Origin of the sequence: Streptomyces sp. NPDC002574, assembly GCF_042889545.1 — a bacterium.
GTDB lineage: Bacteria > Actinomycetota > Actinomycetes > Streptomycetales > Streptomycetaceae > Actinacidiphila.
In genome coordinates, this window is record NZ_JBIARB010000002.1 from 352,614 (window position 1) to 408,318 (window position 55,705).

The window sequence follows — 55,705 nt, forward strand, 5'->3', positions numbered from 1 at the left end:
GTCGGGGAATCCGAACGCAGCGAGGCCGGTGGTCTCCAGTACACGGCGCAGAACCTGGGATCCTCGCTGGGTACCGCCCTCATCGGTGCCATCCTCATCGGCGCTCTGGTGCACGCTTTCACCACCCGGATCGCCGACAATCCGATGGTGTCCGACGCCGCACGGCAGCAGACCGGTATCGCCATCGAGGCCGGTGTCAGCTTTGTCAGCACCGACCAGGTACGCGCCGCGGCCGCGCGCGCCGAACTGCCACCGTCCGAGGCCGACGCCATCGTCGATTCCTACGCCACTGCCCAACTCGACAGCCTCAAGGCCGCCATCCTCGCCGCCGCCGGCATCACCCTCACCGGCTTCGCGTTTACCCGCCACCTGCCCACGGACCGACTCGCCAGGAAGCCGGCCTCCTGACGAGGGCGCACGGCATGCGGCTCGCGACGGTGAATGTCGCCTCAACGACAGTTCTCGCGACGCCTTGTTCGTTGATCTCCGAGAGGTTCGCGATGCGCCGGGCGTTCACGGCCACGACCGTCGTGATGGGGCATGCTCCACCAGGCCAAGGCCGACAGCGACCGGCTGATCATCGACGAGGTCGGCGCCATAGCCGACGCGCGTGGCGTCAGCCGCGCCCAGGTCGCCCTCGCCCGGCTGCTCCCCAACCCCGTCGTCGCGGCCCCTCGTCGTGGACGCCCGCACGATCCACCAGATCGACGACGCCGTCGCCTCGCTCGACCTTGACCTCACCGACGAGGGAGCCGGCAGCCTGGAAGCCCCCTACACCCCCCGTTGCGACTTCCAGGGCGTCTCCGACGCAGGCGAACGCGAACGCATCAAGGCGAGCATCCCCGGCGACAGCAACGTCTGACCCCGCTCGCGCAGGAACTGTGCGCTCGCTCAGCGCGATGGCGACACCAAGCCCCGTTCATAGGCGATGATGACCAGCTGAACCCGGTCACGGGCCGCCAGTTTGGAGAACAGCCGTCCCACGTGGGCCTTGACGGTGGCCGGGCTGATGAAGAGCCGGCCGGCGATCTCGTCGTTGGACAGGCCGCGTCCAATGAGGGTGAGTACCTCGCGTTCCCGGTCGGTGATGCCTTGGATCGCCCCGTGCCGGGGCGCGGCCGCGGGTGCGGGGCGTGCGGCGAACTCTTCGATGAGGCGGCGGGTCACGCGCGGCGCGATCAGGGCTTCGCCGGCGGCGACCACGCGGATCGCGGTGAGGATGTCGTCCAGGTCCATGTCCTTGACGAGGAAGCCGCTCGCGCCCGCGCGCAGCGCGCCGTAGACGTACTCGTCGTCTTCGAAGGTGGTGAGGACGAGGACCCTTGCTGTGTTCGGGCCGGCGGTGATCAGCCGGGTCGCCTCGATGCCGTCCATGCCGGGCATGCGGATGTCCATCACGACTACGTCGGGCCGGACGTCCTGGACCAGTTGGACCGCCTCGACGCCCGCGCCGGCTTCTCCCAGGACCTCGAGATCCGGGCTGTCGGCCATGAGCACGCGCAGTCCGGCGCGCACCAGCGGCTGGTCGTCGACGAGTACGACACGGACGAGGTCAGGAGTCATGGCATCCCCGCCGGCACCGGCAGCCGTGCCGCCACGCGGAAGCCGCCTTCGGGACGGGGTCCGGCGGTGAACTGGCCGTGCAGCAGGAAGGCCCGCTCGCGCATGCCGGTGATGCCGTAGCCGACGCCTGTGGGTGTGGGCCCCTGACCCTCGTCGGTGATCTCGATGGACAGTTCGTCCTCCTGGTAGTCGATGACCACCCGGCACTCGTGGGTGTCCGCGTGGCGCACCACATTGGTCACGCCCTCCTGGACGATGCGGAAGGCGGACAGTTCGATGTCCATGGGGAGCGGGCGCCGTTCTCCTCGCCACTCGACGTCGACCCTGACGCCGCCGTTCCGGGTGGTCGCCACCAGCCGGTCGACGTCCGTCATGCCCGGTGCGGGGGTCAGCGGAGCGTCCTCCGGCTCGGCCTGGCGGAGGGATCCCAGCATGCGCCGCAGCCCGGCAAGGGTGTCCCTGCTGGTGGTCTCGATGGTGGCGAGGGCGTTGCGGGCCTCGACCGGCTGGGTCTCGATGACCCGGCGTCCGGTGCCGGCCTGGATGGCGATGATGCCGATGCTGTGCGCCACCATGTCGTGCAACTCGCGGGCGATCCGCAGCCGTTCGGCGGTGACCGCCTGTTCCGCGGCCTGGGCCCGCACCGTATCCGCGTGTTCGCGGCGCTCTCGGATGAGATAGCCGGTCAACCAAGCCAGGGCGAGCATCAGAAGGAAGAACACGATGGTCGAGACGAAGACGTTTTCCCCGGTCCGGTAGTAGGCGGCGGCGGCGATCTGCTCAGCGAGCGTCAGCGCCGCAGCGACGAGCGCGGTTCGGCGCCTCCGGGTCGCAGCGATCCAGGCGACGGCGAGATCGGTCAGCAGAGCCTGCATGTAGCCGATCTGCCATGCCTGCCCTGGCGCTGTGAAGGGGAAGACCGCGGCCAACATCGACGCCGCTGTCACCGTCGCGCCGAACGAACCGGCGAGCATGAGCATCAGGGCCGGCAACGGTCGAAGCCGCAGCAGGGGAATGGTGAGAACCGGGAGTACGGCAGGCAGGAGGAGTCGCACGCCGGTGGGTTCGCGTTCGTTGAGCACCGCGACGTACAGCAGGATCGGGTAGGCGAGGGCCCCGCACCAGGCCAGGGCCCGCGCCGTGGCCGGCCGCAAGCGCCAGGAGACGGCGGCGCGGGGTGTGATGCTCATGCGGCGATCATAGGGAGCGGCCGGCGCCGGGGCATCGCCCACGGGACGTACGCCTCGAGGCTACAAGCGGATCCTGGGAGTGTGGCCCGCCGGCCGATGCTGTGCGGGCGCGGCCCGCGGCACCGTGGGCCGGGTGATCGAAGCCAACGAACTGACCAAGCGATACGGGGCCATTGCCGCGGTCGACGGACTGACCTTCACCGTCCGCCCCGGCCACGTCACCGGGTTCCTCGGCCCCAACGGCGCCGGCAAATCCACCACGCTGCGGATGATCCTGGGCCTGATCGGCCCCACCGGCGGCACAGTCACCGTCGACGGGCAGCCGTTCCGGGGGCGCCCACGAGGGCTGCGGCATGTCGGGGCCCTGCTGGACGCCCATGACGTGCACGGCGGACGCAGCGCACGGTCGCACCTGTCGGCACTGGCGCACAGCAACGGGCTGCCGCGGCGCCGGGTGGACGAGGTCCTGGAGGAGGTGGGACTCGCCGGCGCTGCCCGGCGTCGCATCGGGGGGTTCTCGCTGGGGATGAAGCAACGGCTCGGTATCGCCGCCGCGTTGCTCGGTGACCCGCCCGTCCTGCTCTTCGACGAGCCGCTCAACGGGCTGGACCCGGAAGGTGTGCTGTGGGTGCGCGGTCTGTTCCGCCGGCTGGCCGCCGAGGGCCGCACGGTGCTGGTGTCGAGCCATCTGATGGGGGAGATGGAGCACACCGCACAGCAGTTGATCGTCATCGGCCGGGGCGAGCTGATCGCCGCGGAGAGCCTGGCGGAGTTCGCAGCCCGCGGCACCCGGCTGACCGTGACCGTCCGCACGCCCGAGGTCGCCCGGCTGACGTCCGTTCTCACCACGGAGGGAGCGGCCGTCCGCGATGAGGCCGACGGCTCGTGCACGGTGACCGGCATGGGAGCGGATCGCATCGGCGAGCTCGCCTTCCGCAGCCGCGTCCTGCTGCACGAACTCGCCCCCCGCTCAGCCTCCCTGGAGGAGGCCTTCATGGGACTGACCGCCGACAGCGTCGAATACAGCGCAGGAGATGCACGATGACCGCACAGACAGTCGCCGAGCCCACGGCGTACGCGACCGCCCTCGACTCACCTGCCCGGTTCCGCCACCTGCTCATCGCCGAGTGGATCAAACTGTGGTCGCTGCGTTCCACCTACTGGGTCCTCGGATGCGGCCCGCTGGCCGTCATCGGGATCAACGTGAACTCCGCCTTGTCGAACGCCGACCGGCTGGCGCATCAGCCCGAACTGCCGCCTGTCCCATCGCCAGGGCTCCACGAAGTGCCGCGGATGTTCTTCGATCCCCTGTCGTCCGCCTTCGTCGACCCGGCCTGGCAGCTCCTCATGGTCATCGCCGGCAGTGTCGGCGCCATCGCTGTCTTCGGCGAGTACACCAGCGGACTGATCCGCACCACTTTCGCGGCCGTTCCCGCACGCCGTGCGGTGATGACAGCCAAGGTGACCGTCATGGCGGCCGTCATGCTCGTCCTCGGCACGATCACCGCCGGCGCGTCGTTCGGCGTCACCCAGGCGATCCTTCAGGACCACCACGGCATGTCCATCGGCGACCCCGGCGCACTGCGGGCCGTCGCCGCCTCCGCGCTGCTCGCGCCGTTGTGCGCCCTGGTCGGTATGGCCCTCGGGGCACTCATCCGGCACGCCGCTGGCACCGTTGTCGCCGTCGTCGGTGTGCTTCTGCTGCTGCCCGCGCTGTTCACGGGCGAGACCTATCGGTGGGTCAAGGAGACCGGCAACGCGATGCCGCTCTCGGCATGGGGAGCACTGGTGCAGAACCCTGGACGGGACTACATCGTGGCCAAGTACCCGGTTTCGGTCACCGAGGCGTGGATCGTGTTCGGGGTATGGTCGCTCGTCGCTGCGGCCGTCGCCGTGGTTGTCGTGCACCGCCGCGATGTGTGAGCGGACCAGGCAGGTTTCTGGGTTCAGTCCTCCAAGAACCGCTTGGCGAAGCCCAATTCTGGTAGCGCTGTCCTGGCGGACTTCCTCACCCGCGCGGTATCCGCCACGCCCCCTCCCCACGCCGGTTCGGCACCGGCGTGGGGATCGGCCGCGTCCTCCATGATCCCGGTCAGGCTCCGCCAGTGCCGTGTCCGACCATGGAGAGGGGATCGATGATGGAATCAAACGTCTTCTCGTCGACGATTCCGCTCGCGAGAGCCGCTTCTTTGAGGGTCTGGTCGTTGGCCAGCGCAGATTCCGCTATGTGTGCGGCATTCTGGTAGCCGATGGTCGGGCTGAGCGCCGTGACGAGCATGAGACTCTCGTCCACGTAGTGGGCGATTTGCTCGCGATTGAGTTCCGTGCCTTCCACGGAGAAGGTTCGGAACTTTTCCATGCCATCCGCGAGGATGCGCGCGGAGTGCAGAAAGTTGTTGATGATCACAGGGCGCATCGCGTTCAGCTCGAAGTTTCCCTGGCTGCCGGCGAAGGCTACCGCGGAATCATTGCCGAGTACTTGAATGGCGATCATCACGATCGCCTCGCACTGGGTCGGGTTGACCTTGCCGGGCATGATCGAGGAGCCGGGCTCGTTCTGGGGCAGCAGCAGCTCCGCGAAGCCGGTTCGCGGGCCGGACGCCAGCCAGCGCATGTCGTTGGCGATTTTCATCAGGGCAACCGCCAGACCCCGCAGCGCTGAGTGCGCCCGCACCATGGGATCCAGTGACCCCTGTGCCATGAACTTGTTCTCGGCCGTCACGAACGGCTTGCCCGTCAACTCGGCGATCTGTGCCGCGACGTCACGGCTGAAATCCTTCGGTGCGTTCAGGCCGGTCCCAACGGCGGTCCCGCCCAGTGCCAGTGCGAGCAGACCGACACGGCTGTGCTCGATCTCCTCTGTGCACGCGCGCAGTTGTGCCGCGTAACCCGACCACTCCTGCCCGACGGTGAGTGGCACCGCGTCCTCGAGGTGTGTGCGGCCGATCTTGACGATCTCCTGCCACTCCTTGGCCTTGCCCTCGATGACGGCGGCAAGCTTTCGGGCTTCCTGCAGGAGGTGGTCGTCGATCTCTTGCACCGAGGCGATGTGCATCGCGGTGGGGAAGCTGTCATTGCTGGACTGCCCCATGTTGACGTCGTCGTTCGGGCCTATCGGCTTCTGGGTACCGAGCGCGCCGCCGAGCAACTGCGATGCCCGGTTGGCGATCACCTCGTTGACGTTCATATTGCTCTGGGTGCCGGAACCGGTCTGCCATACGAAGAGCGGAAAGTGGTCATCGAGCTTCCCCGCGATGGCTTCTTCCGCAGCTCGTACGATTGCCTGCTTCTTCCACTCGGGCAGACGGCCCGCGGCAGCGTTCACGAGGGCCGCGGCTTTCTTCACGTACCCGTAGGCGTGATAGACCGCCTTGGGCATCCGGTCTCCGCCAATGGAGAAGTGGATCAGGGACCGCTGTGTCTGTGCGCCCCAGTAACGATCCGCCGGCACCTCGACCGAGCCCATACTGTCGAATTCCTGACGCTTGCCGCTGCTGGGAATCCCGATCGGAACGTCTTTCATCTCCGGGGCCGGCCGGCCGGCAGTGCTCATTGCTGGTCCTCCCCGACACCCGTGGGATAGACCGGCTGCCACATGGCGTCATGGACTGCCTGGATGAGGTTGTCGTGAGACTTCGTCGCGACCCCGTCCTCTGCGGCGGCGCGGGCCACCGCGACCGCGACCGTTGCCGACGAGGCCCTCAAGTTCGAGACGGGAGGCAGCAGAGACGCACCTCGCCTTGACACGTCGATCTGACCGGCGACGGCTTCCGCCGCCGCAAGCAGCATGTTGTCAGTCACGTGGCGGGCGCCGGAGACGATCGCGCCAAGCCCCAGACCCGGATACAGGAGCGCGTTGTTGGCTTCTCCGATCTCGTACGAGATCCCGTTGTAATCCACCGGATCGGCCGGGATACCTGTGGCGATCAACGCCCGGCCGTCGGACCACGCCACAGCATCGGACGGCATGACCTCGATACGGCTCGTCGGGTTCGACAACGGAAGGAGGACGGGGCGTTCCACGCCGTCGGCCAGGGCCCGCACCACCTCTTCGGTGAACGCGTTGTGGGCGGTCGAAGTACCGATGAGTATGGTGGGTTTCACGTGCTTGATCGTGGTGAGGAGATCGGCTCCCGTGTCCGCCCACGCGTCGGCCTGGGACTTGGACCGCGCGTACACCCTCTGATAGTCGGGCAGGTCTTTCATGTCGTCCGTCACCAGGCCGTGGATGTCCACGAGCCAGATGTTGTTCTTCGCCTGTTCCGCAGTCGCGCCGTCGCGCAGCATGGCCGCGTAGATCTGATCGGCCATTCCGGTACCGGCCGTCCCCGCCCCGAAGACCACGAGCCGCTGATCGGCCCAGCGTCCTCCGGTCACCTTGAGTGCTGAGAACACCGACGCCATCACGATCGCGCCCGTTCCCTGCATGTCGTCGTTGAAGATCCGATACTTGTCGGCGTTCTCCACCAGAATGCGGCGGGCGTTGGACGGTCCGAAGTCCTCGAAGTGCAGGAGCGCATGGGGAAACATCTCGGAGGCGGTCTCCAGGTACAGGGCGATGAACTCGTCGTACCTCTTGCCCGTCACTCGCGCGTGCCGATTTCCCAGGTAGGTGGGACTGTTGAGCAGCAGCTCGTTGTCCGTCCCGACGTCGAGGTTCACGGCGATCACCCGGGTCGGATCGATGCCGGCCGCGGCGGTGTAGACAGCGAGCTTGCCGATGGAGATGTCCGTCCCGTTGACGCCCCAGTCGCCGATGCCCAGGATCTCTTGGGCATCGGAGACAACGATCAAATCGACGTCGTCCGTGCCGAGTCCGAGTGACTCGAATGAGGCCCTGACGTCACCTGGACGGTCGATCGACAGGTATACGGCACGGGAGTCGCGGTAGTCGACGGACCACTGTTCGATCGCATCACCCACAGTCGGGTCGTACACGACGGGCAGGAGCTCCTCGAGGTGGTCTGCCAGCAGCTTGAAATAGAGCACCTCATTGCGATCGTGAATCTCGTTGAGATAGACGTACTTGTGCAGGTCGGAAGGTTGGTCCTCGAGCTGCACGTAGGCGCGGCTGGCCTGCCGGTCGAGGTTCTCCACAGCTGCCGGCAACCGCCCGGTGATGCCGAGTTTCGCCCGCTCTTCCAGCGTGTACGCGGTGCCGCGGTTTCGATAACGATCCTGCAGCGCGGTCGGTTTGACTGGCATGACTGCCCCTTCGACAGGTTTCAAGCACCATGCATGCGCCCTGGCCCGGGATTGGTACGGCGTCGCGATGCGCAGCCGACTAACTCGAAACCAGTGTCTCCGGCTGCATCGTGTACGCGTTCTTGATGGCCGGGTGGCGAGTCCCCAGACCGTCGGTGACCTTTCGCTCCCACGGAACCTGCTGCAGTTCCTTGGTCTCGGCGATCATCGACTTGGGCTCCAGGTTGCGGAAGCTCTCGACCTCGCCGGCCGCCACGGCCGTCAATGTGGCGAATACAGCCTCGGGGTCGAACTGCGCCCGGGGGAAGGCCAGCTCGGAGTAGTCGAAGAGCCGCTGCGACGGGTCGTCCTCCCAGCTCTCCCACGTCTGGAACATGCGGTCGTTGAACCCCGTCAGGAAGGGCCCGGGATTGACCGTTGCGACTTCGACGTTGTACTCCTGCAGTTCATAGGCCATGGTCTCGGCGATCGCCTCGATCGCGTGCTTGGACGCGGAGTAGATGCCGGTGAACGGGTTGACGTTCAGGCCCTCCCGCGAGGAAACCCACACGATGCGCCCCGCACCGCGCTTGATCATCTGTTTGGCGATCCCCTGGGTGAGAAGAAGCGGACCCGTGACATTGACCTCGAATTGGTGCCGAATATTCGGCCCGGGGATGTCGACGGTTGAACCCCCTTCTCCAACGCCTGCGTTGTTCACGAGAATCTCCACGCCCCAGTCGAGAGCCTTGTGCCGGTCGCCGTCATTGGTGACGTCGAGCTTCTCGACCTGGAGTTCCACCTTCCGCTCGGCCGCCTGCCATTTCAGCGTCTGCACCTGCGCGTAGATTTCGACGGCAGCGATCACGTCGAATCCTTTTTGGGCGAGGCGCATGGCAGCCTCAAAACCGAAACCAGAGCCCGCACCGGTGATGAGAACCTTCTTCAGTGAGCTGTTCGGCATGGTGAACTACTTCCCTTTGATAGCTGGGCCACGCGAATTTTCAGGGTCCCGGCAACCACCGCCTCGGAGACCTCTTGGAGCCAGTCACCACTGGGGCTCTCGACATCCCCAGCCTCCCTCGCCCCACACCTACGTGCAACCGGGTCCGCAGGCGGTGGGGCATGAGTGGCGCGAGTTAACACTCAGTGTCAACGGCGATGTTTCACCCTGTAGTTGGCGCGGTGTCTGTCGCATGTGCGGTGTGACTGGGGTGGCAGGAGTTACTGGTCAGAGGGACTTCTCTGTGGGCTGATCACCTAGGGGCAGTCTCCGCCATGTGGCCCGCGGTCGCCGCGTGATCTCCTGATGCCCACGCAACTGATGATCATCATGCGGTGGCCGTCCAGGTCCCCTAACGTACCGAACAGAGGCCTCGACGCGTTCGCGCGGTGGAGCTCTGGACGATGCTCGCGCCTCCGGAGGCGCCACCGATGACTGTCACAGGACGACCGTCCTGCGATGGGCGGAGGGAGAGGAGCTTCGATCATGAACCGGGAGATGAGTACCGTGGGGAAGGCGGCGATCGCCGCGGTTCTGGCGGCGTGCGCCCTGGGGGCGCCACCCGCGTTTGCATCGGGTGGCACTGCGCCGCCCAGCCCGCAGAATGGGCAGAAAAATCCTTACGATGTGATCAACGCTGCCGCCGCGCGGGACCCCATCACCGTGAAGCCGCTTCGGGGCGGGGTGTACCTGCTCCAGGGGTCGGGCGGAAACATCGGCGTGCTGCCGAGCAGGGACGGCGCCTTCATGGTGGACGCCGGCATCGCCGTTTCCCGCCAGAAGATGGAAAGCGCCCTGCGGAAGCTCGGGGCTTCCCGCATCAGATATCTGGTGAACACCCATTGGCATTTCGACCACACGGGAGGAAACGGCTGGGTCCACAGTCGTGGGGCGGAAATTATCTCCACCCCGAATACCCTGCGCAACCTGAGCACGACCATCCGGGTGGTGGAATGGGCGCACACCTTCACCCCTGTCCCCGCCGCCGCCCGCCCGACCGTGACCGTCGCCTCCGAGGAGACGTTCACCGTCAAGAAAGAACCGGTGCGGCTGCGCCCCTACGGCCCCTCCCACACCGACGGCGACCTCTCCGCCGATTTCACGAGGGCGGACGTGCTGTTCACCGGCGACACCTTCTGGAACGGTCTCTACCCGTTCATCGACCACGAGACCGGTGGCAGCATCGACGGGATGATCCGGGCCGCGAACCAGAACATCGCGATGGTGGGCGCCCACACGATCGTCGTTCCCGGGCATGGGCCAGTCGGAAAGCGCGCCGATCTGGTGGCGTTCCGCAATATGCTCGTCGCCGTTCGCAACCGCGTCGCCGACCTCAAGGGCAAGGGCCTGACGGTGCAACAGACCGTCGCGGCCAAGCCCACCAAGTCCTTCGACGCCGAATGGGGTCAGGGGGTCATCGGCCCGGACCTCTTCACCCAGCTCGTCTATCGCGGCGTGTGAGGTACGTCAGAACGCTCGGCCGCAGCCAGCCGCCCGGTCGAGGGAGGAAGGGTCCGTTCGTAGATGGCCCCGCCGGGCGTGAACCAGCCCGCCTTCTTCCGTACCGCGGGGCTCGGGTCGTTGGCCTGGGACGCCTTCAAGGCGGCAAGGGCGCGAAGATCGGAGTGGGCGAACTTGCCGACGAGTTCGGCAGCCATGGCCCGGACGTGCGGGTCGGGGTCTGAGACCAGGTGGTGCAGCGAGGTTTCGAGGACCCTGTCCGGGCCAGGCGCGCACGTGTCGCCCTTGCATCGGTCACACGCCAGGGCGTGGAACGCGGCGATCCTGACGCGTGCGTCCGGGTCGTCGGCCATGGCGACGAGTTCGCCCATCGACTCGGTGTCGACCAGGTGATCGAGAAGCCGGCAGCAGCCCTCGCGGACGGCCGGATTCCCGTCACGCAGACCGGCGCGAATGGCGTTCAGTGCGGGCTCTCCGCGTCGCAGCAGCTCGTGGAACGCCGTAACGGTGCGCTGGGGGTCGCCCAGGCACGCGACGAGGGCTTCGTTGTCGGTTCTGACGAATCCGAGCACGACGTCAGTTTCGGGGCACGAGGTGAGTCCCGGCAAAGGGATTGTTGGCCACGAGGCGGAGGGGCCTTCACTTTCACCGGAGCCCAGTATGTGATCCTGCGACGTCTCCACGTGGTGGGTACGACCACGTGCATCGCAGCCGACTTGGGTATCAACGACCGTGCGGCGATGGGCGGTTCCCGATGCAGATGTGACGTTTCGCCCAGCCCCTGCTCCTGTCGCGGCACACCGTGATGGGCCCATACTCCAGGGCCCGAAGAACCGATGGGTGGTGGAGGAGCCCGGTGAGCGCAGCGGCGGCAGCAGGGACCCGGAGGCTCGGGAACCTGGAGGTGCATCGCTTCGGCTACGGCGCGATGCGGCTGACGGGCAACGGCATGAGGGGCAACTCCGACGGCGCGCCGATCGACCGCGATGTCGCCGTCGGCCTGCTGCACAGCGCGTTCGAGCAGGGGGTCAACCACGTCGACACGGCCGCCTTCTACTTCTCGCCACTGCGGTCGGCGAACGAGCTCATCAACCGCGCCCTGGCGTCCTGGCACGGCGAGGTGGTCGTGGTGACCAAGGTCGGCCCGGCGCGCGATCCCTCCGGCGAGTGGCTCACCATGGCCCGCCCCGATCAGCTGCGCGGCCCGGTCGAGAAGAACCTGCGCCAACTCGGCCGGGACTCCCAGACGCTCACGGTCGGCAGCTACGTCCCGCTCGCCGCGCAGTCGCTCGACGAACCTCGCCGTGCCGATGGTCCTGGGCCCCCCGACGCCGGCTTCCGGGCCGCCACCACGTCGACCGCGGACGCCGGTAGGCCCGGATCGGTGGGCTTCCCTGACTCATTGAGAGCGCGGCGGGGAAAGCGGCAGAGCCCTCGCTCCCTGTGGGAGTGAGGGCCTTCGTCACGTCGTGCGGCGGTCAGTTGTGCGTGCCGTTCCACTCCCATCGGTTCAGCTCGATGCCGGACTGGCCCCAGGGGGTGGAGTAGACGGCATCACCGTTGCCTGAGGTGCGCAGGTAGTTCGGCCACAACCCGGCGTTGACCGTGAGTTCGTTGTTGTCGCCGTTCCACATCTGCCCGGAGTCGAAGACGCCATCGCAGGGGCTCGTCCAGACGGCGTTCGTGTCGGTCTTGAAGTCCGTGGTGAGGCACCGTTCGTCGTTGCGGTACCAGGTCTTCAGCTGGCGGTAGGTGATCCCGGTGGGGTAGTCGGTCCACGAATCACCCCAGTACCAGGCGACGGTTGACCCGCTGCAGGGGCCCGACCAGACATTGCTGGTCGTGTCGGAGTAGGTGAGGCAGTTGCCCTCGTAGACGTTCTGGTACACCCATCGGGTCGTCGTCGCGGACGCGGTGGACATCGAGCCCGTGATGGCGAGCATGAGCGCCGCGAGTCCCATGGGCACAGTCGGGCGCAGGGTCTTCAGAGATTTCATGATCGCGAGGATTGGGGGCGGAAGCGTTAACCATATGAATCGGGCATGAACATGTCGTGTCGCGGCGGTCACGCTATCGGCATGTCCGCGTCAGATCACCGCGCACTGAAATCAAAGGTGACCTCGGCGGTCGCCAGTCGTACGAGCCATCAGAACCACGGCCGGGCCCTCGGCGCGGAGACTTGCTCGACCTCGCCGGCGGCGAAGCGGGCGTCCGAGAGCCACGACAGGTGCAGCGGCCTGTCCCGGGCATGCTGGTCGTCGCACGCCTCGAGTGCCTTCTTCGGAACGGGTAGCCGCGCGCAGCAATCGGTGGCCCCCGGTCCCGCATCGGCTGGTCATGATCGCGAACTCGGTGCTGTCGACCCGTGACGATGGGCCGCGTGTGCGCCGTATGCGTGGAAACTGAGGTAGCGATGGACCGCCTGGGCTAGCATCCAAGGGCAGGAATCAGCGAGTCCCGCCCTTGCAGGAGCACTGGCCATGGCCAAGACGCGTCTCAAATGCCGCAGCCGTCGATCCGCCGCCGCTGTGGTCGAGGTCGGGAAACTGCCCGCTGACTCGCATCACACGGTGCGCCAGGACGGCGACGAGGTGGTCATCAAATATCGCAGTGCGCTGTGGCCGCTGGATGTCGCCGAGTGGGCGGCGCTGGAAGGGCATGCCAGCGACAAGGCCGCGGCCCGCGTCATGGCGCGGCTCCGGGATGAGACGTCCGTACGGCGCAACAGATGCAAAGCGCGGCTCTGTCGTCCTGCACCTCGGGCCGAGCCGTATGTGTTCTATCGCCGGCGTTGAGCCGATCCGGTGCCGGAGCCGCGGACGGTCACCCGCCGCTGCTGGGCGATGGGTGGGTGGACGACAAAGCGCGGTTGCTCGGCGTGAGGCGAAGGCGCATCCACTCATTGCGGCCTCGCTCGCGTTCACCGCTGTCATGCCCCAGTGAGCGGGGCCTCCCTCGGGAATGTAGGCGCCGCTGAGTCCTGCGGGTCCTCGCACCATCCCGCTGGAGTGAGTGCACGACAGACACGGTTGTGGGAAGCGCCGGGACGGGTCTCTTGATCATGCCCGAATCGCCTGGGTGAGGGCCGCCCCGGTGAACGCTGCAGCTACGGATCGACGTCCTCCTGCCCGAGGACGTCGTTCGCCGGGACACCGACCCAGTGGATCACCCGGTCGGCTACCCAATGTGCACTACGGGCAACGCGGGGCGAGTCTTGCTGTGGGCTCGCTGCTGTCCCCGACGGCACTGTCTCTGCTGGTGAGCGGCGCCTGCCGCCCCTTGCGAGCCCTTTCCTGGAGGTGACGTGTTGTCCCGAATAGCCATGCCTCAGGCGCCCCGATGGCGGCGCCGGGGCGGTGTCCGGTTGTGGACGTCGGCCGCGAGCATTGCCCTGGCGTCCAGTGCCCTGACAGGTGCCGCGTACGCGGGAAGCTCACATGGCGGCCAGGCTGACGTCGCGATGTCCGCGGCGCGAGCCGGTCTTTCCGACCCGTGTATCCGTTTCCCTGATTTTCCGGGATGGTGTCCCAGCCGCCCCGGCTACCCCGGACGTCCGGGGCGCCCCGGTCCTCCCGGTCCTCCCGGCCCGCAGGGCCCCGTCGGCCCGGCAGGGCCCGCAGGACCCCAAGGGGAGACTGGGCCGATGGGGCCCACGGGGCCGCAAGGTCCGAAGGGCGACACCGGCGGTTCAGGGCCGCAAGGACAGCCTGGCGTCGCTCCGGCTCACGGCCTGGTCGACTTCCGTGACGTCGGCGTCAGCCAGTTCGTGGTACCCGCGAACGTCACCACGCTCTTCATCCAGACGTGGGGCGGCGGCGGAGGTGGTTCGGGAGGTGGCGGCGGCGTGGCTGGATCCGGTGGCGGAGCCGGGGGCTTCGCCTGGTGCGTCCTTCCTGTCCAACCGGGTACACCGGTCAACGTGACCGTAGGCGCGGGAGGCGCAGGTCAGCCCGAATCCGCGGACGGCACGGGCGGTCAATCCAGCGGGGCGGGCAACAGCCTGAGCGGCGCCTTCGTGTCAGCCCGCGGAGGCAACGGTGGGACCTCAGCCGGTGGTGCGGGCGGCCTGGGGGACTGTCATGGCAACCAGGGCACGATCCGCCAAGGCGCCACCGGCGGCGCCGGCTCGACTGCTACGCCTGGCTTGGGTGGCCGTCCGGCAGTGGACGGCATCGTCCAGCCGGCTCCGACGGGTGCCGGCACCGGCGGCACCGGCGGCGGAGCCAGCGCCCCCAACACGACCGGCGAGGACGGCGGCAGCGGATACGTCGTCATCTGGTGGTAGGTACACCCACCTCGCCTGACCCGCGCCACGGCGCAGCACAGCGGCCCGGAACCCCACCGAAGGGGTCCCGGGCCGCTGGCGTACGCGTCGTTCTCACCTGCTCGGACGGGCCCTCTGGGGGTAGGTGCCGGATCTCGTCGAGCCTCATGCGGATGCTCTGGCGATGACGCCTTCGACCTCGCCTCGGCCGAAGGCCCGCATGGTCGTGCTGCGGACGTTGCCCGCCTCGCCGAGTTGGAGGAGCGCTGCAGCGGCCGTTTCGTCGTCCGGCGCTTCGAGGACTGCCACGAGATCGTACGGACCGACGGTCCAGTACATCGTCACGAGCCTTCCATCGAGCCTTTGCATCGCGGCGGCAAAGGCATCGGCACGAGCCATCGTGTCCTTGTAGGCGCGAATGCCCTGCTCGGTCCAGTTCAGCAGCGTGATGTAGGTCGGCACGAATACTCACCTCGACAAAGAGGGGTATGTCCCCTGCACATTTTAGTTTCCGGCACAGTGGGTCGCACCCCTGCCGCATCGTTTACCGGTCGGGCTGCCGCACCCTTTCGGCCTGGTCCGGGGCCGTCTCGGGGCCCGGCGCCGGTTAGTGCCGCGGGTCGACGTGGGGTCGGGCGATGGCCGGGCGAACGCCCCTGGCCTCTCGGCCGGCGGCCTCGGGCTTGGCCTGCTCGCCGGAGGCGCAGCAGGCGGCCGGTGCGGTGTCGGCGTTCTTGCCGAGGATGTCGGCGTCGGCCTTGACGACGTAGACCTCCCAGGGCTCCTTGCCGGGGCCGGTGACCCAGACCTTGTCCTGGAGGGCGTAGCAGCAGGAGGTGTCGTTCTCCTCGATGGTCGCCAGACCCGTCTCCTGGAGCCGGCCGGTGGCTGCGGTGACCTGGTCGGTGGACTCGACCTCGACGCCGAGGTGGTCAAGGCGGGTGTCCTGGCCGTCCGCGCCCTCGATCAGGACGAGCTTGAGCGGGGGCTCGGTGATGGCGAAGTTGGCGTAACCGGGGCGGAGTTTGGCGGGTTCGACGCCGAAGAGCCGGGAGTAGAAGGCGATGGAGGCTTCGAGGTCGGCGACGCGCAGGGCGAGCTGAACGCGGGACATGGCGGTCTCCCTCATCGGGTTCTGTATCGACAGTCGTCGATGCAGCTCGACGGTCCGAGGTTGCCATCTGATTCGATAAGCGTCAACATAGACGCATGTCGAAATCGGAGCTGAGGGTGCTGGGCCAGGACGATCAAGCGGCGTGCTGCTCGCCGATGGTCCGCGAACCGCTCGGTGAGGCGGACGCCGTCGATCTGGCGCGCATGTTCAAGGCGCTGGGGGATCCGGTGCGGCTGCGGCTGTTGTCGCTGATCGCCTCGTACGAGGGCGGCGAGGCGTGCGTGTGTGATCTGACCGGCCCCTTCGATGTGTCCCAGCCGACCATCTCGCACCACTTGAAAGTGCTGCGGGAAGCGGGCCTCGTGGGCTCCGAGCGGCGCGGGACCTGGGTCTACTACTGGGTGCTGCCCGTCGCACTCGCCCGGCTGTCCTCGCTCCTGCAGATCCCGGCCGAGTCGACCAGGGTCGGGGCCTGCTGATGAGCGCGGCCGCTCCGCTCAGCCGCCGGGCTGCCGCGGAGTTCATCGGCACGGCCGCGTTGGTCGCGGTCGTGGTGGGCTCGGGCATCCAGGCCACTGAACTGTCCCGCGACGCGGGTGTGCAGCTGCTCGCGAACTCGCTGGCGACCGTGTTCGGCCTGGGCGTGCTGATCGCGTTGCTGGGTCCAATCTCCGGGGCGCACTTCAATCCGGTCGTCACCCTCGCCGCCTGGTGGACGGGGCGCTCCGCCGGTGACGGTCCGAGTCCTCGCGAGGTCGCGGCCTACCTGCCCGCCCAGACAGCCGGCGCCGTCGGCGGGGCCGTGCTTGCGAACGCGATGTTCGCCGAACCTCTCGTGCGCTTCTCCACCCACGACCGGTCCGCCGGGCACTTGTGGCTGGGCGAGGTCGTCGCAACCGCGGGCCTGGTCCTGCTCGTCCTCGGTCTCGGGCGTACCGGGCAGCTGCGCATCGGCCCCGCCGCGGTCGCCTCCTACATCGGCGCGGCCTACTGGTTCACCTCGTCCACCAGCTTCGCCAACCCGGCCGTGACCATCGGCCGCGCCTTCACCGACACCTTCGCCGGCATCGCCCCCGCCTCCGTGACGCCGTTCATCGCAGCCCAGCTCATCGGCGCCCTGCTCGGCCTCGCCCTGGTCGCCGTCCTCTTCGGCCGCTCCGCCCAGGTCGCACCCGCGGCCGCCGCAGCCCCAGGCGAACCCGAACTCGTCGCCACCAGCCACTGAACAAGGAAGACCCGTGAGTGCTCCCGCCGTCCCGTCCGTGCTGTTCGTCTGCGTCCACAACGCAGGCCGCTCCCAGATGGCCGCCGCCTTCCTCACCCACCTCGCCGGCGGCCAGGTCGAGGTCCGTTCGGCCGGCTCCGCCCCCGCCGACACCGTCAACCCCGCGGTGGTCGACGCCATGAAGGAGGCCGGGATCGACATCTCCGCCGAGGTCCCCAAGGTCCTCACCTCCGAAGCCGTGCAGTCCTCCGACGTGGTCATCACGATGGGCTGCGGCGACACCTGCCCCTACTTCCCCGGCAAGCGCTACCTCGACTGGACCCTCGACGATCCGGCCGGCCAGGGCATCGACGCCGTCCGTCCCATCCGCGACGCGATCGAACAGCGCATCAGGGGCCTGCTCACCGAACTCGGCATCGACACCACTGCCTGACGAGCCCCGGACCGTGGTAGCCGTCGACCCCGCCGGCCGGCAGTCGAACGGCCTGAGTGACGGACCTGTCCGTCACGCCGGGCGCTGCCCAAAGGTCCGCGAGGGCAGCTCGGCGCCGGGCTCGGGCTGACCACGTCCACCGGCGCGGCCGGGATGATCCCGCCCACCGTGGACATCACCAGCACCGGGCAGGAGGAGACCGTCGACGGCATCCGCATGGTCTTCCAGCTCACGCCGGGTACGGAGGCGCCGGCCGAGCTGAACATCCACTTCCCCGGCCACGCGGCACTGTGCATGGCGGAGGACGCCACCCACAACCTCCACAACCTGCTGACGCTGCGCGGCGCCGAGGTCCGCGACCCGCGGGTGTGGGCGGCCTACCTCACCGAGGCGATCGACCTGTTCGCCGGTTCCTGCGACGTGGCCTTCGCCTCGCACCACTGGCCGACCTGGGGCCGCGAGCGCCTGGTGCGGTACCTGTCCGAGCAGCGGGACCTGTACGGCTACCTGCACGACCAGACCCTGCGCATGATCAACGAGGGACTGACCCCCTGGAGATCGCCGAGCGGATGGAGCTGCCCCCGGCCCTGGAGCGGGCCCGGCACACACACGGCTACTACGGGTCGGTGAGCCACAACACCAAGGCCATCTACCGGCGCTACCTGGGCTGGTTCGACGGCAACCCGGCCCACCTGTGGGAGCACCCGCCGGTCGAGGCGGCGCGCAGGTACGTCGAGTTCATGGGCGGCGCCCACGAAGTGCTGCGCAGGGCCCGGCAGTCCTTCGCCGACGGGGACTTCCGCTGGGTGGCGCAGGTCGTCGACCACGTGGTGTTCGCCGAACCGGACAACGCCGAGGCCCGCACGCTGCAGTCGGAAGCCCTGGAACAGCTCGGCTACGGCAACGAGAACGGCACCTGGCGCAACTTCTACCTGATGGGCGCCCTCGAACTGCGCCACGGCTCGGTCGGCACCCCCACGGACACCGCCTCGCCCGACATCCTGGCGGCCCTCACCCTCGACCAGCTCTTCGACGCCCTCGCCATCCGGATCGACGGCCCGCGCAGCTGGGACGCCGACATCGCCGTCCGCTGGAACGTCGCGGGACGCGACCCGGTCACCCTCCACCTGCACAACGGCGTCCTCAGGCGACTGCCCGCGACCGGCCCCGCCGCACCCGCCCCCGACGCGACGTTCACCCTGGGCGAGCCGACACTGCGCGCGCTCCTGCTGGGCGCCTTGCCGCCGGCCGATCTCGCCGCACAGCCGGACGTCACCGTCACCGGCGACCCCACCGTGCTCGCCGCGCTGTTCGGCCACCTTGCCGCGCCCGACCCGGACTTCGCGATCATCACCCCGTGACGTACGGCGTCGCTGCCGCGCGGACTCGGACGGCCCGTCGAGGGCTGGCCCCTCGAAGCGCACGCCTGCCCAGGGAGCGCGCGGAGCCGGACGTATCGCTCCTGCTGCTTCCGGTCCCCTCGGCTCACGCCGACGGCGCTGGAGAAACGACCATGTCCTGGCGTTCTGGGCAGCCGTTCAAGCCCAGCCCTGGCCTAGGACATGGCGTCGAGCGGCCGAAGGAAGCGGCGCTCATATCGCTTGATGCAGCGAGTGGTACGAGCCAGTTCGAAGGCATCCTGGCACTCAGGGTCGGTCATGCTGTCCGTGCGGTACTGCTCGTACGCGGCGAGACTGGGAAAGGAGAAGAGGGCGTAGGCGACGTCGCTGTCGCCCTCACTCGGCAGGAAGTAGCCGTGGTGCGTGCCGCCGAACCGGTTGACGAGCCCGACCCAGCGGCGGCCGTACTCCTCGAAATCCTCGAGCTTGTCGGCGTCGATCTCGTACTTCAGATGAATAGTGATCACGCGCACATCATGCTGCATACCGGTTCGGTTGTCGGAGGTCGCCTCCTCGCGCTCGGTAGCGGGCCGCGGTCAGGGACTCGTTGCCCGGACGAGGAGCAGGGCGATGTCGTCGTTGCACGGCGAGCAGCCGCGGCAGTAGCGGAGAAGGGTGTCCGCGAGGTCGACGCTGGTGTCGTCGATGTCGGTGCCGGGGATTTCTACGAGGCCGTCAGTGTAGAAGGCGAGTACAGCGTCCGGCGGAAGGGAGATCTCGGTGGTGGGGTAGTCGCTTCGCACTGCCAGACGCGGGGCAGCCGGGGCACCACATCCCGCTCCATGATCTCGGCCCACCGCTCACCACCCGCGTACTCGTGCGGCACTCCCAGCAGACCGTCCAGGTCACGGCAGTCCACCTGGCACAGTGCGTCCAGCAATCGGGCGAACTCTTTCGGCTCCCCGCTCTCACCCCGCCGGCAGGGGCCGCCCTCCAGCCACGACCGTGCGAGGGCGGTGTGCCCCTCTGCCTGGACCACCTCGGACAAGGGGACCGGCACCGCGAACGGCAAGCCCGCCTCCGCCAGACGGCGCAGAAGTACGGTACGCCGCGGCAGCGCAACGACCGCGGTCGAGTTCTCGGCGATGCACACAACGGCAACGGCAACGGCGCGAAGCAGCACCACGTGATGAGAGCCACCACTCACGACAGCAGCACCGCGAAGATCCTCTCCGGGCAGCACGGCCGCGGCAATGGCGAGCAACTCCTCGGGTACCTGATCAACCATCGCGGCAGCCCTGCCGAGCGGCCGGTCGAACAACGGTGGGGGCACGCCACCCGGTGCCCTCCATCGCTACGTCACTTGTCGGCCCGGCTCAGTAGGCGCGGAAGTAGTTGTCGTCATGGGGCACCGCCCGCTCTTGCCGGACAGCCCGGAGACGGCCCGATCAAGAGCCCGTGTGCCCTCTTGCTAGGCGCCCATGTGTACGTCACGACCTTCCGGGTGTCCGCATACGGGGCAGTCGTACTCGTCAAGCGAAGCCTCGGGGACTGGATGCCCGCAGAAGTCGCAGGGACGCATGCCCTCGCCAAGGTCCTCGCTCCGGGGCTCGTCATCATTCACGGTGGCAGAGTGGCAGGGGCGATGAGTCCGCGCTGGGACCGGGTGGCAATGCGCCGCGGTTGGCGCGAAGAGGATCTGGGCCGGATCAAGCCTGCTGAGACTGCTCGTCGTGCAGGAGAGCCGTCGCCTGGAGATCGTTGGTCACCATCACCATCACCATCACCATCACCTGCGCCGGCTTCGCCGCGATTTTGATCACCAGAGCCCACTCTGGGCAGTCCAGGTAGTCCTGGTGCGGCGCCATGCGGCCGACGTGGTCCTGCACGACGGAGTATGCCTCGCCCAGTACTTTCAAGAGCGTGGCTTCCTCCTGCGTACGCAGGCTCTTGCCCAGCCGGAGGGCGGGGTCATCTGCGTCGCAAAAGCCGTCGAAAAGTACGCGGATCAGTCCTCGAACTCTTCTGCTCGCAGCCATACCTCGCGTTGCCACGCCGCTGCTGCGACTTCAGCCGCGTCTGGCTCGGTCGGTTGGTTGGTTCGGCGCCGGCGGAGCGTCCGGGTCGTAGCGGTGACCAGCACCTCGGTCTCGGCGACGCTGGCCATGACCAGCTGGGCGCCGTCCCTCAGGGCGAAGGCTACCGCCGAGCTTCACAGTCGGCTGGCGATGTCACTCCGGCCTGCGGCGCACTAGGAAAGCGCGATACAGGAGACGGAGTTCGCTGAGAATGAGAAGCGCGGGCACGATGGCCCACCAGACCGAACCCCCCTGGCGGTACTGCGAGACTCCCACGCTGAGGATCAGTAGACCCACTATGAGCCCAACGCAGGAATTGATCTTGTCTACGAGGGGGTCGTCTCCGAAACGGCGCTTCATGATCTCTCCAGCGGTGCACGATGGTTCGGCACATCCTGACAGTGCGGCTCAGGGGGCCAACGACCGGGATGGATCGTCGTCTGAGGCCGCAGCGCTTCCGTCCACGGCGCGGCCTGTGCTTCATGACGACACGTAGGCACGTGACGGCCCCGGCGGAAGGCTGAGTAGCGACCCCCCACGACGTCGCGCAAGATTGTTTCATGCCGGTTCTGATAGCCGCGTGCGCCATGATCATGACTCTTATCGGCGGAGTCGTCGCACAGCGGGTTGGCGACCGCCGTCATCTGGTGCTCGGTCTTGCCGCCGGTCTCATGCTCGGCGTTATCGGCTTCGATCTGCTCCCCGATGCGCTGACCGCTCAGCCACGGCACGTTTTCGGGGTACCTGCAGCATTGCTGATGTTCGTTGCGGGATTCCTTGCCCTGCACGTCGTGGAGCGAGGGGTCGCCATCCATCGCGCCCACGAGAGCGAGTACGCACCGCACACTCACGCCTTCGGGCATGCGCAGGAGTCGGCGGAGGGCGTCGGCCTGGCCGCAGCCTCGGCACTCGTGGGACACAGCGTGATCGACGGGTTCGCCATCGGCGCCGCGTATCAGGCCGGCAATACGCTGGGCATCGTCGTTGCCATCGCGGTGATCTCCCACGACTTCGCCGACGGCTTCAACACCTACACGATCACGAGGCTGTACGGAAATGCCCGGCGGCGGGCTCAACTGCTGCTCGTGGCCGACGCGCTGGCTCCGGTGGTCGGGGCAGCGATCACTTTGGGGTTCACGATACCGACAGGGCTGCTGGGCCTGTATCTCGGATTCTTCGCCGGCTTCTTGCTCTACCTCGCGACCTCGGACATCTTGCCGGAGGCGCACAGCCCGCATCCCTCCAAGGCCACTCTGTTGTTCACGGTGACGGGGGCTCTGCTGATGTGGCTGGTGGTCGGGCTTGCGAGCTGAGCCCGTCGCAGGTGGTGCACTCACAGATCCAGCAGGCCCTCAGCGGCTCTCGTTGGGACGCGAGCCATCAGCTGACTTTCACGGTGCGTTGCACGATGACCACCAGCCCTGTGCCGTCCCTGTCAGGCCGTGCCGGAGCGCCCGGACCGCTCCGCCGACGCCTGTGGTGCGGTCTGTGGGGGCACCAATTGATGCCGCGTCATGGCGATCACGGTGCGAAATGCTATGGCTCCTACGAGCACGGTCGCAGCGGTCAGGACGAGGTAGCACGCAATGATCCCGCCAGGAGGGCGGCCGCGGTTGATCCAGTGCAGCGCGGTGGTTGCCACCGTCGTCCAGGAGAAGGTGAAGGCCCAGAAGCCAGGTGTGAAGCTCAGGCTCAGGAACAGCGGCAGTAGGCGGATCTGGGTAAGGATCATCAGGAGGCAGTAGCCCGCCAGGACAGCCGAGAGTCGGTCGATGCGATTGTCGTTGAGAGCGAAGCAGGCGACGCTTGCCGTGCCGGCGGGCACTATCTCGATGGCCAGCGTCGGCGTGAGGCCAGGGGGAAGGGGAGGCCGGAAGAACAGCCGGGCCAGGATCATCGAGCCCATGACAAGCCACGAGACGATACCGAGTCCGAACATGACCTCGGCCAACCGCTGCTGTCCCACCTGCGCGGCGCTGAAGGCGGCGATGAGTCCGCCGCCCACGGTGGGCAAGAAGTAGCCCGGGTGGAGTTGGTCCAGTCCGAGCGGGCCGTATATCCACTGCCCGGTGTACCAGCCACCCAAGAGCACGGTGAGGACGAGGAAGACGTCGACGACCACCCGGCCGGCCTCGAGGGCAAAAGGGGCTATCCCCTGCGCGGCGAGGAGCATCGGTGTGATGACGGCGAGTGAGGCGAAGGGGCCCGCCGCACTGTCGAGCATGTCGGTCTTGAACGCGCCCTGTACGGACAGGACGTATCTCAGGTAGAGCAACACCGTGCCACACCAGACCACTGCGGCAACCGCGACCAAGACGCGGCCGACCTCGGGAGGCACACGGCCTTGCTGGGCCGCGGTAAGCCAGGTGCCCGCCAGACCTGCGATTCCCAAGGAAATACCGAAGAAGGTGACAGGTATGCGCGACACGGTCATGGATTACACCCTCTTGTGCAAAGGCCAGCAGCTGCATATCCCCGGAGTCATGGGCCTACGCGGTCAATGGCGTCGGGTTCCCGCACACCGGTGCATGCGTCTGCGAAGCAGCAGTTCTTTCGAGTCTGCATCCATGCGGCCGCCACGTCTGTTCGGCGGTCCGCCCGAGTGCAGCAGATGCGGTGCTCCTGATCAGCTCTTCTGTCATCAGGACCAGGACCAGGACCAGGACCAGGACAGGGCCGTGCCGGGACGCCGCGCGTAGACCTTGAGCCGACGGTACGGTTTGTATGGCGGTCCTATGACACTGGGATGGGTTCGGGCGAGAGTCAGCCCTCGGACCGGCGCTCACCACGGTGGCCACGGCGACCCTGGAGGGGATCCTATGAGCTCCGACAACCAGGTATTGATCGTAGGCGCAGGCCCGTCGGGGCTGTTGCTGGCGGGTGATCTGGCGGAGGCCGGTGTCAGCTGTACCGTCGTCGAGCGTCGTGTCCAGGAATCACAGCTCACCCGGGCGTTTGCGGTCCACGCGCGGACGATGGAACAACTCGACGCCCGTGGTGTTGCCGACCAACTGCTGGCGACTGGCATCCGTAACCCGGTTCTCCAGTTTTTGGGGATCGATCTGTCGCGGTTGCCAACCCGTTACCCGCATGTACTGGTGACGCCGCAGTACAACACCGAGCAGGTACTCCGGGCGCGGGCCCTTTCCCAAGGTGCCGATGTACGGGAAGGCTGGGAAGCTGTCGGGCTTGCGCAAGATGTGACGGGCGTCGACGTCCAGGTCCGGGCGGCGGATGGCTCCGCCCAGACCCTGCGCGCGGCTTACGTCGTAGGCGCCGACGGAAGGAGCAGCACGGTACGCCGATCCCTCGGCCTGCCGTTCCCCGGCCGCTCCGCGGTGCGGTCGATGATGCTTGCCGACGTCCGATTGGCCGACCCCCCGAAAAAGCCCCCTACCGTAGGGGCAGTGGGCGACGCTTTCGCGATCCTCGTTCCGTTCGGCGATGGATGGTTCCGCATCATGGCGTGGAATCGCCATCATGAGATGCCGGACAGCGCAGCGGTCGATCTGGAGGAGATCCGGGCCATCGCCCGCCGGGCGCTCGGCCGCGATTTCGGCATGCACGACCCGCGCTGGATCTCACGGTTCCACAGCGATGAGCGGCAGTCACCGCGCTACCGCGTAGGCCGGGTCTTCCTCGTCGGTGACGCGGCGCACGTGCACTCTCCGGCCGGTGGCATGGGCATGAACACCAGTATTCAGGATTCCGCCAACTTGGGCTGGAAACTTGCTGCCGTACTGCGCGGCCGTGCCCCCGAAGCGCTGCTCGATACGTACGAGGCGGAAAGGCATCCGGTGGGGCGCAGGGTGCTGCGCATGAGTGGTGCTCTGCTGCGCGGTGTCCTGACCACTCCGCGGGCGCTTCGTGGCGTCCGAGACTTCGCCGCCCGGACCGTTCTGCGTCTCCCACCGGTGGCCTTGCGGCTGGGGCGGGCGATGTCCGGCATCGACATCGCCTACAGCGCCCCGGCCGGCGCGCACCCCCTCACGGGCAAGCGGGCACCGGATGTCCCCCTCGCCGATGGGCGACGCCTGTACGAGGCGCTGCGCGGCCGCCGGTTCGTGCTGGTCACGCCCGCAGACGCACCCCTTCCCCCTTCGGTGACCGAAGGCTGGGCCGGCAGGGTGGAGTGCGTCACCCCATCCGGTCTGACCAGCAAGTCCGTACTGGTCAGACCGGACGCCTACATCGCGTGGGCCTCGTCCGAGCAGTCCGCTCACCGTCGAGCCGACGAGATCGGGCAGGCACTGGCGGACCACTGTGGTGAGGGCAAAGGCACTACTCAGTGAGTTGCTGAGGTAGTGGCGGTCAGACCTGGTTGAGACCGCCGTCGACGAAGAGCTCGGTTCCGGTGATGAAGCTGCTCTGGTCGCCGGCGAGGAAGAGGGCCGCGGCGGCGGCCTCTTCGGGGCGCCCCATCCGCCCCAGGGGCACCTGGGTGGCGAAGAAGTCCCAGAGCTTGGCGGCCTCTGCGGCATTAGGGGCCAGTCCGGAGTTGCCGGGCGTCTCGATCGGACCCGGGACGAGGGTGTTCACTCGGATCTTCCGGCTCTTGAGCTCGTTGGCCCACGTGCGGGAGAAGCTGCGGATGGCTGCCTTGGATGCGGCGTAGACGCCGAAGGCCTCGGCGCCGGAGGTGGCGGCAGTGGATCCGGTGAGGATGATCGAAGCGGCCTCGTTCAGCAGGGGAAGCGCTTTTTGGACCGTGAAGAGCGTACCCCTCACGTTGATGCCGAAGGTCGAGTCGAAGTGCTTCTCGGTGACGTCTTCCAAGGTGGAGAACTCGCCGCCGCCGGCGTTGGCGAACAGCACGTCGATGCGGCGGCCCTGCTCGGCCACGGCGGCGTAGAGGCGGTCGATGTCGTCAAGATCGGAGACGTCGCCCCGGACGGCTGTGGCATTCGGACCGATCTCGGCCAGCGCGGCGTCGAGCGCCTCCTGGCGCCGGCCGGTGATGAACACATGTGCGCCCTCGGCGGCGAATCGCTTGGCGGTGGCCAGCCCGATTCCGCTGTTACCCCCGGTGACGATGGCTGTCTTACCGTCGAGCTGTCCCATGATCGAGGCTCCTTTTCGGCGGAGGTCTGCCCTCCGCGGCTGTTGCTCTGCGTCAGACCCGCGCCTGGTGGGGCGGGCTCGTTATGGACTGTACGGTAAAAAACTCAATGCTGGACCGTACGGTCAAAAACTATGACCTAGCCCACTGGCCCGGCGCCCACCGAAGTCGAGATCACGCACCAAGCCCCGCGGAGTACGCACGCCGCTTGGCACGCGACGTGCGCGACCGCCTGAGCAGCAGGGTCCGCGGGTCAGCCGGGATGACAGACGTGCCAGATGTGCCCGTCCGGGGGCGGCGAGCGCGTGATGTGGATCTGGTACGAGGACGAGATGGTGGTCGTCCGCGCGGCGGGCGCGAAGGAGCGGACACCCGTCCTGGACTTCCGGCCCGCCATGGCTCCCCGGTGGCCGGTGCCCGGTCGGCGGGATTCAGGCGGCCGGCACGTCGCGCGGTGCGAAGAGCCGAATCTCGCCGGGTAGGGCTTGGACCACGCGGACGTCTCGTCGTGGGCCCGTGCAGTCGGTTTCCTCGACGTGCCGGAACTGCCCGTCCTCCCGCTGCTGCCGGGGATCGCCGCTCTCCCGGACGCTCGGACCACAGGGCCCGTGGAACGAGGCGGAACGGAATGGAACGCCGGAGGAGGTGACGGGTTCGACCTTTCTTGGGAGTCATGGCGTGGGTATCTCGCGAAGAAGGCTACTGACGACGACCGGGGTGGGTGTGGTGGCGGCGGCCATCGACGCCGGGGGGTTCCGTGCCGCCGCCGAAGCCGCCACCGCGGTACGGGGCGGCAGGGCGGCGGCCGCCTCCTCATCGGACGGGCGTGCGGTGACCACGTGGGACCAGACGGTGCAGCGGGCGAGTTACGCGCAGGGCGCGGGATACCAGCGGCTGGTCGCCGGGCCGGGGGAGGCGCACGCCATCCGCACCGACCTGTGGTCCCGCTTCGGGCCGCCGACGATGGCGCTGGCCGCGTTCGCGCAGATGACCGACCTGCACATCGTGGACGACCAGTCGCCGGCCCGCCTGGAGTTCATGGACCGCTATGCCGACGCGGGCGCCCCGCACTACGCCTCGTATCCGACCGACTCGGCCTACCGGGGCCATGAGTTCCTGTCGACGCAGGTCGTCGACGCGATGTGCCAGGCTGTCGCGGGTGTCGGCAAGGGGCCGCGGAGCAAGAAGCCGCTGCAGTTCACCATCGTCACGGGCGACGCCGTCGACAACTGCCAGCACAACGAGAACCGCTGGTACATCGACCTGCTCGACGGCGGCCAGACCATCGTGCCGGACTCCGGCACCATCGGCCTGGACCAGAGTTTCTCCAGCGGTGCCCTGACCAACGGCGGCAGCGGGGACACCCACTACTACTACCCGTCCGTGCCTCCGCAGCAGGTTCCGGGCAACCAGTACACCGGCACCTCCGGCCTCGGATTCCCCTACGTCCCGGGTCTGCTCGACGCCAGTGGCGTGGTCGGAGCGGCCCGCCGGCCGTTCGTCTCCCACGGCCTCGGGATGCCCTGGTACGCGGCGTACGGCAACCACGACGGCCTGTGGCAGGGCAACGAGCCCATCGACAACAACCTCGTCGACGTGCAGGGCATGACGGTCGGCTCGTCCAAGACCACCGGCACGTCCGCGGACCTGCCGGACGACTACAGCGACCTCGGCACCTTCGGCAAGCTGATGGTCGCCTGGGACCTGGAGGGGACCCGGGTCGCCGCGGACCCCAACCGGCGGCTGCTCTCCCGCAAGGCCTTCATCCAGGACCACTTCAACACCGCAGGACTGCCGGTCGGTCACGGCTTCCAGGGCGTCGGGATCGACAAGGCCTACTACGCGATCCCGTCAGGCGCCGGCGACCTGATCCGTTACATCACGCTCGACTCCACCAATACCAACACCGACGGCTTCGGGTCCGGCGCCGCGGGCGGCTCGATCGACACCGATCAGCTCAACTGGCTGGAACAGCAGCTCAGGGCCAACAGCTCGCGCTACATCGACACGAACAACCGCATCGTCACGCAGAGCGGTGTGCAGGACAAGATGTACGTCCTGTTCTGTCACCACACGCTGGCCACCATGGACAACCTCGACGACGGCATCTTCGGCGGCATCTTCGGGGACCGGCACACCGGCGACGAGGTGAAGGCGCTGCTGCTGCGCTACCCGAACGTCATCGCCATGGTCAACGGGCACACCCACGCCAACAAGATCGTGCCGCACCCGACGCCGGCCTCCAGCCCGATCGCCGGCGGCTTCTGGGAGATCTCCACGGCCTCCCACATCGACTGGCCGATCCAGAGCCGCATCATCGAGATCATGGCCAGCCCCGACGCGCAGAACGCGGGGGAGTTCGGCTCCGCCGCCGGGCCCGCCACCCTCTCGATCTTCACCACCATGGTCGACCCCGCCGCACCCCTGTCCTTCGGGGGCGACACCAGCACCCCCGCACAACTGGCCTCCCTGGCAAGGGAGCTCGCCACAAACGACCCGCAGGAGGTGAGCCGCGGGATCACCCGGCGCATGGGCGTCAGCCAGGACCGCAATACGCAGCTGCTGCTGCGGGCGCCCTTCCCGCTGCACGCCCCGCACCCGATCGGCTCGCCGATCGCCGCGGCCCGCAACAAGGACGGGCGGCTGGAACTGTTCGGCACGGACGCACAGGGCAACCTCTGGAACACCAGCCAGACGACCGCCGCCGGCGACCTGCAGCCGTGGACGAAGCTCGCAGGCGGACCGGGATGGCAGTCCGTCACCGCGGGCAGCCACCAGGACGGCAGGGTCGAGCTGTTCGCCATCGACCAGAACGGGTCCGTCAACCGCCGCGCGCAGACCAGTGCGGGCAGCAGCGCGTACACGGCCCCTCAGCAGTTCGACGCCGCCTTCACCTCGGCGACCGCGGTCCAGGACCAGTGGGGCGGCCTGCAGGTCTACGCGACCCGCGGTGACAACACCATCCGCCACCGCTGGCAGGACTTCCTGAACGACGACACCCCCTCGAACGGCTGGTTCACCCCCTGGACGCAGCTCGGGGGCACCGCGATCCAGCTCGCGGTCGAGACGGGCTCCGACGGACGGGCCGTCCTCGTCGCCATCAAGGAGGACGGCCTCCTCATCCAGCGCAAGATGAACGTCGCCAACGCCCAGACGGAGAGCGAGTGGGGCGGGGTGCTGCCGCTCGACGGCATCCTCGACTCCGTCGACTTGGCCCGCAACCTCGACGGGCGCCTGGTGATCCTCGGGACCAACCCCGACGGGCAGCTGTTCCACCGGTTCGAGACCGCACCCGGCAGCGGGACGTGGCAGCCCTGGGCCCTGGTACCGACGCAGTTCGGTGCCGGCACGCTGCGGATGCGTCACGTCTGCGCCGAACGCAGCGGTCCCGGCCGGATCGAGATGTTCGCCGTCGACGACACCGGCGCCCTCTACCGCTGCAAGCAGAGCGACCCCAACGGCACGACCTGGTCGCCCTGGGAGTCATGCCAGTTCCAGCTGCGCTCCACCCACACCCTCACCGGGCTGTGACGGGCCGCTGAGACCGGACCCGTCCCGTTCCACCTCCTGATACGCGGGCGCCGGCCCCCTCTGGCAGGGGGGCCGGCCCTGGTGGGGCGGTCAGTCGGGCCAGTACGAGCACCGGAGCCCGGTGTGCACGGCATGCCTCAGGTGCTCACCGATCACCCGGTCGGCCGCCGCGATCCGGTCCAGTGCCCGGCGGACGGCCTTGCTCACCGCCACGCGCGAGCGTTCCTCGCCCTCGGGGAAGCGGCGGGCACGCCCGCTGAGGCCCGTGGCGCCCGCCAACTGGCCCACCAGCCAGTCGTGCTCGGCCTGGGCGGCGGCCCGCTCATGGCCGTCGGCCGACGTGAGCTCGTCCAGCTCCGTACGCAGCCGGGCAAGGCGCTTGCGGTACTCCTGCGTCGCCACCCGGTCCAGTACCGGCTGTCCGGACAGGGCCGGACGCTCGCCCGCCTCGCTGAGGGCGGTCAGCCCCGCCACGAGGTCGACGGCCGGGATCTCCTGGCGCGGGTTGGCGATCAGCACCGCCAGATGGAGCATCCCCACACTGTGCTCCACCTGCACGCTGCGCCCGCCGAGCCCGACGCGCCAACTGCGGCCCAACCGGGTGCAGGACGCTGTGGGCGGCCGAGCTCCTTGTTCGCCGTGCGGACCCGCGCCGCCGGGTCCGTCGCTGTCCACGGGCGCGGGCGCAGCCTCTTCCGCGGCCACCGCCATCTCCTGCCGGACGGCGTCGGCCTCCGCATGCCGTCCCGCCCGCACGAGCGCGATCGCGAGCCGGTCCCGGGACGCCGTGACCGCCGGCCAGTGCGCGAGTGCGAGGTTCTGCCGTACCGCGTCCCGCAGATGGGTCACGGCCCGGTCGACGTCTCCCGTGGTCAGCGCGGCGACCCCCAGGGCGTGCTGGGCGGAGCCGAAGCAGGCGACGGCGAGACTGCCCACCATGGGCAGGTGTCCGTACGGGCTCAGCAGTTCGTAGACCCGCGCCGCCGTGGCGGTGTCGTCGAGGAGATAGGCGGCCTCCGCGACACCGTGCATCGTCACCATCCAGCTGCTCGACCGCGGCAGGTCACCGAGGTCGCGACCGCACAGGGTGGCGAGCGCGCTGACCGCCTTGCGCCGGTCCCCGGCCGTCACCGCGGCCACCGCGAGCGCGGCCAGGGCATGATCGTCCACGGCGCTCAGCGTGGGGGAGTTGACCACCTCGCTCAGCAGCGGCACCAGCTCCACCACCCGGCCCTGGTACCAGCGGATGGTCACGAGCTGAGCGGCCTGCCACACCGTGGCGTTGACGTCCCCCGCGGCGGTCCCGCGCTCGGTGCAGGCCCGGGCCAGCTCCTCGGCCTCGTCGAGGCGGCCCGCGCGGACGGCGAGCATGACGTGCATCGCGTTCACGACGAAGCCCACCGCCAGATGGTCCTCCTCGGCCAGCACCCCGCGCAGTTCGGCCAGGCAGCGTTCCGCGTGCGGGTCGCCGTCCAGGAACATGTCGACCGTCTGCCACAGCAGCCCCATCAGCAGATCGCTGCGGCGGGAGGTACGGAAGCTCTCCGCGACGAGTTCGGCGGCCAGTTCCCGGCGCAGTGCGCCGTGCTCCGGGCCGATCAGGCAGTGATGGGCCAGGCTCAGGGCCTCCGCACGCGCCATCGGATTGCCTCGCGACCTCGCCTCTTCGAGCAGCGCCAGCACGGCCGTCTGGTCGCTGCGGCGGTAGTCGCCCTCCCCGGCCAGCCGGATCCGCAGTCGCAAGGCCAGCGACGACCCGGCGTCCAGGAGTTCCAGCGCCCGGCGTATCCGCGACTCCAGGAGCACCGAGCCCGCCACCGTGCGGTGCTCGTGCGCCCACAGGCCGCCGAAGCCGAGGGCGGCCACCGCCATCGCCCAGGCGTCGCCGGCCGACTCGGCGATCCGGTAGGCCCGTTCGAACCGGTCCCGGCCGGCGCGCAGATCGCCGTCGTCGACGACGGCACGGGTGCCCTCGTCGAGGAGGGCCTGAAGTTCTGCGGGCCGCCTCGCGCCCGGCCCGCCAGGCACCGGCGCGTCCCGCACGGGCGCATCGACATTGTCCACGGCTGTATTTCTCTCCCGGGTGCACACGACAGAGCCAGGGAGAAACCGGCCGGACCGCCGTGTCGGTCGTGATCGGTGGCCTTGCCACTGGCGGAGGACGGCGAGTAAGGCTATCGCAGAGGCCGTGACGGGGGAACAGCCGCACGTGGTACGGCAGTCGGACCCCGTACGAATCCCGGTCCCGGCGGGGACCGGGCACCGGCGAAGGAACGCGATGGCACGGCACGGCACGCGACGGCACGGAGGGGAACGCCCACCGGGCAGCGGCACATCCGTGCGTGCATTCCTTCGAAGGGGACTCAAAGTCGTGGGCTTTTTCAGGCATCGGCGCCTCGCCCTGAGCGGCGCCGTGGCGCTCGCGTTCGGATTCCTGCTCGGTGGCGCTCCGGCGGCGTCCGCCGGCCCTGCCGTCTCCGCCGCCGCGCCGGGATTCTCGATCACCTCCAACAGCCAGCAGGACCTGTTCGTGCAGGCGATCGGGACACCGGACGCGGTGGTGCGGATCGCCGGCAACGTCGACCTGGACCTGACCGGACGGGAGTCCCTGCCGGTGGCCCCGGGCGTGCAGATCCTCGGTGACCGGTCACAGCGCCCGCAGGGGCCGCGGCTGTTCACGACGTCCTTCCCGCGGATCCTCCTGATGGTCGGGAACGACGGCGACGGCACCCACAGCGACAACGTGCGGATCAGCGGCATCCGGCTGCAGGGCGCGGAGAGCGACGATCCCTACTCGGCGGTCGACACCAGTGACTCCGACGGCATCCGGGTGAATTCGAGCCTGAACGTGGAGATCGACCACAGCGAGATCGACCACTGGCGCGGAGCGGCGGTGAGCGTCCTGGACGGCCAGAACCGGATCGGCCTGCAGAACGCGCAGACGGTGTGGGTGCACGACAACTACATCCACCACAACCAGCACCCCACCGGCACCATCTGCTGCGGTCACGGCGCGGGCTACGGCGTCGTGATGAGCCACGGCGCCTATGCCCTGGTCGAGCGGAACGTGTTCGACTACAACCGGCACGCGATCACCGGCGACGGTTCGGGCGGTGACGGCTACCTGGCGTACCGCAACCTGATCTGGGGCGGCGGCGGGGACAACTCCCACGTCTGGCACACCCACGAGATCGACATGCACGGCAACGACTCGTCCTGCAGCTACGAGTGCGGCTCCGCGGGCGAGTACATGGACGTGGAGTACAACACCGTCTGGTACACCAACGGCACGGGCGTCAAACTGCGCGGCACCCCCAGCGTCGGGATGACGGTGTCGCACAACGTCTTCCAGCATTCGAGTCTGTGGGTGGGCTCCATCCTGCCGATCCACGCGGCGCTGGACCAGACCGAGACCGGGCTGCACCAGTCCGCCAACACCCTGGACTCGTACACCGGAGGTCAGCGCAAGTACTGCGACTTCGACGGCGACGGTGTCAACGACGCCTTCATCGCCACCGGCATCACCTGGTGGTACCAGTCCAGTTCGCTGGGCGGGCGCTGGAGCTACCTCAACCAGTCGACGACGCGGCTCGCGGACGTCTCTCTCGGCGACGTCGACAGCGACGGTCTGTGCGACGTCGGCTATCCCGGCGGGGTATTCGTCAACCCGGGTCAGGGCGTCTCCTCGACCACCGCGACGGCGACCGTCTCCAGCGGCGACTTCAACGGGGACGGCCGCACCGACATGGCGATCAGCGCCTCCGACGCGTGGCAGGCCCTGCCTGTGGCGTCCTCCCAGGGCGACGGCCGCTTCTCGCAGGACTTCTCCGCGGCCGGCGACTTCCCCCGCCTCGCGGCCGCCCCCGGGGCGCGGACCTACAGCGGGGACTTCGACGGCGACGGCCGCGCCGACCTCGCCGCGCTGGGCGCGGAGGGATGGAACACCCTGCCGGTGGCGTTCTCGGGCGGCGACGGGACGTTCCGCTCCACGAGGTCCGGCGTCGGCGACTTCGCCGCCTGGGCGTCCCTGCCCGGGGTGAAGGTGCAGGTCGGCGACTTCGACGGGGACGGCCGGTCGGACCTCGCGCTGGTCGGGGGCCCTGGCTGGGGTTCGGTGCCGGTGGCCTTCTCCAACGGGGACGGCACCTTCCGCATCACCAACGGGTCCGTGGACAGCTTCGCCGGCTGGGCGCAGGTGCCCGGGGCGCAGGTCGTCGGCGGGGACTTCGACCACGACGGCCGGTCGGACATCGCGCTGGTCGGCGGGAGCGGCTGGGGCTCGGTGCCGGTGGCGTTCTCCCATGGCGACGGCACGTTCCGCATCACCAACGCGTCGGCGGTCGACTTCGCCGGCTGGGCCTCCGTCCCCGGGGCGAAGATCAAGGTAGGCGACCTCAACGGGGACGGGCGTACGGACATCGCCCTCGTACCGGGCCCCGGCACCCCGTGGTGGTACACGCTGCCGGTGGCCTTCTCCCATGGCGACGGGACCTTCCGCGTCACCAACGCGCCCTCGGCCGACTTCGCCGCGTGGGCCCAGGTCCCGGGAGTACAGGTGGTCGGCGGGGACTTCGACCACGACGGCCGGTCGGACATCGCGCTGGTCGGGGGGAGCGGCTGGGGCTCGGTGCCGGTGGCGTTCTCAGGCGGGGACGGCACGTTCCGCGTCACGAACGCGTCGGCGGCCGACTTCGCCGCGTGGGCCTCCGTACCCGGAGTGCGGGCACAGGCCGGTGACTTCGACGGGGACGGCCGCACCGACATCGCCCTCGTCCGAGGCCCCCACACCCCGTGGTGGTACACGCTGCCGGTGGCGTTCTCGGGCGGCGACGGCACGTTCCGCGTCACCAACGCCCCCACCGACCGCTTCGACCGCTGGGCATCGGCTCCGGCGCACACACCGGACCCGTGGAGCCCGGACGCGCGGGCCGTGAGCGGAGTATGACGGCGCCAGTCCTGTAGGGCGGCGCTGCGAAGCGGGGCGGCCGGCCCTCCGTGAGGAGTGCCGACCGCCCCGTTCAGAGCGCGGTTCGGGGCGTCAGCCCTGGTCCGCCTCGGAAACGAGCAGGTTGAGCTTGCTCGTGATGCCGCCCGTCGTCACCGAGATCGTCGTGGTGCCGGGCTTGAGCGCCGTCACCGCACCGGTCACCGGGTCGATCTTGGCGACCTTCTTGTTGGAGGTCGTCCAGACGTGGGACATCGGGTCGGCCACCGGCATCGTCGGCGGGTCGCTGATGTCGTTGCCGTTGGCGTTCACGGCGGTCGCCGTGTACTGCTTCGCCTGACCGGCCACCAGGGTGTCGGTGCGCGGAGCGGCCGCGTCGGAGCCGGCGGTGCCCTGGTCGATGGTCATCGACTTGAGCATGGCCTGGACCGAGTACTGGACCGTTCCGTCGTCGTTGACGTGGAACAGCGCGAAGTGGAAGAGGCCTCCCTTGTCGGCGGCGACGTACGGCCGCGTGCCGATGTCGGCGATCGTGAACTGCGGGATGCCCAGCTTCGCGTCCGCCTGGTTGCCCAGCGGGTCGATGAGCTGGTCGGCGAAGCCGCGCGAGTGGCCGTACATCAGCACCACGCGCTGCTTCGGGTGCGACAGCCGGTAGTCCTGGATCAGCTGGAGGTACTGCTGCGCCTCCCAGCGGCTCGAGAACTGGTTCGACTTGTTCGGCGCGTGGTCGTAGGCGGGCATGTGCACCCCGACGAACACCACCGGCGTGGTCGCCTTCTCCAGCTGCTGCGCCAGCCACGGGTACTGCGGCTCCGCGGGCTTCTGGAACTTGTCGGAGGCCGCGATCGAGCCGCTGGAGTTGTCCAGGCCGATGAAGGTCGCCTGGCCCTGCTTGAACGTGAAGTGCGTGTCCTGCTGGAACACCTCGGAGAAGTTGGTGTTCTGCGGGATGGCGCCCTGGCTCACCTCGTGGTTGCCGACCACGTCGTACAACGGCAGGCCGAACTGCTCCCACTGGGCCTTCGCGTAGGCGAGGTCGTCCTTGTTGCCGGTGTCGGCGATGTCACCGAGGCTCAGCGCGACGTTGGGACGGGCCTGCACCGGCAGCGGTTCGACGGTCTGACCGGACGCGGCCTGGAACGGCTTGCCGGTCGTACGGTTGACCATGCCGGCGATGTTCTTGACGCTCGTCGAGTCGGGGTTGGCGGCCACCAGATGGCCGTCGTCGCCGATGATGAACGTCTGCCCGCCGGGCCGGAACTCGGCCGGGTCCTCGGTGTACTCCAGCCAGGAGGGGTTGTTCGGGTTGATCGCCTGGTAGGGGGCGTCCTGCGTCGGCGTGCCGACGGAGTACTGGAGCTTCATCCCCGCGAAGGTGAACGTGCCGACGTTGGCGCCGGTCGCGTTCTGGCCCACCAGGCTGATGTCCTGGATGGTCAGCGGGTAGGACGTGAAGACACCCCAGACCAGCTTCGCGCTCCGCTCGTTCCACCGGTTGTAGTCGCTCGGGGCCAGCTCGAGCCAGAGACCCATCAGGTGGCCCTCGGCGTCGGAGACGTTGAGGACCATCCACGACTTCTGCGGGGCGGCGCTTTCGACCTTGAACTGGAAGCGCAGGCTCTGCGGCACCTGGCCGAGCTCGTTCTTGTCGGCCGTGGCACCGGCGCCGTTGTTCGGGATCACCCGCACCCGGTGCTGCTTGGTGTCGTTCGGGAACGAGTACTGCACCTGCAGTGCCCGCGCCTGGCCGGACCCCGGCGGCACGTCGGTGGTCTCGGCGAATCGGTCGGCGGGCACCGTGACGGCGCCGCCGTCCGCGCGCATCTGCCACTCCGCGGCGTTGTCGGCGGTGAGCAGCGGCTTGATGACCGAGCCGATGCTCAGCACCGCGGTCGCCGTGCGGCCGCCGGCGGCGGCGGTGAGGCGGACCTCGCCACTGCCCGTGGAGGCGGCGGTGAACACGCCGGTGGCGGGGTCGATCCTGCCCAGGTCGCTACGGTCGAGCGTCCACGTCACCGACTCCGGCGCGACGGTGACCGCCGGGGACTTGGCGTTCGCGCCCTGCACCGTGAACTTCTGCGACGCGTTGTTGGCCAGGCCCTGCTGCGCGGGGGAGACGCTCACCTGGTCGAACGTCGGCGCCACCGTCAGGTCGATCTCGTCGGTCTTGCGACCCGAATGCACGGTCAGCGTGCCGGAACCGGGCGAGCCGGCCTTGAAGACGCCGTTCGTCCAGGTGCCCAGGCTGCTGGGCTCGGCCGTGACGTACAGCGGGTCGCTGGTGGGATTCCCGTCGCTGTCCGTCGCGAAGGCCTTCACCTTCGAGACGACACCCTCAGCGGTGGACAGATCGGCACCGTCGTTGATGAACGCCCGCTTCGCCGGCCCGGCCGAGGTCGCGGTCGAGTACACGAACAGTCCGTTGCCGACCGGCCGCTCGGACAGGTCGGACGGCGTGTTGGCCAGCGTGGCCCGCGTGTCGCCCGGCTGACGCACCGCCATGGCGGTCGAGCCGCCGCCGTCGAGCAGGACCGCGTCCCGCACACCGAGCGACTGCATGTAGGAGGCCACCTGCTGCCACCCCACGCCGAGCGCGACGTTGGCCGCCTTCTGGCCGTCGAGCGTCGCCATGACCAGGTGCCCGTCGGCGGTGCTGCCGATCACCGACTCCGGGTGCAGCCCGCTGGGCATCTGGTTGACCGGGTCCTGGAAGACCGCGCCGTCCTTGAGGATGCGGCCCGGGCCCTGGATCATTTCCTGGATGTCGTTGTTCGGGCTGATCCGGTGCGTCGTGGTCACGACCGAACCGACCTTGACGTTCTGCTGGATCCACTGGCCACTCGCGCTGGCCGCGTCGCCGCCGACCAGGCCGTACTGCTTGCCCGAGATCGCGTCACCGGTGGTCACGCTCGTGATCCGGATCGTCGCACCCTGGTCGTCTGAGGTGCCGAGCGCCAGGACCTTGGTGCCGCCGAACCAGGTCTTCGCCACGTCGCCCAGTCGCGGCGTGATCTGCGTGATGCCGTCGCCGGTCGCGTCGGTCAGCCGGTTCACCGAGGTGAGCGGACGGCTCGCGCCGCCGTCGACGGCGACAGAGCCGCTGAAGACCTGGTCCCCGTACGCGACGGAGCCGTTCCGCAGCACCGAGATCGTGCCCTCGTGGTTCGAGGTCGGGCTCTTCCAGATCTCACCGCCGACGATCTCGCCGTCGTTCGCCTGGCCGGACGCGTTGATCTGGAAGTATCCGCCGTTGATCCCGGCCACGGCTCCGGTGCGAACCGCCATCGACGAGGTCGTCTCGTCCTGAGGGTCGACCACGGCGTCGTGCGAGACGACCACGCCGAGCCGCACGTTCTTGTGGTGGGTGTCGGCGGACACGACGTTGATCGGCACCCGGCCGTCGATCGCGTCGACCGCGCCGCTCGAGTAGGTGACGCCGTCCGTCACCGGCGCCGGCTTGGTCATCGTGTGCTGGGTGATCGTCGACCAGGAGTCGAGCTGCTGCGGGAGCCACGGGGTGCCGTCGGCGGCGGAGGCGAATGAGGAGGCCGGCGTGAAGGTACTGGTGAGAACGAGTGCGAGTGCAGCGACGCCGGTCGCCATCATCCCGCGACGTCTCACGGTGTGACCCCGTGAGTCGTCACGCTGTGGTATCAAATTGTGCATGATCAACAGTGAACGTTCACGGACTGAACACCGCTGCTCAGCAGGTTGAGGAAAGATCGTCTGCTGGATGAAATTCGGGCCACGTTCTCGGTCCGCCGTCTTTATGTGCTCCGTTGCCGTGCTGATGCTGCTCGTTGTGGCCGAGTGCCTCACCTCAACGGCGCGGCATCCGGTCTGAGCGGCGGGTTCATGGAGCTTGGCGGTACCCGTCGCGGTAGAGGTCGCGCAGCAGACAGATCTCCCCGCCGTGGTGCATGGCCTCACGGTTGAGGTGGATGACCAGTTCCCCCATGGCGCTGTCGGCGTACGGCCCGCCCTTCACCCCGATCGGTGCGGCCAGTGCGTCCGCATCCAGCGCGGCCACCGCCTCGTACCAGCGACGGTAGGACTGCTCCAGCTGAGCCACCGCGTCCGCGGCACTGCCCGGCAGGTCGCCGGCCTCGAGCAACCGCTCGCCCGGTGCCCATTGCGTGGGCCCTTCGCCGCCGAAGAAGGCCCGGTACCGGCTCTCGAACACCTCGATGGACATGTGCGTCATCCGCCAGGCGATCGTCGTGAACGGGCCCGAACCGGACGGCTCCCGCGTCCCGTCGAGCCGCCACCGGCCGTCGCCGCGCGGCCGCAGGCTCCAGCAGCCGGGCACCGGCTCCCAGAAGTACTCCTCGTCGCCCAGCCCTTCGAGGCGGGGCCGGAGATGGAACTCCCAGTAGAAGCCCAACTGCTCGACAACGGTTCGTCCCCAGTCGATCGCCATGCGCGCATCCTAGGACGACTCCGACAATCCTCTCACTCGCGCCGCGCGGGTGGGAGGGGTTCGGGGCCCGGTAGCGATGCTCGAAAAATGCCTCGACAACGCCCGCGGGGAGCGGGGATGCTTCGCGCGATGACAAGAATCGACGACATGCCGCCCGCGTGGGACGAGCGCACCCAGCTCACCACGTTCCTCGACTACGCACGTGACACCGCCCGCGTCAAGTGCGATGGCGTCTCCGCGGAGAACGCACGCAAGGCGCCCCTGCCGGGCTCACCGCTGATGACCATGAGCGGAGTGATCAACCACCTCCGCTGGGTCGAGTACTTCTGGTTCCAGGTCGTCTTCCTCGGCGAGGAGGACCAGGGCCCCTGGACCGAGGAGGACCCCGACCGCGAGATGCGCATCGCCGTCGACTTCCCGCTCACGCAGCTGCTCGACGAATACGCCGAACAGAGTGCCCGATACCGCGAACTGGTCGCCGGGAACGCCCTGGACAAGCAGGCCCAGCGAGCCGGCCGCAACGGCTCCCACGTCGACCTCCGCTGGATCCTCCTCCACCTCACCGAGGAGACGGCCCGCCACAACGGCCACCTGGACATCCTGCGCGAGATGCTCGACGGCACGACCGGCGACTAGTCTCCGGAGAATCCGAAGATTCCCAGGTGAGTCGGCCTGCCATCGGAATAGAGGACGACGTAGTAGCCGGTCCACCGCATCTGGCACTCGCCGAAGAGGCTCTGTCGGTGCTCCTCGTCGCTCGTGGCCCCATTGGCAGCGGCAGCGAGCTCTTCGTACTGCTCGACCGTCGGGCGGTCGGTGCCGAAGTGGTGTGCCACGCGGCTGAGTGCCAGAGGGCGCAAGGTGCCGTAGTCAGCGCCATCGTCCGGTGTCGGCGGGTCATCCGTGGCAACGACCCTGTCGATGTCGAGGATCGTATGGGTGCCTTCTGTGCCCATGAACTCCTGGTCCGCATGCAGGTCCTTCAGGCTGGGGTAGCGGGTACCGCTGCCGTACTGCTCCTGGAACACCTTGGTCTGCAAAGTTCCCCATGCCTCCTCCACATCGCCGTCGTACTTGGTGATGTAGTCCCATCCGCTGGCGCCCATCGAGCCACCCTCCCTGAAGATCGTGAACGGCAGGACAGTAGCGGCGGGGACTGACAACGCCGAGGCATGGCCGCCGGAGCCGTGGCCGGCCCGGCCCGTCGCGATGGCCGGCGGAAGGCGATGTCGTGCCAGGTCCTGCAGTGGCCTGCACAAGCGTCAGCGACGCCGTGGGGGTTGCCCGGCGGCCCGGACCCCGAGGGGTCCGGGCCGCCCCGCCTCCGGCGGGCCCGCGGGATGTGGCGGTGCGCTACCAGGAGGACTTGGTCACGCCCGGGAGGTATCCGGCGTGGGCCTGCTCGCGCATCCGCACACGGGAGAGGCCGAACCTGCGGAGGTGTCCACGGGGGCGACCGTCGACGCTGTCGCGATTGCGGACGCGGGTGGCGCTGGCGTCACGCGGCTGACGACGCAACTCCGCCGCGGCCGCTCGCCGTTCGCCCTCCGTGCTGGACGGGCGGCGGACGATCTCCTTCAGTGCGGCACGCCGGGTCGCGTACCGCTCCACGGTCTCCTTGCGCTGTTCGTTGCGGGCGATCTTGCTCTTCTTGGCCATCAGACCTTCTCCCCCCTGGCACGGATGCGGGCCACGGCCGCATCGATCCCGATCGCGTCGATGGTCTTGATCGCCTTGGTGCTCAAGGTGAGGCGGACATGCCGCCCTTCGCCGGCGAGCCAGTAGCGCTTCTTCTGGATGTTGGGGTCGAAGCGGCGGGAAGTGCGCCGGTGGGAGTGGGAGATGCGGTTGCCGAAGCCCGGCTGGGCGCCGGTCAACTGGCAGTGGGCGCTCATGGGGGTTACCTGCTCTCTGCGGACCGCGTTTCGAAAATGGAAACCATTGCCATATAGTACCGCCATGGCTCGCAGTGAACTCCGCCCCGTCATCAAGCTCCGCTCCACGGCCGGGACCGGCTACACCTACGTCACGCGCAAGAACCGGCGAAACGACCCGGATCGCATGGTCCTGCGCAAGTACGACCCGGTCGCCGGGCGGCATGTCGATTTCCGCGAAGAGCGCTGACCCCACCAGGAGGCAACCCCGATGCAGCACTCGATCCACTCCGCCCACGGCCCCGTCGTCTTCCGGGACAGGAGCGCCGACTTCGCATTTCTCACCCGCTCGACCCTCAGTAGCGACAGGACGGTCCAGTGGGAGGACGGCAAGGTCTACCCCGTCATCGACGTGGAGATCTCCAGCGGGGGTCACCCCTTCTGCACCGGCAACGCGCCGGTCCTGGACACGACAGGACGCGTTGAGCGATTCGAGCGTCGCTACGGCCGACGTGAGGAGGCGCGGTGAGTCAGGAGAGCCACCGCCTTCCCGTGGTCATCGTCGCCGGGATGCACTCCGACGCCCGCCGACAGGTGGTGGAGCGTCTGCTGCGCGTCGTGCCCGGGAGCGTCGCGCTCCATCACGATCTCTCCACTGCGGACCAGGGGTTTGTCCGGCGCATCCTGCGTGACGCCTCGGGGCAACTCGACAGCGGAACTGCCCCGCTGGTCAACGACTGCGCGTGCTGTGCGCTGCGCGAAGACCTGCTGCCCGAGCTGGAACGCCTGACAGGCACCGGCCTGACCCGGTTGGCCGTCGTCGAGCTGTGGGACTCCGTTGAACCCAAGGCGATGGCCGAGGTGGTGTGCGCGCACGGCAGTGACGCCCTCGAGCTCACCGGTGTCATCACCGCCGTCGACCCGGCCCTCGTCCTGCCCTGCCTCGCCAATGGCGACGACCTCGCGGAAGCGGGCCTGCAGGCGGCCACGACCGACGAGCGGACCGTGGGCGACACCTGGGCCAGACAGCTGGAGTACTCGCCGGTCCTCGCGATCGTCGAGAGCGAGGAGGCCGACGAGCAGGACCTCGCGTTGCTGGCTCAACTGCACCCCACCGCCCGGCAGGTGGCGGCCGGCTCCGGGGAGCTCGCGGCCGCCGCACTGGCAGGCTTCGACGTCGAGGCCGCCGCCGCCGCGCAGCATCCCGCCTGTGCGTTGCTGCCGCAGGACGCCGACGAGAGTGGCATCACCACGTTCGTCTGGCACCGGACGCGGCCCTTTCACCCCGAGCGCTTGTATCAGGCGCTGGAGGACCTGTCGTGTGCGGCCGCCCGCAGCCGTGGTCGTTTCTGGCTCGCCGATCGCCCTGACACCTTGCTGTCCTGGGAGGCGGCCGGCGGCGCGCTGTGCGTGGAGGACATCGGTCCCTGGCTGGCCTCCCTGCCCGACGCCGCGTGGGAGATGGTGCCGCCCGTGCGTCGGGCCGCGGCCGCGCTCGACTGGCACCCCGCGCACGGCGACCGCTGCCAGCATCTGGTCTTCACCTCGCCGGGCCTGGACCGTGACGGCCTGGAGGAACTCCTCGAGTCCTGCCTGCTGACCGACGCCGAGTACGCGGCCGGGCCGGAGGCCTGGAGGCGCCTGCCCGCGGCCTTCGACGCCCTGCTCTGAGACCGTCCCTGGTCTCGCGCGAGGCCGGGCATCACCGACAAGGAAGCACATGGTTCGCCGTCACGATCCACGCATGGCCGTCAAGGCCCGCCCCAACCCACTCGACACGGCCGGGATCACATACATCGACTACAAGGACACCGATCTCCTGCGCAGGTTCATCTCCGACCGCGGCAAGATCCGCAGCCGGCGGGTCACCCGCGTCAGCACTCAGCAGCAGCGCCGGCTGGCCCGGGCGATCAAGAACGCACGGGAGATGGCGCTCCTGCCGTACAGCAGCAAGTAACGGTTCCACACTGGCTCACCGTCGGACGGATGCGCGCGCCTGCTGCGTTGTCGGCGGGCGCGCCCGTCGGTCCTCGTCTCAGGCCGACGGTGGTTGGCGGGGAGGAGCACCTGACCGGTTTCTGCTGTTCAGCGGCCTGACGGCCGGGAGCGGAGAGCGCGCCCGCCTGCCCCACACCTCCTGGAGGCCAGTGTGAGAGGTGCGGGTCGGAGAGAAGCCGAGCAGGTCTGCGGCCCCGGTTGTCAGAGGGCGGGGTGCTGGTCGCGCACCGGGCTCAGCGTCTCCAGCAGCGAGGCGATGTGCAGGACCGTCGACTCCGCGTGCCAGTTGGCCACCACCTGCACGGCGATCGGCATGCCGTCGCTGCTCGTGCCGAACCGCATCGACAGGGCCGGAAGTCCCGTCACGTTGAACGGGACGGTCGTCGACGACACATGGAAGGCGTCCACCGTCCGGCCGTCGACCGTGAACTGCCCGAGCTGGTGCCCGTGTGCGGGGATCGTCGTCACCGGAAGCAGCAGGACGTCGTACTGGTGGAAGTACTCCGCGAAACCGTCCCGGAGCCGCTCGGCGCCCTGTTCGGCCTCGACGTAGTCCTCCACGGACGTGTCGGGCATGCCGGCCAGGAACTTGGAGTAGGTGAACATCTGGTCCTCGTGACCCGCGGTGACCTGACGGAAGGCCGGCTTGACCTCCATGACGTGCAGCTTGGTCCAGAGTTCGAGCGGGTTGTCCCGCTCGAGGGCCGGGATGGTCACGGCGTCGACCCGGGCGCCGATGGTCCCCAGCGCTTCGGCGGCCGCCCGCACGGTCGCCGCGACCTCAGCGTCGGTCGGACCGAGCCCCGAGTCGACCAGCCAGCCCACGCGCACAGGCCGGTCGGGCGAGGCGCCCAGGCCGGCGTCGAACTCGCGCGGAGCGGTGGCGAAGCCATCGGCGCCGTCGGGACCGGCCAGCAGCGAATACGCGAGTGCGAGGTCGCGGATGCTGCGGGCCATGGGACCGACGTGCCAGTTACGGCGCGGCTCCCGCGGCCAGATTCCCGTCATCGGGATACGCCCGTGCGTCGGTTTGAAGGACACCACACCGGTGTCGGCGGCCGGCCCGCGCACCGAGATCGACAAGTCGGTCGCGAGTCCGAGCGGAGACATCCCCGCCGCGATGGCCGCGGACTCCCCGCCGCTCGAGCCGCCAGGCGAGCGGTTGAGATCCCAGGGATTGTTCGTCCTGCCCGTCAGGAGGTTGTCGGACTCGATCCAGTACGAGAACTCCGGAAGGTTGGTCTTCGCCAGGAGGATCGCTCCGGCCCGCTTCATGCGCGCCACAGCGGTGGCATCCGTGCCCGGGACGCGCCCCGCGAAGATCGGCGAACCGCGCTGGGTGAGCACTCCGGCGGTGTCGTACGAGTCCTTGGCCGTGAAGGGCACGCCGTGGAGCGGCCCCACGTCCCCGCCCGCCGCCAGTTCTTCGTCCGCCGCTCTTGCGGTCTCCAGAGCATCGTCGGCGAGCGTGACGATGGCGTTGAGCCTCGGATTGGTGGCCTCGATGCGGGCGAGGTGCGCCTGCACCACCTCGACGGAAGACACCTTCCCGGCGTGGATCAGTTCGGCGAGTTCGCTCGCGTCGGAGTAAATGAGATCGGTGGTCATGGAGAATCCCTGTCCTGGACCGGTTTGTTCCTGGTGTTGTGTCGCCCGGACTCGTGAGTCGCGGGCAACGGTGGCCTGTGAGGCGTGCGGGACCTCGCTGTGGACCACGCTCGCCCCGACCCGTAGGTCGTAGAGGGCTTCGTCGGTCGCGCGAGGGTCGCCATCGACGGTCACGGCCCCGTCGGCAGCACCGCGGTCGACCATTCGCTCGATCCGGTCGACTATCTCCATGGTTCCGGCGTTCTTCGCGATGCGCACGGCCTGCGAGAGGCCGGAGATCGCCGCACCCAGCTTGACGACCGGACATCCGCCGTGGCGCTCGCCCCAGTGTCGGCGACGATGCTGCCCCTGATGGCCATGCGGTGGTTGAAGTTGCGCTGCATCAGCGCCTCGAGCGAGGCGTCCTCGATTCGACCGTGCAACCGATTAGACCGGTCGTCTAAAACCTGTCAACACGCCCGTCCGGCCTCTTCGACACCCCGCTTCACGGCCGTCGCGCGTGGAGGTCGCCCGAGAAGGCGCGCGCCAGTTGCGTAGACAGTGTCTACGACGCGATCAACGCGGGGCCGACCCTCGGCATAGCCGTCGCGGCCGGGACGGCCGGGATGACGGGCGCGACGCGGGTTTCCCGGGTGGGATGCCGGGGCGGTTCGTGGCGTCGTGAGCGTGTGGTTTCGTCGGACGGCACGCCAGGTGTGATCGTTTCCCAGGGTGGGGGAGGCTGCCCGGCTGCGTGCCGTGGTTGCTGTGGTGCCGTGGGGTGATGGGGCCCGCGGCGGTGGCGTCGCGGTGTCCTCGAGCTGCGGCTGGCGGTTTCAGCGCGGGCTTACGGTGGGGGCGTCGACGGCTTCTTGCAGGAGGATCTCGGCGCGGGTTATCTGCATGGCCCCCGAAGGGCTGAGGCACGTGCGTCACAGGTGCTCCCAACCCCTATGCCTCACTGACAGTGATGATGATCTGAGGCACAAGAACAACCCAGGAGTATCGATGTTCCGCATGGAGCGGGCTGTGTCGCCGAGCACAGGCGCCGTGACCATGGTTCTGGTCGACGACCAGACCTTCAAGGTCCACCCAGAAGCACGCGACTTCTCGCTACACCTTCGCGCCCGTGGGCGATCACCCCACACACAACGCAACTACATCCCCCGAGTCGGCCGCTACCTGAACTGGTGCGATGCCAGGGGCACTGACTGGCGGACGGTGTCGTTGGGGGAGCTCGCCCGGTACAAGTTCGCCATCGAGCAGACTCCGATCCGCAGGACTCAGCGACTGCCCGAGGGCAAGACGGTGAACGCGCACCTCACCACGGTGTGCGAGTTCTTGCGCTACTGCGCCATGGAAGGCCGCGTCCCGGCGGAAGTCGCTGACCGGCTGGTCGAACCCCGCTTCCTTCGGTTTACCCCGACCGGTTACCAGCGTGGTGAGGGCGGGGAGCATCAGGTCGTTCGGGCACGCGTCCTGAAGTCACCGGAGATCGAGAAGCCGCCGGCCACGCTGACTGCTGACCAGTCGCAGCAAGTCGTCAGTGGTGCGAGGACGGCGCGTGATCGGTTCCTGCTGAGCATCCTCCTTGCTGGTGGTCTGCGAATAGGGGAAGCCTTGGGGCTGCGTCGGGAGGACATGCATTTGTTGCCCGACGCCACGCACTTGGGATGCTCGCGAAGGGGGGCCCATCTTCATGTTCGGCCGCGGAAGGACAACGCCAACGGCGCTCGTGCGAAGGGCGGCCGATCACGTGTGGTGCCACTGACCCAGGAGTGCGTGCACCGGCACCGGGACCAGCAGACAGAGCGTGGCAGGGTGCTGGCGGCTGCCGGCTCCGACTTCGTTTTCGTAAATTTGATCGGCGCCTATAAGGGTAGGCCGATGACTTACTCCAACGCCAAGCAGATTATCGAGCGGATCGGGGTCCGCTGCGGGTTCCGCGCCCGTCCGCACATGATGCGCCACACTGCGGCAACCCGCTGGATCCGTGCTGGCGTCGATCTGGACGTTGTACAGACATTGCTCGGGCATGCCTCCTCGGCCAGTACGGCTGTCTATTTGCATGCGGCAGACGGGGACCTTCGTGCGGCTGTCGAGCTGGGTGCTGCGGGGGCCGGCAGGTGAGCGCGGTCCTTGCAACGGTCCCAGGAGGACAGCCGGAGGCCAGCCAGGCGGAATGGCAGTCGTGGCTGGCAACCCGGCTCGAGCCGCAATGGCGGCAAGGAGAGTGGAATCCTGAGACGAATGTCTTCACCGGCTCGATCGACAACCCCCTCACCGCCGCGTATCCCTGCCGTGTCGTGAGATGCCCGGCAAGGGTGGAGTCATTCAAGAGTTACTGCTCTGGCTGCACCCACGACCGCCGCAGCAAGGGCAACCCTCCAGACTTCGCGACCACACACGTGCCGGGTTCCCGCCACGGCAATCAGCATGGCGGCGTCAACCACGGCATCGGAAAGACCCAGTTCACGCTCACCCAGCTGTCCACGACAGTCCGCACCGAGATCCTGTTCGCGCTCCAGCAGCGCGACCACCTGGACGTCACCCTCGTGCCCGGACGTGTCAGAACCCTTATTCCTCGTCTGCCCACAGACCTGCGCTCTCTGCTCGACCTCCCAGCCGGTTTCCCCGAGACCTTGGACAAGCTGCGCCGGGCGACGCTCCGGGGCCTGTTGGAGCAACTCGCTTGGGCCCGCAGTCAGTACGAGGGCGCCGACCCGACTGCGGGCGACATCTGGGACTGCGGTCTGGTCGGGCTGATCGCGGGTAGGCGCCGCGAGTACCGCGCGGTGTTCGGAACCATCGACTTCACGGTGCTGAGGCAGCCGTGGCTGCGCGAGATGGCCAAGGAGTACGGACGACAGGTACGACCCACCGTGCAAGACCTGCGTGCCGACGTACAGGCCGCGGCTATCGCCTCAGCCGCACTTGCCTCCCGACCGAACGGGGAGCTCCCACACAAGCTCCAGTTGGGGGACATGAGCGTCGTTGTGGATGCATTCAGGGCTGCGCACAACCCGAAGACAGGGAGGCCATACGGGAACAAATACCGTCGGACGCTGCTCGGGCAGTGGCGTAGATTCCTTGACCGCGCTCGCCTGCTCGGCCTGATGGACCAGGTCCCCGGCACTTTCGCCCTCTCGCCGGCCTTCCACCAGATCCAGGCCCCGGTCGAGGACGCCGAAGACGACATCGGACGCGCGGTCCCCGAATTCGTGATCGCTCAACTCGACCAGCATCTGCACCTGATCGGCACCAGCTACGACCGCAAGGGCTGGACAACTGACGACTACGCCCAAATGTATGCCGCGTACTACCGGATCGTGCGCGACACCGGGCGGCGCCCGGAAGAAGCCGCCCGACTCAGGCGCGGATGCGTCCAACGGGTCGATGGCAAGCCCACGCTCATCTACGACAACCTCAAACGCCGACGATACGGGCGCCGACTGCCCATCACCGAAGACACTGCCCGAGACATCGAGACGTGGGAGAGAAGGCTGTCGGCGCTTCCGGTGCGCTCGCTTGCCCAGGAGTGGCTCTTTCCTGCCCCCGGCCAGAACCGCACCCGCCGTGGCCACATGTCAGCACACCACTTCGCTAACAGGATCTTCCGGACTTGGATGGACCGGATCCCGGCCCTGATCAGCGAGGGGTACGACGATCAAGGCAACCCCGTGCCGTACAACAGCGCGGAAATCACCCTGTACGGATTGCGGCACGCGTACGCACAGCGTCACGCCGACGCCGGCGTCCCCGTAGACCACCTGCGGGAGCTTATGGATCATCGCGAGATCGACACCACCATGGGCTACTACAAGGTTTCGCTGGAACGGAAACGCCGGGCCGTTGAGACCGTTGCCCGGCTGACCGTCGACCGGCACGGCAACCCCCGCGGACACCACGACCCACTGGCGTATGAGGGCCAGACCGTCGCTGTCCCCTACGGCGGATGCACCGAACCCAGCAACGTCAAGGCGGGCGGACAGCACTGCCGCATTCGCTTCCAGTGCGCCGGCTGCGACTTTTACCGCCCTGATCCCTCCTATCTGCCAGCGATGGAACAACAGATCACCGAGCTGCGGGCCGACAAGGAGGCAGCCCAGGCGATGGGCGCTGCCAGCTGGGTCATCCGCAACTTCGACGACCAGATCGCCGGCTACAACAAGTCCCTCAGCCAGATGCGACACACGCTGGAAGGACTGCCTGAGCAAGAACGCCAGGCGGTTGAGGAAGCGGCACGAGAGCTCCGGAAGGCACGGTCGGCTGCAGCCTTCGTCCCCCTGGACGCACTCACAAACCGGAGCGCACGTGAGAACCACTGAAGCGTCCCGGGACGCTCGCGTCGCGCGTCTGCGCAAGGCCCGGCAAGCAGACAGCACCTCCAAGACGGCACGTGCGCAAGCCACCGTCAGTGCCCTCCTCAGCACCGGGCAGCGCGTCTCCTTCGCCCGCGTGGCACGCGAAGCGGAGGTGTCCACCTGGTTCGTCTACAACAGTCCCGCAGTGAAGACCATGATCCGGGAGGCAATAAACGACCAGGCTCACCACGGGATGAAGACGGCTGCACTTCCACCGCCTCAGCGAGTCACAGCAGCGAGCCTGCAAACCGATCTCGCCCTCGCCCGCGAGGAGATTCACGGTCTCAAACACGAGCGTGACACTTTGATGCGCCGCGTTCAGCTCGCCTTGGGCGCCGAGATCGACAACGTGGCCCAAGCTGATCTCAAAGGACGCATCCGAGACCTGGAACTGCAAAATCAGGCCTTGACCAGAGACCTCACCGAAGTGCGCACCCGCGCCGAAGGACTTGCCCGAGAACGCCAAGAAGCAGACGAAACGATTGCGTCGCTCCGGCTTGCCCTGCGCAAGGCCATGAGGGTGGTCCCGTGATGACCTGAGAACCAGGCGGAGCCCTCGATCAAGGGCCCGCCTGGTCCACTCTGCTCGGGTAATGCCAGGACCAGAGGACGGCGTGACACCGAGCGATTACGCACCGCGATTGCGCTTGACCTTCGAGTCGAGTCGAAGTGGCTTTGTTCACGAGAACGGGTTCTGGCTCCGTGATCGGTGACAATCCGTCACGGGTACTGGACGAGCGGGGAGCGTGGTGCTTGCCGGTGGTGGATGTCATGATCGGCTGTGGCTGGCTGAAAAGTACAGAGAGGGGGAGGGCGAGTGGAGAGGTTCACCGTCGAGCCGCTTCGGGTGGTCGACTTCGTGGAGCACGTGCGGCGACGCCCAGCGAGGTATTTCCTGGTCGATCAGGGCAGCCCCGAACTTCCCACCGAGGTCCTGCGGGCGGTGGTCTGGGACGCGCTGCACCGTCGCGACGGCAGGCATGGACAGATCAGTGTCCAGATCGGATCTGATCTCAGCTTCACCGTGGAGAGCGATCAGCGCCCCAGTGCCGATGAACGGGAGAGGCTTCTTCCGGAATTCTTCGGTTCCCTGCTCGACATGTTCGACATGCAGCGTTGGGCTCCCTCCGCAGCTGCCGCACTCAGCGTCCGCACGGTCATCGAGGTGTGGCTGGATGGCCACGGCTATCGCCAGGAGCTCGCAGGGATGGACCTGAGCGGACCCAGGGGAGAGTTCGTAGCGCCGAAACCCTTCGGGACCCGGACCACGTTCCACCTCGATCCTTCATTTTGCGGTCCGGGCGAGGCCATCGCCTGGGCGCTGCGACCCGAAGAACTGCACCGAGAGGGAGGAACGTGCAAGGAACATCCCTCACCCACGACGTTTCCGATTCACGATCTCCGCGCGGAGGCTGAGGAGTCACTCAGCAAGTAGGACTCGTTTTCGCAGAAGGTCGAAGCCGACGCGGCAGAACATCTGGCGCTTGAGCATCTTGATCCGGTTGACGTGCCCTTCGGCCACCGTCGTCGGTGTGACGAGCTGCTGACGTCATGTTGGAAGCACGGCCCCTTGTGCCTCACGTGCCTCGCGTGGTGTCGACGCGCTACGATCCCCGCACACCAGGGTCTTCGTGCTTCATCCCAGTGCAGGTGTGCAGATAACCCTGGTCGAGCAGCTGTCACGGTCGGCGTCGATCCAGTGGCGGAATGCGGTGCGCTGGTAGCCCAGGCGGTCCTTGCCGATGACCAGCAAATGCACAATCGCCTCCGGCAGCGGGATCCTCTCGGCGCCTGAGGCCGAGGCCTGTGGGATGAACAGGCTTCCCGCCAGTGGTCTTGCGGCGAGGGTAGCTACCGTCCACCGTCGTGCCTCTGACGCCATGAATTCCCCACGTCATCTCTCCGGCTGTCTAAGGCTGGCAGTCACGAGGGGCTTCGGAGGGACTGCCGATCGGATCGTGTAGTCAGCTCCGCCCCAACACAGTGATCAGAAAATCCCCTCGACCGCCTCCGTCCAGGCGTGTGGCGCCCAGCCCCTGGAGCCGCAAGACCGTACCGGACTTCAAGCCACGGGAGACGCGTACGGTTTTCGGCCCGTCAAGAGTCGCCACTTCGATCGTCCCGCCCTTCTTCAGGACGCTAAGGTCCACACTCTCGTAGCAATGGAGGTCGGCGTCACCGCGGCGGCCCATACCCTCGTGGGGCAGTTCGGTGATCTCCACATAGAGGTCGCCCCGCGGCCCCCCGCCAGGGCCGCTCTCGCCCTCTCCTCCCAGCCGGATGCGCGCGCCGTTGAATACGCCCGCCGGCACCTTCATGGTGAGCGTTCGCCGCGCGGTCACTCGCGCTGCGCCGCGGCAGCGTGGGCAGGGATCGAGAAAGACCGTGCCGCATCCCTCGCAGTGGGGGCACAGGTCTTCAGTCGACTCCCCTCCCTGGCCGCCGCAGCTGTCGCAGAGGACCTCGGGAGTGCCGGGACGGCCGCCCTTGCCTGCGCACTCGTCGCAACGGATCGCCGTGTCGACCTCGATGTCCTTGACCGCGCCGAAAACCGCTTCCTTCAAGGTGACATCCAGCCGGACCAGTGCGTCCCGGCCGCGCCGGACGCGCGCCAGACGGGCCGGTGCCACCAGAACCGGGCTGTCGGCGGCAGCCGGCGTGCGCGCGATGACGACCTGGTACTGCAGGTCGGCCCACATGTGCGGTGTCTGCCTGGCCCCGCGACGGCGCACGGACTCGTACACGTACTCGTACAACTCGTTCACAGTGATCAGACCGTCTCCGCCGAGGTCGGCGGCTCCGCTGCGCAGCCCTTCCACCAAGGCGTCGGTGAAGTACGACAGCTGCGGGGCCCGCGCCGTGACCTGCTCGCCTTCCCAGGCGTATTCGGTACGGTTGGTGGCCGTGAGCACGACGCGCCCGTGTCCGGCCAGTTCGTCCTTCAGATGGAGGATGCCGTCGCCCTTGGCCGAGGCCATGAACGCCCCGCTGTAGCAGCAGTCGAGCAGGACGACGATGCTGCGCGCCCGGCACCGTTCCATCCGGTCTCGCAGGAAGGCGGCAGGGATCGCTGTGGAGGCGGGAAGATCTTTTTCGGTGTCGCTCGCGGCGAAGTAGAGCCGGCCGTCATCGTCCTTGATCCCGTGGCACGACAGATGGAGCAGCAGCGTGTCGTCGCTGCCGCGACCGAGGAAGAAGCGCTCCAGAGCGCGGGCCAGGCGGTGCGAAGGCTGGTCGACGAGTATGTCGGCGTCGAAGTCGCCGATGCCCGGGTCACGTAGCACCGTCGCTAGCGCGGTCACGTCCTGCTCGGGCGAGCGCAACGCCCCCAGAGTGGCACTGTCGTAGGTGCCGGTCGCGATGAGCAGGGCATGGCGCTCACCTGGCATCGTCGGGATCCTCCGCGGTCGGGAGCGCGTGGACGAACGCGTCGATCAGGCGTCGTCGATCCTCCGGGGAAGCCGTGTCGAGCTCGACGGTCCGCCCGTCCCCGTCGGCCTTGACGTTCCGCACCGGCCGGTTCTGCATCCGCGTCTCTCCGATCTACTGAGGGGTCAGTCTATGAGCGTGCCGTCAGGGACGGGCGGGGAATGACGTTGCTGCCGCGTTCTCGGCGCTGCTCAGCCGACGGGTTCTGTCTGCTTGTGTACTGCTGCAGCGCCCTATAGATCCTCCTGTCCCGCGAGCAGCCGGACGCCGCCGGACCACCGCCCCTACCCTGAGGACCGCAGCGTCGTCATCGCGCCGGAAGGCCCGCATCGTGAACACCTGCTGGACTGACTCGCGGTACCCGGCTGTTTCTGGCAAGTGCGAGGTGCACGGCCGGCGTGGATCAGGCCGGTGATCCCCCGTCAGGGAACGTGGCGTCTCGTCCAGGCGCCCGCGTTCACCACGCCGTGGTCTGCAGCAATGCCTGACAGTCCCGATGCGTAGCCCATTCCGATGGTGAGGAACGTCCATCCCTCTTCGGTGCGCCGGAGCTGGCCGAAGAGAAGTGAGGTTTCGGTGCGCGCGTCATCGCCCAGGGCGTATCTAACGATTTCGAGGTTGCGGGAGCGGTCGACGACCCGGATGTAGGAATCCCGGACAACGCGTGTACGGACACTGCGAATGAGATGCGGTCGACAGAGGACTCGACGCGGCTGAGGTCCACGCTGATGACTTCGCCATCGCTCCCGGTGAGGTTGCCGACGTCGTTCGGCCCCTGGTGTACGAGGGCGTTGTCAGCGCTGCGGAGGTTCTTGTAGAAGATGAAGTCGCGGTCGGACCTGACCTTTCCTCCTCAAGACTTGGGGTCGCCCTCAGCGAGGAGGAAGGCGGAGAGGTCGAGCCCGCATTCCGGACGGTCGGCCCGCGGTGGCCACCCGACCGCGACTTCTACACCAGAAGCGCCTCACGGTCAGCGTTCACCGGTGGACTCCTCGGCCACCTCTGTGCCTGCGGTAGCCCGAAGGAACTGTTCGACGAGTAGCCTCTGCTCCTCCTTCGAAGCCGCGGTCAGTTCAATGCTGCGGCCCTGCAGATCCACCTTCACGCCGCGCACCGGCCGGCCGTTCAGCCACACCTGGACCAATTCCAGCACGCCACGCCACACCGCGGGCGCGGCCGACACCAGCAAGACACCGGCTTCGACGGCGTCGAGGGGCTTCGCGCCCAGCGGCACCACGCCGTCCCTTAGCCATCGGACATCCGCCACGTCCAGCTCGAGCAGTCGCCCGCGAAGGTTCAAGGCGAGTTCGGCCAGTTCTTCCGTGTCCACGTCGTCGGCTGGAACAAGTCCCAGAACTGCCCCGACACCCACCTCTGCCATGTAGTCAGTCCCCCTCTGTACCTGGTGGCGACAATTTTAGGGGGAAGGTGCAGCCTGCGTGCCCAAGCCTTGGCAACCTGTGCCCCCGAGAGCGGGGCCCATCTTCCGCCCCGAGCAGCGCTGTTCACGTCCTGGGACGAGCGGCAGGTCACGCAGACTGCTGCCCTTGCCGAGGAGGACTTGCCCGCATTCTGTGCACGCCAAATGGGCGGGGACCAAGAGTGACGCCACGGGCAGCGGAGAGTCGGCCGACCGCCGTGGCGGGCGGGGCAGCAAGCCGATGCCGGTGATCGTGCAGTGCCGGTACCCGGGGCGCACGAGATGCGCGCTCGGGGGCGGGGGTTTTTCAGGAGCTGTGCTTGTCGACCTCGGTCAGTACTTGCGCGACGACGTTTTCCGGGGATTCCTGGAGGTGGTTGACGGCCGTCGCCAGCAGGACCGTTCCCACCCGGGCGTTGGCGTGGGCGATCTGGCCCGCGACCATGGTCAGTTGGTTCCAGCCCTCCACGATCTTCTCCGGGTCGGAGGTGTTCATGCCTTCGCGGAAGGTGGCCTCCGCCGCGTCCAGCAGGTCCGCGTACGGAGCCGTCACGGCGTCCCCGCTGTACCCGCCGCCGGACTTCGCCAGCTTGTACATGCTGATCAGAGCATCGCCGGCGCGACGGTCGTAGTCGTCGGCCGTGCTGTTGTCGATTCCCATGCGGCTCAGCCTATGCGGCACCCCCGACAGCACGGCGCGGCAGCCCACGAAAGCGCCGGTGCGGGTAATACCCAGCGCGCTGCTCGGCGAGGGCCAGTTCTACGGGGTTGGCGTGGATACCGGCACCGCGGCCTTCATGGATGCGACTCGGACGGTGATCGAAGACCAGCTGGACGAGGACCTGTTCATACTCTCCACAGCCATTTCACCGTCGAACTGCCCAGCACGGAGCCCGAGCCGAACCTCATCGCCTTCCGCGCCGGCCGGGGCGACGGAGCCTACCCCGTCTGGATCGGCCGCACCGATGACGGACAGGTGGGTTGCGTCGTCTTCGACTTCCAGCTCCCTTCCGCCGACGGGCGAGAGTAGGGGGCCGCCGACCATCGGCGCGAGGCCGCACTGCTCCCGAGACTGGGACCGCGGCGAACCCCCAGATCGATTGCACACGGCGATTGAAAAACTCGACATCTCGATCACCGAATTCGGCCTGGTGGACGCCTTCCCGGAGAACGTCAAGGAAGCTCGCCAGCGGTACTACGCGTCGATGTACATCGGCGATACTGCTTGGGAGGACAGACTCGTGCTGATGGCTCACCCCGCTGTTCTGCTCCGGCGCCAGTTGAAGACGTGGCCTGCACGCTGTGTGTGGCGACTGGAATCAAGCGATGTCGATGCCGCCCTCATCGCCGCCCGGCTGCGTCTGCCCGGCGCACGGTCCGACGACTCCGCAGTACCGGCCTGACTCGCAGAGGCAGCCTGAAGAGGCAAGAACGGTACCCCGTCCGCTTCGACAGCGGACGGGGTCGCGCCGTGCGGCGCCAGGGAATCACCACCGCGCCGGACGAGCTCGGATCACCTGCCGGAACAGCGCAGCCGGCCGGGGATCGGGCAGGGCGAAGCTCACGTAGAGGTCCACCTCGCCTGCTTACCGGCAGCAGACCCCTGTCCGGTCCCGGCGGCATCCCCAGGGATTCAGCCCAGGGCGGGATAGTCGCCGGCAGCGAGGTCGTCGAGCAGGTGTGGGTGGGTGGGCTGCCAGCCGATCCGTTCCCGGGTCAGCGCACTCGACGACGGCATGTCAAGGGCGAACACGCGACCGATGACGCCGAAGCGCTCAGGCGGCGCCGACTCGACCGGCACCCCGAGAACGCGGCCGATAGCTTCGGCCAGCGACCTCATGGTGTCGCCCTCGTCGCTTACCGCGTGCAGGACCGTGCCCGGTTCAGCGTCCTCGAGTGCGATGCGGAACAGCGATGCGGCGTCACGTCGGTTGACCGCCGGCCATCGCTGTGTGCCGTCGCCGACGTACGCTGACACGCCCGTTTTCTGCGCGGCGGCGATGAGCACAGAGCAGAAGCCGTATGTCGACCGGCGTTGATGCACGGAGCGCGGCAGCCGCACGACAGAGGACCGGATGCCCTGGCCGGCCAGGTTCAGCACCACGTCGGAAGTGCGGCCGCGGCCACCGACCGGACCGTTGGTGGTGTCGGGGTCGTCTTCGGTGGAGGTGTGGCCTGGCATCATCGGCGTGAGGCCGGCATGCACGAACGGCTTGCCAC

54 protein-coding genes and 2 pseudogenes (2 of these 56 only partly in view) are annotated in these 55,705 nt (G+C 68.2%); 28 read left to right on the forward strand and 28 right to left on the reverse strand.

Features of this window, described 5'->3' with window-relative positions; genetic code table 11:
• Both ACFYXS_RS05470 and ACFYXS_RS05475 read left to right on the forward strand, forming a co-directional pair.
• Positions 1 to 408: the final stretch of an MFS transporter gene (locus ACFYXS_RS05470; RefSeq protein WP_389244140.1), read on the forward strand. The gene continues 1,182 nt to the left of window position 1, outside the view; 408 of the gene's 1,590 nt are visible here — the last part of the coding sequence; its start codon lies off the left edge, out of view; the stop codon is at positions 406 to 408.
• 271 nt (positions 409 to 679) lie between these two features.
• Positions 680 to 862 carry a hypothetical protein gene (locus ACFYXS_RS05475; protein ID WP_389244142.1) on the forward strand — a complete coding sequence of 61 codons (183 nt, stop codon included), beginning with the start codon at positions 680 to 682 and terminating at the stop codon, positions 860 to 862.
• Positions 863 to 891: 29 nt separating this feature from the next.
• Here the strand turns inward: ACFYXS_RS05475 and ACFYXS_RS05480 are convergent, their stop codons facing one another.
• Positions 892 to 1,563 (reverse strand): response regulator, encoded by a 672-nt coding sequence (locus ACFYXS_RS05480; protein ID WP_389244144.1) that lies wholly within the window; start codon positions 1,561 to 1,563, stop codon positions 892 to 894.
• Entirely contained in the window at positions 1,560 to 2,753 is a 1,194-nt protein-coding gene (locus ACFYXS_RS05485) for a sensor histidine kinase (protein WP_389244146.1), read from the reverse strand. Before ACFYXS_RS05485 ends, ACFYXS_RS05480 begins: the two co-directional genes overlap by 4 nt.
• A 133-nt stretch (positions 2,754 to 2,886) precedes the next feature.
• Between ACFYXS_RS05485 and ACFYXS_RS05490 the strand changes: the two genes are divergently transcribed.
• Positions 2,887 to 3,798 (forward strand): ATP-binding cassette domain-containing protein, encoded by a 912-nt coding sequence (locus ACFYXS_RS05490; protein WP_389244148.1) that lies wholly within the window; start codon positions 2,887 to 2,889, stop codon positions 3,796 to 3,798.
• A complete protein-coding gene (locus ACFYXS_RS05495) occupies positions 3,795 to 4,676 on the forward strand; it encodes an ABC transporter permease (RefSeq protein ID WP_389244150.1) in 882 nt (293 codons plus the stop codon). Before ACFYXS_RS05490 ends, ACFYXS_RS05495 begins: the two co-directional genes overlap by 4 nt.
• A gap of 169 nt (positions 4,677 to 4,845) precedes the next feature.
• On the opposite strand, the gene fumC is transcribed toward ACFYXS_RS05495, so the two are convergent.
• From fumC to ACFYXS_RS05510, 3 genes are all read right to left on the reverse strand, one after another.
• The gene (gene fumC / locus ACFYXS_RS05500) at positions 4,846 to 6,306 is read right to left on the reverse strand and encodes a class II fumarate hydratase (RefSeq protein WP_389244152.1); all 1,461 of its coding nucleotides are present in this window, start codon (positions 6,304 to 6,306) and stop codon (positions 4,846 to 4,848) included.
• Positions 6,303 to 7,958 (reverse strand): NAD-dependent malic enzyme, encoded by a 1,656-nt coding sequence (locus ACFYXS_RS05505; protein WP_389244154.1) that lies wholly within the window; start codon positions 7,956 to 7,958, stop codon positions 6,303 to 6,305. Before ACFYXS_RS05505 ends, fumC begins: the two co-directional genes overlap by 4 nt.
• 79 nt (positions 7,959 to 8,037) lie before the next feature.
• Complete coding sequence (locus ACFYXS_RS05510; RefSeq protein WP_389244156.1) at positions 8,038 to 8,901, reverse strand: SDR family oxidoreductase; 864 nt, start codon at positions 8,899 to 8,901, stop codon at positions 8,038 to 8,040.
• Positions 8,902 to 9,426: 525 nt separating this feature from the next.
• On the opposite strand from ACFYXS_RS05510, the gene ACFYXS_RS05515 reads away from it, so the two are divergent.
• Entirely contained in the window at positions 9,427 to 10,401 is a 975-nt protein-coding gene (locus ACFYXS_RS05515; RefSeq protein ID WP_389244158.1) for an MBL fold metallo-hydrolase, read from the forward strand.
• Here ACFYXS_RS05515 and ACFYXS_RS05520 read toward each other — a convergent pair.
• Complete coding sequence (locus tag ACFYXS_RS05520; protein ID WP_389244160.1) at positions 10,386 to 10,973, reverse strand: HEAT repeat domain-containing protein; 588 nt, start codon at positions 10,971 to 10,973, stop codon at positions 10,386 to 10,388. The genes ACFYXS_RS05515 and ACFYXS_RS05520 overlap by 16 nt on opposite strands.
• 233 nt (positions 10,974 to 11,206) lie before the next feature.
• On the opposite strand from ACFYXS_RS05520, the pseudogene ACFYXS_RS05525 reads away from it, so the two are divergent.
• Positions 11,207 to 11,641 (forward strand): annotated as a pseudogene (locus tag ACFYXS_RS05525) (aldo/keto reductase); the annotation flags it as partial.
• A gap of 238 nt (positions 11,642 to 11,879) precedes the next feature.
• On the opposite strand, the gene ACFYXS_RS05530 reads toward ACFYXS_RS05525, so the two are convergent.
• Positions 11,880 to 12,398, reverse strand: a complete 519-nt coding sequence (locus tag ACFYXS_RS05530; protein ID WP_389244162.1) for a hypothetical protein — start codon at positions 12,396 to 12,398, stop codon at positions 11,880 to 11,882.
• Between the two features lie 483 nt (positions 12,399 to 12,881).
• On the opposite strand from ACFYXS_RS05530, the gene ACFYXS_RS05535 reads away from it, so the two are divergent.
• Both ACFYXS_RS05535 and ACFYXS_RS05540 read left to right on the forward strand, forming a co-directional pair.
• Positions 12,882 to 13,196 carry a hypothetical protein gene (locus ACFYXS_RS05535; protein ID WP_389244164.1) on the forward strand — a complete coding sequence of 105 codons (315 nt, stop codon included), beginning with the start codon at positions 12,882 to 12,884 and terminating at the stop codon, positions 13,194 to 13,196.
• 1,367 nt (positions 13,197 to 14,563) lie between these two features.
• Positions 14,564 to 14,686, forward strand: a complete 123-nt coding sequence (locus ACFYXS_RS05540) for a hypothetical protein (RefSeq protein WP_389244166.1) — start codon at positions 14,564 to 14,566, stop codon at positions 14,684 to 14,686.
• Between the two features lie 144 nt (positions 14,687 to 14,830).
• On the opposite strand, the gene ACFYXS_RS05545 is transcribed toward ACFYXS_RS05540, so the two are convergent.
• Together ACFYXS_RS05545 and ACFYXS_RS05550 are read right to left on the reverse strand one after the other, a co-directional pair.
• Positions 14,831 to 15,127: a GYD domain-containing protein gene (locus ACFYXS_RS05545; protein ID WP_389244168.1), complete on the reverse strand. Its 297-nt coding sequence runs from the start codon at positions 15,125 to 15,127 to the stop codon at positions 14,831 to 14,833.
• A 145-nt stretch (positions 15,128 to 15,272) separates the two neighbouring features.
• Positions 15,273 to 15,779, reverse strand: a complete 507-nt coding sequence (locus tag ACFYXS_RS05550; protein ID WP_389244170.1) for an ArsI/CadI family heavy metal resistance metalloenzyme — start codon at positions 15,777 to 15,779, stop codon at positions 15,273 to 15,275.
• 95 nt (positions 15,780 to 15,874) lie between these two features.
• On the opposite strand from ACFYXS_RS05550, the gene ACFYXS_RS05555 reads away from it, so the two are divergent.
• The 5 genes from ACFYXS_RS05555 (at position 15,875) to ACFYXS_RS05575 (ending at position 18,798) form a co-directional block, all read left to right on the forward strand.
• On the forward strand, positions 15,875 to 16,258 hold the full coding sequence (locus ACFYXS_RS05555; RefSeq protein ID WP_389244172.1) for an ArsR/SmtB family transcription factor: 384 nt from the start codon (positions 15,875 to 15,877) through the stop codon (positions 16,256 to 16,258).
• The gene (locus tag ACFYXS_RS05560) at positions 16,258 to 17,004 is read left to right on the forward strand and encodes an aquaporin (RefSeq protein WP_389244174.1); all 747 of its coding nucleotides are present in this window, start codon (positions 16,258 to 16,260) and stop codon (positions 17,002 to 17,004) included. Before ACFYXS_RS05555 ends, ACFYXS_RS05560 begins: the two co-directional genes overlap by 1 nt.
• 13 nt (positions 17,005 to 17,017) lie before the next feature.
• Positions 17,018 to 17,437, forward strand: coding sequence for an arsenate reductase ArsC (locus ACFYXS_RS05565; RefSeq protein WP_389244176.1), 420 nt, complete (start codon positions 17,018 to 17,020; stop codon positions 17,435 to 17,437).
• Between the two features lie 168 nt (positions 17,438 to 17,605).
• Positions 17,606 to 18,067, forward strand: coding sequence for a hypothetical protein (locus ACFYXS_RS05570; protein WP_389244178.1), 462 nt, complete (start codon positions 17,606 to 17,608; stop codon positions 18,065 to 18,067).
• A complete protein-coding gene (locus tag ACFYXS_RS05575) occupies positions 18,007 to 18,798 on the forward strand; it encodes an alkyl sulfatase dimerization domain-containing protein (protein ID WP_389244180.1) in 792 nt (263 codons plus the stop codon). Before ACFYXS_RS05570 ends, ACFYXS_RS05575 begins: the two co-directional genes overlap by 61 nt.
• Before the next feature lie 194 nt (positions 18,799 to 18,992).
• On the opposite strand, the gene ACFYXS_RS05580 is transcribed toward ACFYXS_RS05575, so the two are convergent.
• From ACFYXS_RS05580 to ACFYXS_RS05590, 3 genes are all read right to left on the reverse strand, one after another.
• Entirely contained in the window at positions 18,993 to 19,304 is a 312-nt protein-coding gene (locus tag ACFYXS_RS05580) for an NIPSNAP family protein (protein ID WP_389244182.1), read from the reverse strand.
• A gap of 69 nt (positions 19,305 to 19,373) precedes the next feature.
• Positions 19,374 to 19,580 carry a SpoIIE family protein phosphatase gene (locus ACFYXS_RS05585; RefSeq protein ID WP_389244184.1) on the reverse strand — a complete coding sequence of 69 codons (207 nt, stop codon included), beginning with the start codon at positions 19,578 to 19,580 and terminating at the stop codon, positions 19,374 to 19,376.
• A 906-nt stretch (positions 19,581 to 20,486) separates the two neighbouring features.
• On the reverse strand, positions 20,487 to 20,816 hold the full coding sequence (locus ACFYXS_RS05590; protein WP_389244186.1) for a hypothetical protein: 330 nt from the start codon (positions 20,814 to 20,816) through the stop codon (positions 20,487 to 20,489).
• A gap of 599 nt (positions 20,817 to 21,415) precedes the next feature.
• On the opposite strand from ACFYXS_RS05590, the gene ACFYXS_RS05595 reads away from it, so the two are divergent.
• Entirely contained in the window at positions 21,416 to 22,168 is a 753-nt protein-coding gene (locus ACFYXS_RS05595) for a ZIP family metal transporter (RefSeq protein ID WP_389244188.1), read from the forward strand.
• A gap of 122 nt (positions 22,169 to 22,290) precedes the next feature.
• On the opposite strand, the gene ACFYXS_RS05600 is transcribed toward ACFYXS_RS05595, so the two are convergent.
• Positions 22,291 to 23,289, reverse strand: a complete 999-nt coding sequence (locus tag ACFYXS_RS05600; RefSeq protein ID WP_389244190.1) for a TDT family transporter — start codon at positions 23,287 to 23,289, stop codon at positions 22,291 to 22,293.
• Between the two features lie 385 nt (positions 23,290 to 23,674).
• Between ACFYXS_RS05600 and ACFYXS_RS05605 the strand changes: the two genes are divergently transcribed.
• On the forward strand, positions 23,675 to 25,147 hold the full coding sequence (locus ACFYXS_RS05605) for an FAD-dependent monooxygenase (protein ID WP_389244192.1): 1,473 nt from the start codon (positions 23,675 to 23,677) through the stop codon (positions 25,145 to 25,147).
• A gap of 19 nt (positions 25,148 to 25,166) precedes the next feature.
• Here the strand turns inward: ACFYXS_RS05605 and ACFYXS_RS05610 are convergent, their stop codons facing one another.
• Positions 25,167 to 25,916 (reverse strand): glucose 1-dehydrogenase, encoded by a 750-nt coding sequence (locus ACFYXS_RS05610; protein WP_389244194.1) that lies wholly within the window; start codon positions 25,914 to 25,916, stop codon positions 25,167 to 25,169.
• A gap of 251 nt (positions 25,917 to 26,167) precedes the next feature.
• Entirely contained in the window at positions 26,168 to 26,311 is a 144-nt protein-coding gene (locus ACFYXS_RS05615) for a hypothetical protein (protein ID WP_389244196.1), read from the reverse strand.
• A gap of 281 nt (positions 26,312 to 26,592) precedes the next feature.
• Here ACFYXS_RS05615 and ACFYXS_RS05620 point away from each other — a divergent pair, with 281 nt between their 5' ends.
• Complete coding sequence (locus tag ACFYXS_RS05620) at positions 26,593 to 29,445, forward strand: TIGR03767 family metallophosphoesterase (protein ID WP_389244198.1); 2,853 nt, start codon at positions 26,593 to 26,595, stop codon at positions 29,443 to 29,445.
• 90 nt (positions 29,446 to 29,535) lie between these two features.
• Here ACFYXS_RS05620 and ACFYXS_RS05625 read toward each other — a convergent pair whose 3' ends face one another.
• Entirely contained in the window at positions 29,536 to 31,509 is a 1,974-nt protein-coding gene (locus ACFYXS_RS05625) for a hypothetical protein (protein ID WP_389244200.1), read from the reverse strand.
• A 307-nt stretch (positions 31,510 to 31,816) separates the two neighbouring features.
• On the opposite strand from ACFYXS_RS05625, the gene ACFYXS_RS05630 reads away from it, so the two are divergent.
• A complete protein-coding gene (locus tag ACFYXS_RS05630) occupies positions 31,817 to 34,390 on the forward strand; it encodes an FG-GAP-like repeat-containing protein (protein WP_389244202.1) in 2,574 nt (857 codons plus the stop codon).
• Between the two features lie 93 nt (positions 34,391 to 34,483).
• Here the strand turns inward: ACFYXS_RS05630 and ACFYXS_RS05635 are convergent, their stop codons facing one another.
• Positions 34,484 to 38,014: a phosphodiester glycosidase family protein gene (locus ACFYXS_RS05635; RefSeq protein WP_389244204.1), complete on the reverse strand. Its 3,531-nt coding sequence runs from the start codon at positions 38,012 to 38,014 to the stop codon at positions 34,484 to 34,486.
• A gap of 232 nt (positions 38,015 to 38,246) precedes the next feature.
• A complete protein-coding gene (locus ACFYXS_RS05640) occupies positions 38,247 to 38,813 on the reverse strand; it encodes a DinB family protein (RefSeq protein ID WP_389244206.1) in 567 nt (188 codons plus the stop codon).
• A gap of 129 nt (positions 38,814 to 38,942) precedes the next feature.
• Between ACFYXS_RS05640 and ACFYXS_RS05645 the strand changes: the two genes are divergently transcribed.
• Entirely contained in the window at positions 38,943 to 39,449 is a 507-nt protein-coding gene (locus ACFYXS_RS05645; protein ID WP_389244208.1) for a DinB family protein, read from the forward strand.
• Here the strand turns inward: ACFYXS_RS05645 and ACFYXS_RS05650 are convergent.
• From ACFYXS_RS05650 to rpmB, 3 genes are all read right to left on the reverse strand, one after another.
• Positions 39,446 to 39,919 (reverse strand): hypothetical protein, encoded by a 474-nt coding sequence (locus ACFYXS_RS05650; RefSeq protein ID WP_389244210.1) that lies wholly within the window; start codon positions 39,917 to 39,919, stop codon positions 39,446 to 39,448. The genes ACFYXS_RS05645 and ACFYXS_RS05650 overlap by 4 nt on opposite strands.
• Before the next feature lie 247 nt (positions 39,920 to 40,166).
• On the reverse strand, positions 40,167 to 40,472 hold the full coding sequence (gene rpsN / locus ACFYXS_RS05655) for a 30S ribosomal protein S14 (RefSeq protein ID WP_389244212.1): 306 nt from the start codon (positions 40,470 to 40,472) through the stop codon (positions 40,167 to 40,169).
• A complete protein-coding gene (rpmB, locus tag ACFYXS_RS05660) occupies positions 40,472 to 40,708 on the reverse strand; it encodes a 50S ribosomal protein L28 (protein ID WP_389244214.1) in 237 nt (78 codons plus the stop codon). The genes rpsN and rpmB overlap by 1 nt, the downstream gene beginning before the upstream one ends.
• Before the next feature lie 64 nt (positions 40,709 to 40,772).
• Between rpmB and rpmG the strand changes: the two genes are divergently transcribed.
• Genes rpmG through rpsR form a run of 4 tightly spaced genes read left to right on the forward strand, consistent with a single transcriptional unit; the run spans position 40,773 to position 42,644 of the window.
• On the forward strand, positions 40,773 to 40,937 hold the full coding sequence (gene rpmG / locus ACFYXS_RS05665) for a 50S ribosomal protein L33 (RefSeq protein WP_350508653.1): 165 nt from the start codon (positions 40,773 to 40,775) through the stop codon (positions 40,935 to 40,937).
• 21 nt (positions 40,938 to 40,958) lie between these two features.
• Entirely contained in the window at positions 40,959 to 41,216 is a 258-nt protein-coding gene (locus ACFYXS_RS05670) for a type B 50S ribosomal protein L31 (protein WP_389244217.1), read from the forward strand.
• A 41-nt stretch (positions 41,217 to 41,257) separates the two neighbouring features.
• The gene (locus ACFYXS_RS05675) at positions 41,258 to 42,358 is read left to right on the forward strand and encodes a GTP-binding protein (RefSeq protein WP_389244706.1); all 1,101 of its coding nucleotides are present in this window, start codon (positions 41,258 to 41,260) and stop codon (positions 42,356 to 42,358) included.
• Between the two features lie 49 nt (positions 42,359 to 42,407).
• Positions 42,408 to 42,644, forward strand: a complete 237-nt coding sequence (gene rpsR, locus ACFYXS_RS05680) for a 30S ribosomal protein S18 (RefSeq protein ID WP_389244219.1) — start codon at positions 42,408 to 42,410, stop codon at positions 42,642 to 42,644.
• Positions 42,645 to 42,886: 242 nt separating this feature from the next.
• Here rpsR and ACFYXS_RS05685 read toward each other — a convergent pair whose 3' ends face one another.
• A complete protein-coding gene (locus tag ACFYXS_RS05685; RefSeq protein ID WP_389244221.1) occupies positions 42,887 to 44,293 on the reverse strand; it encodes an amidase in 1,407 nt (468 codons plus the stop codon).
• Between the two features lie 987 nt (positions 44,294 to 45,280).
• Between ACFYXS_RS05685 and ACFYXS_RS05690 the strand changes: the two genes are divergently transcribed.
• The 4 genes from ACFYXS_RS05690 (at position 45,281) to ACFYXS_RS05705 (ending at position 50,071) form a co-directional block, all read left to right on the forward strand.
• Positions 45,281 to 46,402, forward strand: a complete 1,122-nt coding sequence (locus ACFYXS_RS05690; protein WP_389244223.1) for a tyrosine-type recombinase/integrase — start codon at positions 45,281 to 45,283, stop codon at positions 46,400 to 46,402.
• A complete protein-coding gene (locus ACFYXS_RS05695; RefSeq protein WP_389244225.1) occupies positions 46,399 to 48,600 on the forward strand; it encodes a tyrosine-type recombinase/integrase in 2,202 nt (733 codons plus the stop codon). Before ACFYXS_RS05690 ends, ACFYXS_RS05695 begins: the two co-directional genes overlap by 4 nt.
• Positions 48,587 to 49,168, forward strand: a complete 582-nt coding sequence (locus ACFYXS_RS05700; RefSeq protein WP_389244227.1) for a DUF6262 family protein — start codon at positions 48,587 to 48,589, stop codon at positions 49,166 to 49,168. Before ACFYXS_RS05695 ends, ACFYXS_RS05700 begins: the two co-directional genes overlap by 14 nt.
• 285 nt (positions 49,169 to 49,453) lie before the next feature.
• Positions 49,454 to 50,071, forward strand: coding sequence for a hypothetical protein (locus ACFYXS_RS05705; RefSeq protein ID WP_389244229.1), 618 nt, complete (start codon positions 49,454 to 49,456; stop codon positions 50,069 to 50,071).
• Positions 50,072 to 50,600: 529 nt separating this feature from the next.
• Here ACFYXS_RS05705 and ACFYXS_RS05710 read toward each other — a convergent pair.
• From ACFYXS_RS05710 to ACFYXS_RS05730, 5 genes and pseudogenes are all read right to left on the reverse strand, one after another.
• Positions 50,601 to 52,025 carry a DnaJ C-terminal domain-containing protein gene (locus ACFYXS_RS05710; protein ID WP_389244231.1) on the reverse strand — a complete coding sequence of 475 codons (1,425 nt, stop codon included), beginning with the start codon at positions 52,023 to 52,025 and terminating at the stop codon, positions 50,601 to 50,603.
• Positions 52,015 to 52,164: a hypothetical protein gene (locus ACFYXS_RS05715; protein WP_389244232.1), complete on the reverse strand. Its 150-nt coding sequence runs from the start codon at positions 52,162 to 52,164 to the stop codon at positions 52,015 to 52,017. The genes ACFYXS_RS05710 and ACFYXS_RS05715 overlap by 11 nt, the downstream gene beginning before the upstream one ends.
• Before the next feature lie 323 nt (positions 52,165 to 52,487).
• Positions 52,488 to 52,903: pseudogene (locus ACFYXS_RS05720) on the reverse strand (TerD family protein); the annotation flags it as partial.
• Between the two features lie 132 nt (positions 52,904 to 53,035).
• The gene (locus ACFYXS_RS05725; RefSeq protein ID WP_389244234.1) at positions 53,036 to 53,446 is read right to left on the reverse strand and encodes a hypothetical protein; all 411 of its coding nucleotides are present in this window, start codon (positions 53,444 to 53,446) and stop codon (positions 53,036 to 53,038) included.
• A gap of 346 nt (positions 53,447 to 53,792) precedes the next feature.
• Entirely contained in the window at positions 53,793 to 54,146 is a 354-nt protein-coding gene (locus tag ACFYXS_RS05730) for a hypothetical protein (RefSeq protein ID WP_389244236.1), read from the reverse strand.
• Positions 54,147 to 54,158: 12 nt separating this feature from the next.
• Here ACFYXS_RS05730 and ACFYXS_RS05735 point away from each other — a divergent pair, with 12 nt between their 5' ends.
• Together ACFYXS_RS05735 and ACFYXS_RS05740 are read left to right on the forward strand one after the other, a co-directional pair.
• Positions 54,159 to 54,515 carry a DUF4241 domain-containing protein gene (locus ACFYXS_RS05735; RefSeq protein WP_389244238.1) on the forward strand — a complete coding sequence of 119 codons (357 nt, stop codon included), beginning with the start codon at positions 54,159 to 54,161 and terminating at the stop codon, positions 54,513 to 54,515.
• Positions 54,516 to 54,585: 70 nt separating this feature from the next.
• Complete coding sequence (locus tag ACFYXS_RS05740) at positions 54,586 to 54,888, forward strand: hypothetical protein (RefSeq protein ID WP_389244240.1); 303 nt, start codon at positions 54,586 to 54,588, stop codon at positions 54,886 to 54,888.
• Between the two features lie 230 nt (positions 54,889 to 55,118).
• On the opposite strand, the gene ACFYXS_RS05745 is transcribed toward ACFYXS_RS05740, so the two are convergent.
• Positions 55,119 to 55,705: the 3' portion of an SDR family oxidoreductase gene (locus ACFYXS_RS05745; RefSeq protein ID WP_389244242.1), read on the reverse strand. 301 nt of this gene lie beyond the right edge of the window; 587 of the gene's 888 nt are visible here — the last part of the coding sequence; its start codon lies off the right edge, out of view; its stop codon occupies positions 55,119 to 55,121.

Bases quoted from the DNA above. Each gene is read 5' to 3' on its own strand.
- ACFYXS_RS05615 (WP_389244196.1), bottom strand. From the start codon at position 26,311: ATGGCGGGCCGGAAGTCCAGGACGGGTGTCCGCTCCTTCGCGCCCGCC.
- ACFYXS_RS05550 (WP_389244170.1), bottom strand. From the start codon at position 15,779: ATGTCCCGCGTTCAGCTCGCCCTGCGCGTCGCCGACCTCGAAGCCTCC.
- ACFYXS_RS05640 (WP_389244206.1), bottom strand. From the start codon at position 38,813: ATGGCGATCGACTGGGGACGAACCGTTGTCGAGCAGTTGGGCTTCTAC.
- ACFYXS_RS05730 (WP_389244236.1), bottom strand. From the start codon at position 54,146: ATGGGAATCGACAACAGCACGGCCGACGACTACGACCGTCGCGCCGGC.
- ACFYXS_RS05480 (WP_389244144.1), bottom strand. From the start codon at position 1,563: ATGACTCCTGACCTCGTCCGTGTCGTACTCGTCGACGACCAGCCGCTG.
- ACFYXS_RS05675 (WP_389244706.1), top strand. From the start codon at position 41,258: ATGCACTCCGACGCCCGCCGACAGGTGGTGGAGCGTCTGCTGCGCGTC.
- ACFYXS_RS05715 (WP_389244232.1), bottom strand. From the start codon at position 52,164: ATGCAGAACCGGCCGGTGCGGAACGTCAAGGCCGACGGGGACGGGCGG.
- ACFYXS_RS05535 (WP_389244164.1), top strand. From the start codon at position 12,882: ATGGCCAAGACGCGTCTCAAATGCCGCAGCCGTCGATCCGCCGCCGCT.
- ACFYXS_RS05505 (WP_389244154.1), bottom strand. From the start codon at position 7,958: ATGCCAGTCAAACCGACCGCGCTGCAGGATCGTTATCGAAACCGCGGC.
- ACFYXS_RS05690 (WP_389244223.1), top strand. From the start codon at position 45,281: ATGTTCCGCATGGAGCGGGCTGTGTCGCCGAGCACAGGCGCCGTGACC.
- rpsN (WP_389244212.1), bottom strand. From the start codon at position 40,472: ATGGCCAAGAAGAGCAAGATCGCCCGCAACGAACAGCGCAAGGAGACC.
- ACFYXS_RS05555 (WP_389244172.1), top strand. From the start codon at position 15,875: ATGTCGAAATCGGAGCTGAGGGTGCTGGGCCAGGACGATCAAGCGGCG.
- ACFYXS_RS05610 (WP_389244194.1), bottom strand. From the start codon at position 25,916: ATGGGACAGCTCGACGGTAAGACAGCCATCGTCACCGGGGGTAACAGC.
- ACFYXS_RS05670 (WP_389244217.1), top strand. From the start codon at position 40,959: ATGCAGCACTCGATCCACTCCGCCCACGGCCCCGTCGTCTTCCGGGAC.
- ACFYXS_RS05510 (WP_389244156.1), bottom strand. From the start codon at position 8,901: ATGCCGAACAGCTCACTGAAGAAGGTTCTCATCACCGGTGCGGGCTCT.
- fumC (WP_389244152.1), bottom strand. From the start codon at position 6,306: ATGAGCACTGCCGGCCGGCCGGCCCCGGAGATGAAAGACGTTCCGATC.
- ACFYXS_RS05605 (WP_389244192.1), top strand. From the start codon at position 23,675: ATGAGCTCCGACAACCAGGTATTGATCGTAGGCGCAGGCCCGTCGGGG.
- ACFYXS_RS05600 (WP_389244190.1), bottom strand. From the start codon at position 23,289: ATGACCGTGTCGCGCATACCTGTCACCTTCTTCGGTATTTCCTTGGGA.
- rpmG (WP_350508653.1), top strand. From the start codon at position 40,773: ATGGCTCGCAGTGAACTCCGCCCCGTCATCAAGCTCCGCTCCACGGCC.
- rpmB (WP_389244214.1), bottom strand. From the start codon at position 40,708: ATGAGCGCCCACTGCCAGTTGACCGGCGCCCAGCCGGGCTTCGGCAAC.
- ACFYXS_RS05575 (WP_389244180.1), top strand. From the start codon at position 18,007: ATGGAGCTGCCCCCGGCCCTGGAGCGGGCCCGGCACACACACGGCTAC.
- ACFYXS_RS05530 (WP_389244162.1), bottom strand. From the start codon at position 12,398: ATGAAATCTCTGAAGACCCTGCGCCCGACTGTGCCCATGGGACTCGCG.
- ACFYXS_RS05560 (WP_389244174.1), top strand. From the start codon at position 16,258: ATGAGCGCGGCCGCTCCGCTCAGCCGCCGGGCTGCCGCGGAGTTCATC.
- ACFYXS_RS05650 (WP_389244210.1), bottom strand. From the start codon at position 39,919: ATGGGCGCCAGCGGATGGGACTACATCACCAAGTACGACGGCGATGTG.
- ACFYXS_RS05710 (WP_389244231.1), bottom strand. From the start codon at position 52,025: ATGCCAGGTGAGCGCCATGCCCTGCTCATCGCGACCGGCACCTACGAC.
- ACFYXS_RS05725 (WP_389244234.1), bottom strand. From the start codon at position 53,446: ATGGCAGAGGTGGGTGTCGGGGCAGTTCTGGGACTTGTTCCAGCCGAC.
- rpsR (WP_389244219.1), top strand. From the start codon at position 42,408: ATGGTTCGCCGTCACGATCCACGCATGGCCGTCAAGGCCCGCCCCAAC.
- ACFYXS_RS05590 (WP_389244186.1), bottom strand. From the start codon at position 20,816: ATGGCTGCGAGCAGAAGAGTTCGAGGACTGATCCGCGTACTTTTCGAC.
- ACFYXS_RS05685 (WP_389244221.1), bottom strand. From the start codon at position 44,293: ATGACCACCGATCTCATTTACTCCGACGCGAGCGAACTCGCCGAACTG.
- ACFYXS_RS05495 (WP_389244150.1), top strand. From the start codon at position 3,795: ATGACCGCACAGACAGTCGCCGAGCCCACGGCGTACGCGACCGCCCTC.
- ACFYXS_RS05595 (WP_389244188.1), top strand. From the start codon at position 21,416: ATGCCGGTTCTGATAGCCGCGTGCGCCATGATCATGACTCTTATCGGC.
- ACFYXS_RS05645 (WP_389244208.1), top strand. From the start codon at position 38,943: ATGACAAGAATCGACGACATGCCGCCCGCGTGGGACGAGCGCACCCAG.
- ACFYXS_RS05515 (WP_389244158.1), top strand. From the start codon at position 9,427: ATGAACCGGGAGATGAGTACCGTGGGGAAGGCGGCGATCGCCGCGGTT.
- ACFYXS_RS05485 (WP_389244146.1), bottom strand. From the start codon at position 2,753: ATGAGCATCACACCCCGCGCCGCCGTCTCCTGGCGCTTGCGGCCGGCC.
- ACFYXS_RS05735 (WP_389244238.1), top strand. From the start codon at position 54,159: ATGCGGCACCCCCGACAGCACGGCGCGGCAGCCCACGAAAGCGCCGGT.